The organism is Shewanella sp. LC6, assembly GCF_006385735.2.
Classification (GTDB): Bacteria; Pseudomonadota; Gammaproteobacteria; order Enterobacterales; family Shewanellaceae; genus Shewanella; species Shewanella xiamenensis.
In genome coordinates this window covers 2,896,860-2,954,530 of the sequence record NZ_CP043902.1, presented here as the reverse complement: position 1 = coordinate 2,954,530, position 57,671 = coordinate 2,896,860, and the positions used below count along the sequence as shown (strand labels likewise).

The window sequence follows — 57,671 nt, the reverse complement described above, 5'->3', positions numbered from 1 at the left end:
TGATAGGTCTCTTTGAAGTTGCTATTAACTCACCCATTATACGGCAACGGCTAGATAGACCAAGGGATTCTTTGTTAAGATTTTTTCGCTGTTGTTTAACTGAGCAATAAGCGAATTTATCCGTGTATTTATTGTGATGAGCATTGTGTTGACGGGCGCTATCGGTCAGGATGTGCGCTCTAGAGGCGTAAATCGGGTTAACCGGAATTACGCGCATCTGGAGGATTTCCAGTGGGGGAGAAAATACCTTTGTGGATTTTTAGCCGTTGTTCATTCTCGTTTATCCTTGAATTAAGCCAGCAACTGCTTTGTGGCTAAAAATCGTATCTCTCTTGGCATGAGTCGATCCCAACTCGTGTCTTGCTCAGCTAAGGCATACCTTAGCACTGAATTGAGGAGTAATTGATTTGATGAAAGCAAAAGGCATGTACTATCTTGCAGCGAGCATCACGGCCTGTGTTAGCTTAAGTGCTTGTTCTAGCGCGCCTACCGCTAATGCTACGTCTGACAATAATAGTCAAATTGCTATCGAACAGGCCCAAGCCGTGCAATTGAACGAGATTATCGCCAGCCATGCGGCCGCCTTTCCTACGTGTGTTGCAAACCTTCAGGCGCGCGCGCAACGTGAAGGTCTATCTGAAGAGACGATTAACAATACAGTGGCAAGCCTACAGTTTGTACCTAAGGTGATTGAGCTTGATCAAGCTCAGCCTGAATTTAGTCAAACCTTCACGAATTATTTCACCAAACGGGCAACGGATTGGCGAGTTAATGAAGGTCGACGTCTACTGAAAAAACACCGAGTATTGCTTGATAAACTCGCGCAGCAATACGGCGTACAGCCACAATACATTCTGTCTTTTTGGGGACTAGAGACCAACTATGGTTCTTATAAAGGCAAAATGTCCGTCTTAGATTCCCTTGCAACCTTAGCCTGTGAGCCTCGTCGAAGTGATTATTTTACGACTGAGCTGATGCAAGCGCTTAAGCTTAAAGAAAAATATGGCTTTGATAAGAGCACTATGGTGGGCTCTTGGGCAGGCGCCATGGGGCATACTCAATTTATGCCCTCGGCTTATGCTAAATATGCCATCGATGGCGATGGAGACGGTAAAGCGGATCTGTGGAATAGCACAGAGGATGCCCTCACATCAGCGGCTAACTTTCTACAACACTTAGGCTGGCAGCGTAACGAGCGTTGGGGCCGCGAAGTATTATTGCCAAACAATTTTAGCTACCAACATCTTGGGGCTAAAGAGGCGCAGCCTCTGTCACAATGGGCTGCGCAATCTGTGCGGCAAACGAATGGATTGTCTTTGCCCGCTATTGATATGAAGGCCGCGCTATATTTGCCTTCAGGTCACACTGGACCTGCGTTTTTAGGCTATGAAAACTTCAATGTGATTATGCGTTGGAATCGCTCGGAGTTTTACGCCATTACCGTGGGCCATTTGGCTGATAGAATTAATGGCGGCGAACCATTAAAAGTCGCGCCGCCCGAGCAGCCACGTTTGAGTCGTGAGCAAATCAAACAGTTACAAACCAAACTGAATGAATCCGGCTTTGATGTTGGTAAACCTGATGGTGTGTTAGGCCGCAATTCGACTGCGGGGATCCAAGCATTCCAACGCAGTAATAATATGATTGCCGATGGTTTCCCAAGTCCTGAAGTCTTTACTGCCCTAGGTATTTCACTCTGATAGACGCCTCGTTATAGGTCATCGCCCGCAGACAATGCTTGAAGCAACCACTGCGCTCCATTGGCGCAGTGGTTTTGTAGGGATAAAACAGTGGAGTGCAAAGGCCAGTTTTGTTAAGCTCGGCCGACATTTGAAATCGAAGCAAGTCAAAGGATATTCGATGAACATTAAAGACGATATGGTTGTGCAGTTTAATTACACCCTGCGCGACGAAAAAGGCGAAGTGATCGAGACGAACGAAGGTCGCGAGCCTATCGCTTATTTACACGGTCATGACAACATGATGCCTGGTGTTGAGAATGCGATTAATGGTAAAGCGGTCGGTGAAAAGTTCACAGTGACGCTGCCATGCGCTGAAACCTATGGTCAACGTATTGAAGGTGAAGCGGCGCAGCAACGTGTATCGGTAAAGCACCTGTTAGGCGCTAGCGTGTGGAAGCCAGGTATGACGGCGGTAGTTCATACTGACCACGGTCAACGCCAAGTGACAATCGTAAAAGTCGGTAAATTTATGGCGACCGTGGATGTTAACCATCCATTAGCGGGCCGTGACTTAACCTTCGATATCGAAGTGGTTGGCGCCCGTGATGCGACCGATGAAGAAATCGCCCACGGTCATGCCCACGGTGTCGGTGGTCATCACCACTAATCGGCCAGAATGTGATGTTTGATAGCGCTGCTAGCGCATTTTAAGTGCTGCGATACAATCACCTGCCGATGATAAAGCAAAGCCCAAACCTAAGTTTGGGCTTTTTTGTTGGGTTATTATTTGAATTCTGCTTTAACCTCATTTCGTGACGGTAAATTCACCTCAAACCGCTCTTTACCACGCTTACTGCGATGAATTGACTTAATTCTTAGTTTTCACACTCCAGATCAATCTTCACTTGCGGTTAATGCTCGTGTTCAATCGGGGTATCGCTAAACATCATATCTAAACTGGCTTGAGTCTGTGGATGGTAGCCGCTGCGCGCCGCAAGGTAGACGGCTTTAGCCCAGTCATAGTGCTCGCTGCTCGCCAGTTTTTGGTACAAGGGCACAATCAGCCTGCGCCTGCCGATCTCAGTTAAGTGCTGTTTTAATGCGGGTAACACGCTGTAGTATCCGTTATCGAGGGCGAGGGCATACCAAGCAAAGGCGATTTCATTATTGTGGGTGCCAGTTAAATGAAAGGCCTTATCTAACTCGGCTAATTGTTGCTCAGTGAGATTTAGTCTTGGCATTTCATTAATAAAGCGTAGCCATTGATGCACAGTCCAGCCCTGAGTGTTTAGGGCGCTGGCGGCACGCTTGCCTTCTAACCATGCTTGGCGCTGGGCATCGATATCATCGAAGGCGTGTGAGTTGGGGGGCACTAAAAAGCTAGGTAAACCTTGTCCCTCAACCCAAGTATCCACTTCGGACTCGCTGACGATATTGGGATATTTTTGCAATAACTGCTGCGTGAGGTAATTGCGGAACTGCTCCGTGGTAATGCTTTGAAACGCAAAATGATCAAAGTAACTTTTGACAAAGTTATCGAAGCGTTCACGGCCGAACTTTTGCTCAAGGAAACGCAGGAATAATTGTCCTTTGACATAGGGCACGCCGCTAAAGGCATCGTCGGGATCGCGCTCACCTAAGTCAATATGCAGTACGGTGTCGCCTGCGGGTAACTCGGCTAATTCTGCCAGCAGCTCTGAGTAACTAATGGTTTGCTCCATCAATGCACGGTCGCGGCCATAGAGATCTTCCATAATCCGGTTTTCCACATAGGTGGTAAAACCTTCGTTGAGCCAGAGATCGCGCCAGGTGGCGTTAGTGACTAAATTGCCCGACCAAGAATGGGCCAGCTCGTGGGCAATTAAACTCACTAAGCTTTTATCTCCCGCGATGACTGTGGGAGTAATAAAGGATAATCGCGGATTTTCCATCCCGCCGAAGGGGAAGCTGGGCGGGAGGATCAACAGATCGTATCGACCCCAGCGGTAATCGCCGTAACGTTTGGCGGCGATGGCGATCATCTCCGGCGTATCGGCAAATTCTTTGCTGGCCTTGGCAAGCATTTCTGGCTCAGCCCAAATGCCTGAGGTGTCGTCTAAGGCGGCAAATTGCAGGTGTCCCGCAGCAATGGCAATCAAGTAGGCAGGAATCGCCTGCGGCATAGTGAATTGGGTTTGCGTTGCAGACATACTCTCTCGGTCGGCACTCATCACGACACTAATGCCTTGCTTGGCTGTGACTGTGGCGCTGTAGGTTTGGCGCACTGCGGGCGTATCTTGCAGCGGGATCCAGCTCCTGGCATGGATGGCTTGGCTCTGGCTAAACATAAATGGCCATTGCTTACCTTGGGTTTGCTCTGGAGTCAGCCATTGAATGCCTGATGGATTCTTGGATGTATGGTAATTAACTTTGATCTTAGCGACTCGCTCTTGAGGCAGATTGATGGTGAGCGCTGCGCCTTTGACCTTATCGGTCGCACCTAAACTAAAGGGCACGGATTGCCATTGGCCGTTTGCATTTAACATGCTGACACTGTTAATCGTCAGGTCACGGGTATCTAACACCAGCATCTTGCCTGCTTTATGCCAATCTAGCTCGAGAATGGCGTTGCCCGAAAGTTGTTGCAGCTCAAAATCCACATTTAATGCGAGTTCAATGTGGCGAATACTTACTTGTTGGTAATTGGCAAAGGTCAGTTCATCGGTGGCAGTATGAAATTGGCTGGAGGCGACGCTAGCAATATTACTATTAGGTAAGCTATTGGTTGCATTGGCATATTGTACTAATGGCAGCAGTAGCAACAGGGCACTGCTAATGAGGGTACGACGGGATAAAAACATATAACCACCCAGTGTTGTGATTCTTGTATGGTGTAAAACGCGATCGCCGCGGCGACTGTATTCGTTGGGGCGTGAGTTTACTCGAACTCTGTAGGTTTGGGGCTATTTAGCTGACACTAAAATGTAATCAAACTTAATTTGGAATGAGGTTGATGTTGAGGAAAGGTTACTCTTTTACGAAAACGCACGCCAGAGTGTGCTATTTAACTCTTGCAGGGGGATGCAAAGCGACTTGGCACATAGAGGTTATCGGGTATGTAAAAGTACATCCCCAGCGATATAACTTTGTTATCATGACGCGTGTTCACAATGTCTTATAGCTACAACAGGACAACTATGGTACTGGATTTTTCGCAGGGTAAGCTGATAGCAACAGAGTTTGAAGTACAGATCAGATTAAGCGTGGCCAATGTTGTGCTTCAAGCGAGTGCCGAAGATATTAGCCTTAGGCTTGACCCTCCAATGATCATCGCCAATGGTGGCGGCGTGCGTTGGAGCATGAAATTAGATAACGCGGAACAGCTCGATGCGTTACAAGCACTCCTCGGGATTGATTATTTGTAAGCACACTTGATTATCGCCAAATGTGCTTGACGTTTAACCTTAGTTTTCAATTTGATTTAGAAAGGATTTATCAGTATGACGCTCGAACGTATTGTGATTGAACCCCAAGTTGAGGCGACCGCAGTTGTGGTCTGGCTTCATGGGTTAGGCGATTCTGGTGCTGGTTTTGCCCCCGTTGTACCTGCGCTAGGGTTGCCAGCGGATCACAGTATTCGCTTTATTTTTCCCCATGCACCTGAGCAGGCGGTCACCATCAATGGTGGTTATATTATGCGTGCTTGGTGTGACATTAAAAGTATGGACTTGCATGATAGAGCGGATATGCAGGGCGTGATGGCATCAGAATTAAGCGTTCAGGCGCTGATTGATGAGCAGATCGCCGCAGGTATTCCAAGTGAGCGCATTGTGCTGGCGGGATTTAGCCAAGGCGGGGTGATGAGTCTGTTTACCGGATTACGCTATCCTCAAAAACTTGCCGGTATTATGGCGTTATCCTGCTATTTGCCAACGGGTGATGTATTGCCAAGCCAACTAAGTGTGGCCAATGCTGACACGCCGATTTTGCAGCAGCATGGCGAGCAGGATGATGTCGTTCCGTTATCGGCCGGATTGTTGGCAAAAGAGGCGTTAATTGCCGGTGGATATCCGGTGCAATGGCAAACCTATCCGATGCCACATTCAGTTATTCCAGTGCAATTAAAAGCGATTAGTGCTTGGTTACAACAGCGTTTTGAAATGTAGTTAAATCTAAATGCTTATAAAATCATCATGCGGTAAACAATTTTTTGCCGCTTGATGTTTTTTATAAAGAACAATGCGGCTGTCTGCGAAACTTCTGTAAGCTACTTAAATTAAAGCGTTTAAATTTACAATTATATTTTTAATTGTCATTAAATTCGAAAAGTGAAAATAAGTCGATTAGCTTATTTTTTATTTGAAACAAAACTGTATTAAAACTCGCCAAAAATCCCACATTAAAGTCACGTTTATTAATAAAAATGACACAATTCATCTTTATTCTTTGATATTATGCGTGACGCGAGAGTTGATGGTACTCGCACAATCTATCTATGATAAAATAATTAAAATCAAGGGGTTGATGTAATGACAAATAAGCTTATTAAAGGATTAATTGCCACTGCCGTGCTTGCTGCGTTAGCAGGTTGTAATAGTGATGATGACAAAGTTCCAACAACTTGCGCCGAAGCGGGTGCTGCCTGTAAAACATTTACGGTATTACATACAAACGATAACCATGGCCGTTTTTGGGAAAACAAAGATGGTGAATATGGTTTAGCTGCTCAGAAAACTTTGGTTGATCAAATTCGTGCTGAAGTCAGCAAGAAAGGTGGTCAAACATTGTTGCTTTCTGGTGGTGATATTAACACTGGTGTGCCTGAATCCGATTTACAAGATGCGATTCCTGACTTTACTGGTATGAACAAAATTGGTTACGACGCAATGGCGGTCGGTAACCATGAGTTTGATAATCCATTATCCATTGTGGACATGCAACGTAGTCTTGCTGAATTCCCTATGTTAGCGGCTAACATTTATAAGACTGATGGTACTCGCTATTTCGATGCCTATAAAATATTTGATGTTAATGGTGTCAAAATAGCTGTTATCGGTCTAACCACTGAAGATACTGCTAAGATCGGTAACCCTGAATATATTAGTGAATTAGAGTTCAGAGATCCAAAGACTGAAATTGCCAAAGTCATCAAAGAAATCAAAGATGCTAAGTCGGCAGACATCATTTTTGCTGTGACGCATATGGGGCACTACGCCGATGGCCAAAATGGTAGCAATGCCCCTGGTGATGTGGCGTTAGCCCGTTCACTTAAGGAAGGCGAACTTCAAGTGGTGATTGGTGGTCATTCACAAAACCCCGTCTGTATGGAGCCAGGTAATAAGGCCTATGCAGCATTCCAACCGGGTGATGCCTGCGCGCCAGATCAACAAAATGGCACTTGGATCATGCAAGCCCACGAATGGGGTAAGTATGTCGGTCGTGCGGACTTTGAATACTTTAACGGTGAACTTCACTTAGCCAGCTATAAATTAGTGCCAGTGAACTTAGTTAAAGAAGTCACTGATGAAGCGGGTAACAAGAAAAAAGTACTCGTTGGGGAAAAGATTGAGCCTGATACAGAGTTAAAAGAGCTGCTTTCTTACTATCAAGAGAAAGGTCAAGCTAAGTTAGACGAAGTGATTGCGACTACCGATGCGCTGCTTGATGGTGAACGTGCAAACGTACGTAACAAACAAACCAACTTAGGCCGTATGTTAGCCATGGCACAAAGTGCTAAAGTGTCTGCTGATTTTGGCGTGATGAACTCTGGTGGTGTGCGCGCTTCTATTAAAGCGGGTAACATTACTTACCGTGATGTACTCACCGTTCAACCTTTCGGCAACATGGTAACCTTAAACGAAATGACTGGTGCGGCTGCTGCTGATTATTTAGGGGCTGTGGGTAGTTTACAAATTGGTTCTGGTGGTTATGCGCAAATTACTGGCGTGAAGATGACCATTGACTGCGTGGCTAAAAAAGCGACAGTTCATGAAATCAATGGTAAAGAGTTCAGCGCTACAGCAAACTACAAATTCACTGTACCTAGCTTTAACGCTACAGGTGGTGACGGTTATCCTAAACTGGCGAGCCCAATCCAGACAGGTTATGTAGACGCCGATTTACTTTATTCCTTCCTGAAAGAGAAACAATCCATTGTTGCAGCTGATTATAATCCAGTAGGTGACATTGTGTATGAAAACTCTGAAAGTGTAGAAGGTTGTAAGATTACTGCTAAGTAATCTACAGCGGTTAATAAAATGCCACTCAATTTGAGTGGCATTTTTATTTTGCTCGTTTATTTTTCCATCCGTTAGATACAGCCTAAAATCACCATAAAATAAAGCGATACATTTTGCTAACTATGTATATTAAATTGAGTAGATTGATATCTCGTAACGCTAGGTGTTCAATTGATTCTATTTGTATCAGTTTATCAATAATCACTTAAATTTGCTTAAAGACCTTTAACGCTATGTTTGGGTTGAATTTTGTACGTTTTAAACTCAAAATTTATTTGCTGTGTATGTATCAATTTGTTTTTTTGTTGTTATTTGTTGTTGTCGATATTCGTTTTGCTTAACAGTATTGATACGTCAAGGGAACTTGAAAATTAACTAAAATAACAACAAGACGGGTTTATTCATTTAAGCCTCAAGGAGAGATATATGCATCATCTAACGTTAGCAGCTAGAGCTGTGCGCGCTAGTCTAATCACTATGGGTTCTGCTAGTGTTTTATTATCTGGAATAACGATTGCGGCAGAAGAAAATACCAAAGTTGAACGTATTGAAGTCACTGGATCACGTATTAAACAGGTGGATATGGAAACCGTTTCTCCTGTCACTGTGATTAATGCAGCTGATATTGCCATGACGGGCGAAAAAACCGTTGCTGATGTTTTGAATAACTCGGCAATCAATAGTTTTGGTTCATGGCGGGGCGTTTCTGGTTATGGTTCAGGCGCAAGCTCAACAAGCAGCGTTAATCTTCGCGGGCTAGGCTCGTCTGCAACCTTGGTGTTGCTCGATGGCCGCCGTATGCCTGGTACGAGCTCAAGCTCCGGCTCTGTTGCTGACACATCCTCAATTCCAATGGCGATAGTGGAGCGTATTGAGATCCTACGTGATGGCGCCTCTGCCGTTTATGGTTCAGATGCCGTTGCGGGTGTGATCAACATTATTACCAAAAAAGAATTTGATGGTCTGCAATTAGATTACAGTACAGAGCAGCCTAGTGTCGAAGGCGGTGATGCTAACCGTTTATCCATTGCGACAGGTTATAATACGGATAAAGGCAATATTACCTTAACCTATGAATATTATGATACCAAAGCCGTCATGGATCGTGATATTTGGAATATGGACGATCCGAGTTACGCAACCTACAGTGGTTTTAGTTCTGTGCCAAATGGTAAATATGGCACAGGTAATGGCAGTTGGTATAGCAATTCAGATATTTGTGACCAAACTGAAAATACCGTCGATACAACCGATGGAAATAATAAGGGCCGCTGTTTATATGATTCAGGTAGAGTGACTAAATTATTTGGTGATCAGACCCGTAATTCCTTTTTATCCAATTTTACCTATGAAATTACCGACGGTATTCAATTTCGCGGTCGTGCATCTGCCTCGTTAGCTGAAACTGAAACGCGTTACGCAGGAACACCTGTGTCAACAAATTATCCAGTAATGAGTGCTGATAATAAATTCAATCCCGTTGGGGAAGATATGACACTTTATATGCGCTCTGCCCAAATTGGCGAGCGTGATACCTTAACTGAGACCAATAATGTCGATATTCTCGGTGGTTTTATTGGTACGCTGGATTTAGGCAATGGCATTGATTGGGAATTAAATGCACAGCATTCCCGCTCAACCACGAATTCATTTAATTACAATTTAATTAACCTCAGATCTGGTTAAGCCAGCACTAAATTAGAGCTATCTAACAGTTCAAGCTCCTGAGCTGTTAGATTTAACGATGGCTTTTCTTCTTTTAAACAATATGCAATCAATCCACCAAGTAGATTGAGCATGAACCCATGCTCGCTGCGGTGTCTTGAGTGTTCAATATAGGAAATGTTCTTCAATTGGTCATTCACTGTTTCAATGATGAATCGCTTTTTTAAGATTGCTCTATCCCATAGAGAAATAAACTTTTTCTTCATGTTCTTACGAACTGTGGTGATTAACTCAACGCCCTTTTCCAAAAGCTCACCTGTTAGGGCTTGGCTAATATAGCCTTTATCACCATAAAGCTTACCAAAAAGAGACTCAGCCATTTCACTGACAGGTTGCCTGTCATCGACATTACCTTTCGTCAGTTTTAACGCTACAATTTCACCCAAGTGATTGATAATAAGATGCAGTTTAAATCCAAACGACCAGCCCATAGTTCCCTTTCCATGTTCGGCAATGCCTTCAAAAACCTTATTTCGCTTCGCTCGAATAATATGACAGACTTCAATTTTAGTGGAGTCGACAAACTGAATTCCCGTTGGCTTTCCAAGCTTTGAAGTCAGATAGCTACACATAGGGACAACGACGCTAGGCATTAATGCAAGGAAACGAGTGTAGCTCAACAACTCTGGAAAATAGGGTTTTAGCTGGCGACAAACATAGTGCAGATAATAATTTTTGAAATCTCGGTAATGTGATTGATGGAAATGAATGATAATGGTCATCACTTCTGCGGGAGAAAGGCGACAAGGTCTATTACGCTTCATTTCACCATTATCAAGCAATAAGCGTTGCCAATGTGGGATAAATAACTGACAGAAATCATCGACATCACAGTAAGTTTCAACTAGTTTGTTCATGCTCGTTCCTTTTTCTAATCACTCTTGGTCGAATGATCGGATCAGGGAACGAGCATTTAGTTCCTTTTGGGAGCTAAATTCTTATCCGAAGCTCAGGTTAATTAATGATGAGATAGTTCAGCAAGGAATAGATTCTGAACAGTACGATATTTTTAATACCACGGGCATGAGTTATGAGCAGTGGAACCAGCAGATGACTGAGCTGTATCGTAAGGCGGCTCATACGGGCGTGTATCAAGGTAAGTTTGAAAGCACTCAAATTGATGGACTGGCTTCAACGCTGCTTGTTGATAATGGCGATGTCTCTGTTGCTATGGTCGGTGGGCTTGAATATGAAATGATTAAGTTTAAGCAAACCAGTGATCCAGAGTCTGCTTCGGGCATTATCTCAGGTGGCTCGGGTGGCGATGATGTGGATGCAACCCGTGATCGAAGTGCAGCTTATTTAGAATTCCAAGTTGGCTTACCCGCGAATGTTGAGTTATCGGCCGCCGTTCGGTACGAGCGCTATGAACAGGAAGGATCGCTCACTGGTGCCCAAGGGCAAGTAGTTAATTCATCAACCTTTGATGCCGTAGTGCCTAAATTTGGTATTAGTTGGCGCCCCGTGGATAGTTTGTTACTGCGTGCCAGTTACGGTGACTCCTTCCGAGCACCCAATATGGGTGAAATGTTCTCTTCACAATCTTTAAGTTTTGAAAAAGCCGTCGATTCGCTTTGGTGTAATGAGCCAGGTAATGTGGATGCGGTTTATTGTGCGACCAGTAATCAACACAAAACTTGGTATGGTGGTAATCCCGACCTTGAGGCTGAGGAGGGTAACTCATTGACGTTAGGTGGCGTGTGGAATGCTACTGATAATTGGAATATCGAATTATCCTACTTTTCGATTGCCTACGAGAATAAAATTGAGTCGATAAGTGTGAACGACATACTGCGTGATGAAATTAAAAATGGTTCATCACCTTATGTTCACCGTGGTTCCGATGGCAAGATTGAATATATTGAAGCGGGTGTGCGCAACTTAGCGACGGTTGAAACGTCAGGTATTGATTTTGTCACAGCTTATAACCTAGAAACGGGGATCGGTGATTTCAACTTCAGACTCGATTTAACCCATGTTTTGGATTTTAAAAAGCAAGATAATGCCGAATCAGAAATGATTGATTATGCCGGGCTTACTGATTCGCCTGATTGGCGTGGTAATTTTGCAACCAGCTGGAAATATGACGATTTTTCTGCGGCCTGGACCGTAGTGTATATTGGTCGTCAATCGGCTGATTACTACAATCAGTTAGAAGAAACCGATGTTTACGTCGATTATTCAAACTACTTTAAACACAACATCCAGTTTGCCTATAACCATGCTTACAATGGTTCAATCACGGTTGGGGTGAATAATGTGTTTGATGCCGATGCACCAAACTTTTATACCTATGCTGATTACCGTGATGTAAACGTTGGACTGTATGATGTGTTGGGCCGTACTTACTATTTGAGAATTAACCAGAAGTTTTAAGTTATCCTTCTCCCTGGATAACTCAAACCTCCGCTTGCGGAGGTTTTTTTGCTTGTGGAATATAGAGACGCTGCTTAATCCGACATTCCGCAGCTAATTTAGGAATAAACTACCTCATAGAATCTACCGAGTAATTTGAGTAGTTGTGTTTGGTGATCTTGAAGTCCAGTGATGAACCTTTGGCCGTTAATCTCTAGCGTATCTATGCCTTCGAATTGCAAGAAGACCCAACGTGCCGTCGGTCTGGAGGTCGTCTTGTTCTTTACCATACTTGGGAAGAACGCTTCGGTTTGTGCGAGTTGTTCTCTGATTTTGTGTTCTAAACTAGCGTAAACAAGCAAGCTCAACGTCATTATCATTAGCAACGCTTCAATGCGCTCAGGCTTTTTCAAGAAGATGGAAGAGGTTAAAAACTCAGGGCTTTTTAGAAAACGGAAGCCGCGCTCGACTTTTTGTTGCGATTTGTAATGTGCTAGAAGAGCCGCCATGGTGAGTGCTTCATTGTCGGTGTCATTCGTCGCGAGGATAAACATGCCTACTTTGAGCTTAGCCAGTTTTACTTTTTCTAGGTCGGTGAAGGGGGCGGCTTCGATAAAGTATTGGTATCCTGTCGGTGCTTCATCTGTCTTTGGGCGGCCCGAATGAGAGTAAGTCGGCTGTTTGATGAGAGTGCCTTGTTCAAACCCAAGTAAGTCACATTGTTTCTTGAAATCGTTAAACGCTAATTCTGCGTCAACTTCACAAGCGAATGGTTTTTTACTTAGCTTTTCCAACGCTTTGATTTCTTTTGCTATGTTTTTCTCTAAGTTCTTGAAGAAAGTGATTTCTTCCCGCTTGGTGGCCTGTTCACTGTGAACGAGCAACCAACGTTGATTGACCTTTCCGTAATCCGAGTCTATCCAACATCCTGAGTAGCCATGACCGATAGTGCTTAATTGCTCTGGCTCTAGCGCAAGTAGTGCTTGTTTTGCGAGCTTGATGGTCATGGGGACACGGGTAATGAATTTTTGATTTTGCTCATCTAGCGAGGAGATGCTTTCTTCGGTGTACAAAGCGGCATCAGCGATAAAGTAACGACTATTTTGCGCGGCTTTTAGGCAATGTATGTGTCTTTTAGTGACTTCAGCGAATGCCTTGGCATCATTGGTGTTACCACTCAGTGCTTGCATGTAAACAGGAATACCTGCTTGGTTTTCACAGATGAGTTCAAGCACGACTTGGTTAAGCTCTGGCCTATGATCCCGACTATAACCTCTTACAAGCTTAATCACGTTGGTGTTTTCATCTTGTGCATACTCACCATCAACGTGGAAGCTAGTGATATCAAGATGAACAGAATCGGTCGTCAAGCCCAGTTTATCAACAACACGCTCAGCAATAACCTGATAGAGCGCTGAGACATCGGCTTCGTATAGAGCATCTAATGTGCGGCCTAGTACATCATCAGTCAGGTGGTGTGCTTCAATGTCTTTGGCGAGTAGCTTAGATACAGGCTTGGTCTTAAAAAAGTCCGAGAACATGTGCAGTGTTCTGCTATGAAAGCCAAGTCCATTTAGGAGCATGGCCAATACCGCGTCACCATGAGAAACATTGTGGTCAGAATATTTTGGGATAACGGCATCTATCATCCGTGGCAGGCCAATTTCGTGACAAAAGGCGGCAATGAGACCAAGGTGATCTAAGCGTTTAATAACAGGATGGGTAGACATATTTTGAGACCGTCAAATAGCAGTAATAGATCAAAACTGTCGATCGCGGTCAAGATGGTGTCGTAGTTTTTATGAAAAGCTGATCGCCAGATCACACTATTTAAATTCTGGAATTAGCTGCGGAATGACGGCTTAATGACTCAGGCGCAGTTCATGACGATGCTCATGCTGGTAATGCTCAGCGCAGCAACTGCAACGTTGTTCGGTAGGATCTTGCATTAAACGTTCAGCTTCGATTTCAGTTTCGCAATCGGAACAAAGGCCATAAAGACCTAAGTCAAGTTGGCAGAATGCGGCATCGAGGCGGTTTAAACGACAAAATAGCGGGTGATCGGCAAGGTGGCTCTGTGCCAGTCGGTCGATGAGTTCCCCTAGGCTGAGGTTGGCACAATGCGTCCCAAGTATTTCAATAAACTGAGGGAGCGCGCCGATTTCCTTCCTTAGATTAGCTTCAAGCTCTGACAATTCTTGTCTGATATGGGTGGTGCTCACGTAAAATCGCCTGTTTTATCTGACTCTGGGCATTCAGTCTAATAGTTCCACTACCAACGACTATGATAAAGATCAAGTATCTGTACGATTTTTAGGGGTAACGTGGTGGTTAACATAAAAAACCACCACTTTTGTATGGGGTTACTGGCTTAGATGTTGTTGCGCTTGTTCTAGCACACGCACAATGTCTTCAGTAGTTTTATAGATCCTAAGTTCCCGAAATAGGGTATCTGCCTCGGGATATTGGCGATTGAGATAACTAAACCACTGCTTAATGCGCGCTGGATAATAATCACTCTTACGGCCACTAAGCTCCCTTTGGGTATAACTGAGCATTAATTGTAACGTGTCAGCCCAACTGTAGGGCGTTGCACCGGTTTTTATGGTGTCTGCAAGATTGGGGAGCGAGATCGCGCCGCGGCCAATCATGATACTGTCGCACCCCGTTACTTCCATACAACGTTTAGCGTCCTCACTATTCCAAATCTCACCGTTGGCAATTACTGGTATTGGCAAACGTTTGCGCACTTCAGTGATGTATTCCCAATAAGCGGGCGGTTTGTAACCATCAACCTTACTGCGGGCATGGATAGCAAGCTCTGTTGCGCCCGCTTCATAAACGGCCAGCGCATTTTCCATAAACAGGGATTTGTCTTCGTAGCCTAAACGGATCTTGGCTGTCACCGGATGCTCAGCGGGCACTGCTTGGCGCATGGCGCGCACAATATCGTGAATCGTATTAGGGTATTGCAGCAACACCGCGCCGCCATTACTGCGATTGACCATCTTGGCAGGACAGCCAAAGTTTGCATCTACGCCGTGGGAGCCAAGCTCAATTGCGCGCATGGCGTTTTCGGCCATGCAATGAGGTTCTTGGCCTAAAAGCTGTACGCGGACTGGGGTACCCGATGGCGTATAGCCACCGCTCAGTAGCTCTGGACAGAGTTTAAGAAAGACCTTTTCAGGTAATAGTTGGTCAACGACGCGCACAAATTCGGTGACAAGCAAATCGTAAGGGTTAATCGACGACAAAATATCTCGCATTAAGTCATCAACCACGCCTTCCATCGGAGCCAAAATTACCCGCACTGCTACAAACCCATATAGAGGAACAAAGGGCGTGCATTCTATCCTATTGGCTTGCTGTTACAAAGTGCGCAGAGAGGCTTGGCAACAATGACAACTATTTATGGCTATTTAATTGGCTAAATTCAGCTTCCTATCAGCATATTTTGATAATTTCTGTGATTTGGTGATATTTTTTGAAATGAAACTAAAGCGGTGCAGGTCTTTTGCAGTAAGCCAACGATAACCCTATTGTTGGTCACCATTAATCAATAAAAGGAAGCAAGAATATGAAATCAGTTAAGCAAACCGCGGTTGCAGTGGCATTAGGTACAGTGGTGGTTGGTTCAGCGTTTACTGTTAACGCGCAAACAAATTTATTTGGTTTTGAAACCATGGAATCAGGATATCAACTCGTTGGTTCTGAAGGTAAGTGTGGTGAGGGTAAATGCGGTGCAGATATGAAAAAAGCGGCTGCAGAAAAAGCTAAAGAAGGTAAATGCGGTGAAGCAAAATGTGGCGCCGATATGAAAAAAGCGGCTGCAGACAAAGCTCACGAAGGTAAGTGTGGTGAAGCAAAATGTGGCGCCGATATGAAAAAAGCAGCAGACAAAGCTCATGAAGGCAAATGTGGTGAGGGTAAATGCGGTGCTGATATGAAGAAAGCCGCTGAAAAAGTTGACGCTAAAACTGAAGCCGTAAAAAAGGAAGTCAAATAAGTTCAGTTGTACTTAGTGAGGTACTGCCCTAGCACATGGCCAGCCTATGCTGGCCTTTGTTTAGCAGCATCCAATTAAAGGGGTTAAAGCAATGCAAGATCGTGGATTAGTTGGATTAGGGTTACGGCGTGAAATGCTCAGTGAGTTTTGCCAATCGCTGCCGAGTGCTATCGATTTTTTAGAGGTTGCCCCTGAAAACTGGATGACGCTAGGTGGAAAATACGGTAAACAATTTAGACAATTAACTGAACAACATACCTTTTTTTGCCATGGTCTGTCGCTCTCAATCGGTAGCCCTGAGCCGTTGGATCTTGAGTTTGTTCGCCGTATTAAAGCTTTTATGGACTTACATCAAATTGATGTCTATTCAGAGCATTTGAGTTACTGCTCAGGAGCTGGCCATTTATACGATCTGATGCCTATTCCTTTTACCGAGGCCGCCGTTAAGCATGTCGCTCGGCGAGTTAAGCAAGTCGAAGATATTTTAGAACGACCGCTTATTTTGGAAAATGTCTCCTTTTATGCGGCGCCCAGTGCGCAGATGACTGAGCTGGCGTTTTTGACGGCAGTGCTGGAAGAAGCCGACTGCAAACTCCTGTTAGATGTGAATAATATTTATGTTAATTCGATAAATCATCAATATGATGCGGCGGCATTTTTAAAGGCGATGCCAACTGAGCGGATTGCCTACTTGCATATCGCAGGACATTTTAAAGAATCAGAAGAATTATTGATTGATACCCACGGCAGCGATATCAACGCCCCTGTATGGGCGCTCCTAGATAGTTGCTATGCCATGCATGGCGTATTACCCACCTTGCTCGAGCGTGACTTTAATCTGCCGGCAACAGCGCATTTATTGGATGAAATTAATCAAATTCATACTTACCAAGCCCAGGCCAAAAAAAATCTAGCGAAGAGGATTGCCTAATGGATTTTAAGCAAGTACAGCAATCCTTTATCGATTATATTCGTGATCCTAACAATTCCGTGCCGATCGGTGTACCTATTGAGCGGATGCAGGTTTACCGAGAGCTATTTTTTAATAATGTGATGGGTTTTGTTTCTAATGCCTTCCCCGTACTCAAAAGCTTATACACTGATGCGCAGTGGCAAACCTTAGTGCAGGCTTTTTTTAGTCGACATGATTGTAAATCACCGATTTTTATCGATATTGCTGGAGAGTTTTTACAGTTCCTGCAGTTTCAATATTCTCCAATAAACATTGATCCGCCCTTTATGCTGGAACTTGCGCACTATGAATGGCTTGAACTACGGGTGGCAACTGCGCAGCAAGATAGCCGCCAAGTCCTGATTGGTAAAGAGGGAATTACGCATCAAAATCTATGTTTAGCCGCAACGGCAACCGTGGCGCAATACCAGTACCCAGTGCAGCAAATACGGCAAGATTATCGCCCAGAAGCTCCTCTGCCGCAGCCAGTGTTTTTTTGCCTGTATCAGGATGAGGCAGGTGAGGTAGGCTTTTTGCAATTAACGCCTTTAAGCGCGCAAGTACTGGGTTATTTAACCGAAAAGGGGCAGAGCACCTTTAATGAATTGATTCAATGGTTGGTGTCGACTTATCCGCAAATGCTTACAGAGACCTTAACTCAAGGTTGTTTACAGTTACTCGAACAACTAACCGCTAAAGGTATCGTTCGCGGAACATAGAAAGATATGGTGCTTAAGTACGCAAAATAATTGCAATAACCATACAGAAAAAGGGTTTTTGTTGGTGTGGCAAACCGCTACAATGACGCCCGTTTTGTGATCTTAATCACTGTATGATTCCCGCGCACTTATCTACGCACACATTTGAGGAGCTGTAATGAGCAGTCAGCCATTTAAAGACCCATTTAACGTTATGTATTTTATTGGTTTTATTTTAGTCTTACTGTTGCCGACACTACCAGCAAGCCTGACTTGGTTAAAGCAATTAGGCTTAATTTAAGCAGGTTTTAATCTCAAATTGAGTATACTACTGGCCACTCTGAGAGTGGCTTTTGTTTTTGAGGTTCGAGGCATTTACACACTATGATTATTTACACGCTATGATATTGAAACGTGGTTTGTTTTTATTGATAGGCTGCCTTGCGCTGGGCCTTGGACTGCTAGGTATTATCGTGCCACTGTTACCGACGGTGCCGTTTATTTTACTCGCCGCTTTTTGCTTCGCCCGTTCAAGCACTCGCTTACATCAGTGGTTAATGACACATCCTTGGTTTGCCGATGCGCTCACCCAGTGGCAAGAGCACCGAGCCATGCGCCCAGGCCTTAAACGCAGGGCTATGCTACTCTCTGGCCTCAGTTTTAGTGTCAGTATTCTTGTTGTGCCAATCGTATGGGTAAAATTGTTGCTGTTAACCATGGCAATCGGGCTTCTCTGGTATCTGAAAACGATTCCTGAAATCGAATCCTAAGCACATTTGATCTAAGGCACAAATTGATAACCAATTCGTCACTTGAATACGCTGCTAGTTGCAACTCAAACCAAAGCGGCATAAGCTTTGTGCGAATTATTAAAGCTCGTCCACACTCGCTGTGGACGTTTTGTTTTTACTGCCAGCAATAAGCGTGGCGAAACGATTAAGTTAAATTAAATGGCTATGAATACAGAAACCTTATCCTTGATAAAGCAAAGCATTAAAACCATTCCTAATTATCCTAAGGAAGGGATTCTATTTCGCGATGTAACCAGTCTGCTGGAAAATGCTGCAGCCTATAAAGCGACTATTGATTTATTAGTTGAGCATTACCGCAACAAAGGCTTTACCAAGATTGTGGGTACCGAAGCCCGTGGTTTTCTGTTTGGTGCACCTTTGGCGTTGGAATTAGGTATTGGTTTTGTGCCAGTTCGTAAGCCAGGTAAACTGCCACGCGCGACGATTAGCCAAAGCTATGAGCTGGAATATGGCCACGATAGCCTTGAAATCCATACCGATGCGATTACCGCTAACGACAAAGTGCTAGTGGTTGACGACTTGCTGGCCACGGGCGGTACTATCGAAGCCACGGTAAAACTTATCCGCCAACTCGGTGGTGAAGTGCAAGATGCCGCCTTTGTGATTTCGTTACCTGATTTAGGTGGTGAGGCTCGTTTAACTGCCTTAGGTCTTGAGTTGGTTAAACTTTGTGAGTTTGAAGGCGAATAATTCTTCAGCCAAAGGCGCCTAGGGATAGTTTAATGGCATGTCGTTAATTGACATGTTATCTTGCAACTATCTCGGGGCGCGATCCCCTTTTTTGTACCAACATTCTTGTCATGCACATTGGGGAGTTCCATGTCATATCAGGTGTTAGCCAGAAAATGGCGCCCTGCCACATTCGAACAGATGGTCGGCCAAAGTCATGTGTTGCACGCATTAACCAATGCGTTAACCCAGCAACGTTTACACCATGCGTATCTTTTTACTGGCACGCGCGGAGTGGGCAAGACCAGTTTGGCGCGTCTCTTTGCCAAAGGTCTTAACTGTGAGAAGGGCGTAACGGCTTCCCCCTGTGGTGTGTGTGGCAGCTGTGTTGAAATTGCCCAAGGCCGTTTTGTTGACTTAATTGAAGTCGATGCCGCCTCGCGCACTAAAGTCGATGACACTCGTGAACTCTTAGATAATGTGCAATATCGTCCGACCCGAGGCCGTTTTAAGGTTTATCTGATCGACGAAGTACACATGCTCTCACGCAGTAGTTTTAATGCGCTGCTAAAAACCCTTGAAGAACCGCCAGAGCATGTGAAGTTTTTGCTGGCGACCACCGATCCGCAAAAGCTGCCGGTGACTGTGTTATCCCGCTGTTTGCAATTTAATTTAAAGAGTTTAACCCAGCAGGAAATTGGCACTCAGCTACAGCATATTTTAACCCAAGAGCAATTGCCCTTTGAGCACGAAGCCCTAACTCTGCTCGCCAAAGCGGCCAATGGCAGCATGCGTGATGCTTTAAGCTTGACCGATCAGGCCATCGCCTTCGGTGGCGGCACGGTAATGCTCAACCAAGTGCAATCTATGCTGGGCAGCATCGATGAGCAGCATGTGCTGGGCTTACTTAAAGCCTTAACCGATGCCAATATTGGCGTATTGATGCAAAGCTGCGCCCAGGTGCTCGCCTATGGCGCGGACGCCCAAGAAGTGCTGCGTAGTTTACTGGAATTACTGCATCAGATTACCCTGACACAATTTGCGCCAGCCGCCGCGCAGCAATCCCTTTATAGTGCTCAAATTCAGGCCTTTGCCGAGCAGTTAGCGCCTGAACAAGTGCAGCTGTATTACCAAATTTTACTGACTGGCCGTAAAGACTTACCCCATGCGCCGGATCCTAAATCGGGCCTCGAAATGGCGCTGCTGCGAGCGGTGGCATTTGTTCCCGAAAAGCCAGTAAAACGTTGGCAAGTCGAAGACACAGCTAAGGTAAGTTTGCCTTCTCAGCAGCCAATGTCTGCGACGCCCACATCAAATATGCCCGCGGTAGAACAGACGGTTAATCAGGCTGTGGCTGAAAAAAAAACTTCGCTAACTTCCGCCGTTGATTCCCTAGCTTTGCCACAAGTTGCAGCAACGTCTGCGCTTGCTACGGCTTCACTCGTCGAAGCATCGCAACAAGCTTTATCCGATGAGGATGCGGTTGATGAAGCGTTAGCACTCAATGCCGCATTGATTGCCGAGCAGCAAGTGATTTTAAGTCAAGCCCAAAGTCAGGGCTTTGGCGCAAATGTGGATGTTGTATCGAATACTGAGACAGAAGTAAGTGCTGTTTCTATGCCTGCATCAAATACTGATGCTGAACATCATCAAGCCGCGGTTGTTGATACCGCTAGTGTTAACCTTAAGCCTTACGCCAACCAGTTAACAGAACCTACAGTGGCATTATCTAATGAAAATGATGTCGAGGAAGAGACTCAAACGAGTGTTAACGAAAGTGTAGATAAGTTAACGCCTGATGCTTATTCAGCTGAGTCTTACGGGCAATACGATTATGCCGCCGCGCCGCTGGATGCTTATCAAGATGATTATGCGCAATTTATATCTGAGGAGCAGGGCGCATTCTCTGATATAGAAGATAATTCGTTTAATCGCGACAGTGCTCAGTCTATTGATCATAGTCATGTTGTGCATGAGTCCGCTGTTCATGGACATGCCGCTCAAGCGTCTGCGACACCAGCGCAAAAGTCGCAGTCTATTGCCGAAAGCTCTGCTTCAACAAGCCCTCTGGCTTCAACAACTCCTCCGGCTTCAACTACAGTATCCCTCGATGATGACGATATTTTATCGGCGGTATTAGCGGCGCGCGACTCCTTACTATCCGATCTCGATGCGCTCAGCACCAAGGATGGTGATGGAAAAAAGCTGGCAGCGGAAGTTAAGGTTAACCCCCCGAGTCAGAATGGCCATACTGCGCCAGTCTCTCACGCGCCAACACATAAAACGCCTTCAGTTGATGCATCTATTGAGCGGCAAGTTGTCAGTAACGAGTCCGATAACGACTTTGAGCTGCCCTTTGACGACGATTTCGAGGCCGAGATCCATCTTGAGTCACTATCCAATGTCACGCCGACTCCGCAGTTTGATCCAAACGATCGCCCGCCATGGGAAGAGGCACCCGTCGTTGCAACGGATGAGGCAAGCCCATTGGCTGCTAGCTCACACCTACAAAGTGGTGTGAGCGCGCCGCAAAAATCAGTTGGTGCGGCAGTATCTGGGCATGCTTCGGCTCAAACCTCGACAATCGATACCGAAGTGGAAGAGATTAAGACTGATCTGCAACGCACTGAAGCAAATACCGTGCTGCAACCGTCTCAGACACAGGAATTATCACAGACGCAGCAACGGACCCAACAGTCACCGCCAAGCGAGACGGTTTCATCGGCGTCATTCACCGCATTAGCACTGGCGCAATCGATTACCGGTCATCCGCTCGATTTGCATTGGTACAAGCTCATGGCGAGCCTCGATATTGGCGGTCGTGTGCGTCAGTTAGCGGTCAATTCGATTTGTCAGCAGCAGGCTAACCCCTTGCCATTACTGCTAAAACCCGATCAGAAACACTTGGCGGCGCAGGTGGCCATTGAGCAGCTCGAGCAAGCCTTAACCGCAGCCCTTGGGAACCCAAGGCAGGTTGAGGTGGTCATAGGAACCGATCCTACGCGGGAGACGCCCTTAGAGATGCGCAAACGTTTTCACCAAGAGTTACTGCAACAGGCGCAGCAGTCGCTAATAATGGATGACAATGTGCAATGGCTGATTAACCGCTTTGGGGCTGAGCTTGAGAAGGATAGCTTGCTCTATCCGCCTGAACTGTTAAATCAGCGCAGCGGGCTTATTCCTGCGTTACCTGAGCCCGAGTAATATTTCCTCTATGTATATGCTGCGTGGAATGGCAGAGTTTGTTAAAAACGCGCTATCAAGATCATAAGTTTAGCGATGGGATCGCGGCATTGATTGCCAATCCCATTTATTTCAGTAAGATTAGCCAGCTTAAAAGCTTGCGACTAACCCTAATAGAAGAGAAATGACTATGTTTGGAAAAGGCGGTATGGGCAATCTGATGAAACAAGCCCAGATGATGCAAGAAAAAATGGCAAAAATGCAGGAAGAAATTGCCCGCATGGAAATGGTCGGTGAGTCAGGTGCAGGTCTGGTTAAAGTGACCATGACAGGCGCACACACAGTGCGTAAAGTCGAAATCGACCCAAGCTTGATGGAAGACGACAAAGAAATGTTGGAAGATTTGATCGCGGCAGCCTGTAACGATGCAGCACGTCGCATCGAAGAGAATCAAAAAGCTAAAATGGCCGAAGTGACTGGCGGTATGCAATTACCACCAGGCATGAAAATGCCATTTTAATTGAGATAGACAATGAAATTTAGTCCACTGCTAGACGAGTTAATTCAGTCCCTACGTTGTTTACCAGGGGTTGGGCCTAAATCGGCGCAACGTATGGCGTTTCAATTACTTGAGCGAGACAGGAAAGCTGGGCTTAAATTAGCCTCTGCCCTGTCGAGTGCCATGAGTGATATCGGTCATTGTCAGTCTTGCCGAACCTACACTGAAGAAACGTTATGTCCGATTTGTGCTAGCCATAAGCGCGGCTCGTCTTCGACAATTTGTGTGGTCGAAACGCCAGCCGATGTGTTAGCCATTGAAGCAGGTGGACATTTTACGGGTCGCTACTTTGTATTGCTGGGCCATTTATCCCCCCTCGATGGCGTGGGGCCTGAAGAGTTAGGCTTGGCGCTATTAGAGCGTCACTTAGCCTCTGGCGATGTTGCTGAGCTGATTTTAGCGACCAATCCAACGGTTGAAGGTGAGGCCACAGCCCACTTTATCGCCGATATGGCAAGGCGCCACAAGGTGCTGATCAGCCGCATCGCCCACGGTGTGCCCGTGGGTGGTGAGCTGGAATATGTCGACAGCACCACCTTAGCGCTGTCCTTCAATGGGCGTATCCCGCTGTAGCCTGTGATGGCCTAAAGAATAAACCCGCTGGCCCTGTGCTCGCGGGTTTTTATTTTATAGCTGTATTTGTTTAGCGAACACGCCCTAGCGTGTCTAGGTCTAACATTCCTTTCTTAATTCTGACATAGGGATAGCGTAATTTCGGTTTGATACTGCCTTATTTTTCGCCATTTGATCTGTGATTTTATCTCCCCCCTTGAAAAGTGGATTTGCAGCCCCATTTTATAAAGCACTGAGCGTTTGCTTTAACCAAATTGCGTAACAAATAAGGAAAATTTCATGTCACAACAAGAAACTCATGGTTTTCAAACTGAAGTCAAACAGCTGTTGCATTTGATGATCCATTCTTTGTATTCCAACAAAGAAATTTTCTTGCGTGAACTGGTCTCTAACGCTGCGGATGCGGCCGATAAGCTGCGTTACCTTGCGTTAACCAACGACGCGTTATACGAAGGTGACGGTGAGCTACGTGTGCGTATCAGCGCAGACAAAGAAAAAGGCACTGTGACCATCGAAGACAACGGCGTGGGTATGACCCGCGATGGCGTGATTGAGCATTTAGGCACGATCGCCAAATCGGGCACCGCTGAATTCTTTAAAAACCTCTCTGGCGAAGCCTCAAAGGATTCGCAGCTAATCGGTCAATTCGGTGTGGGCTTCTATTCCGCCTTTATCGTAGCGAAAAAAGTCACCGTTCGTACCCGCGCGGCAGGTCATAAGGCCGATGAAGCCGTATTGTGGGAATCCGAAGGTGAGGGTAGCTTCACCGTTGAAACTATCACCAAGGCGAGCCGTGGTACTGAGATCACCCTGCACCTGCGTGATGAAGAGAAAGAGTTTGCCGATGAGTGGCGCCTACGTTCCATCATCACTAAATACTCAGACCATATTTCAATCCCAGTAGAAATGTGGCAGGAAGGCACCCCTGAGCGCGATGGCCCAGACGGTGAAAAAATTCCTGCAACCGAAGGCTATTGGAAGGTCATGAACAAGGCGACTGCGCTGTGGATGCGTAATAAGTCTGAGGTCACTGACGAAGAATACCAAGAATTTTATAAGCATATTTCCCACGACTACACAGACGCTCTGCTGTGGAGTCATAACCGCGTTGAAGGTAAACAGGAATACACTAACCTGTTGTATATCCCTTCAAAAGCGCCGTGGGATCTGTGGAACCGCGACCGTAAGCATGGCCTGAAACTCTTTGTTCAGCGCGTGTTTATTATGGATGACGCTGAGCAGTTTATGCCATCTTACCTGCGCTTTGTGCAGGGTTTGATTGACTCAAACGATCTGCCGCTAAACGTGTCTCGCGAGATTTTGCAGGACAACCACATCACCAAAGCGATGCGCGCCGGTATCACTAAGCGTGTGCTGGGTATGTTGGAAAAACTGGCAAAAGACGATGCGGAAAAATACCAAAAATTCTGGGCCGAATTTGGTCAAGTGTTGAAAGAAGGTCCAGCGGAAGACTTTGCAAACCGTGAGCGTATTGCAGGCTTACTGCGTTTTGCGTCGACCCATACGGGTAGCGCGGCACCGACTGTGTCACTCGATGACTACATTAGCCGCATGAAGGAAGGCCAAACCAAGATTTATTACATCGTTGCCGATAGCCACGAAGCCGCTGCCAACAGCCCACACTTAGAACTGCTGCGTAAGAAAGGCATCGAAGTGTTGCTGATGTCAGAACGTATCGACGAGTGGTTAATCAACCACTTAACTGAGTACAAAGAAAAACAATTGCACTCAGTCACCCGTGGCGAGCTGGAATTAGGTGAGCTGGAAGATGCGGCCGAGAAGGAAGCGCAGGAGAAACTCGCTGAAGAGTCTGCACCACTGATTGAACGCATTAAAGCGGCATTAGGCGCTAGCGTGGCCGATGTGAAAGTCACTTCACGCTTAACCGATACCCCAGCCTGTGTGGTCACGGGTGAAGGTGAAATGTCGACGCAAATGATCAAACTGATGCAGGCTGCCGGCCAGCCAGTGCCAGAGGTCAAGCCGACGTTTGAGATCAACCCTGCGCACCCATTAGTGTCGCGCCTTAATGATCTTCAAGATGAAGCCGCCTTCGCCGATTGGTCGAATCTGTTATTGCAACAGGCGCAATTGTCGGAGAAGGGCAGCCTAGCAGACCCATCGGCCTTTATTAAGCTGATGAACCAAATGTTATTGGCAAGTCTGAAGTAACACATTCGGGGCACTTGGGTCGAGACACAAGTGCCCCGATTCACTTTTAGGCACCAAGAGTCGCATTACCCTAGGGCATTTCCCCGTAGAGGTGCCAGTTTGGGAGTAAGGAAAACCATGGACAATATCCTCGATCTAACGAAAGACAATATTCAGCAAGTGGTTGATGCTTCGATGCAGCAACTGGTGGTGATGGTGTTTTGGGCCCAGCCACAGCCGCAGAGTGTTGCCATGGTGCAAACACTCGAGCAACTTGCCACCCAGCATGCTGGCCGTTTTGTGCTGGCGAAAGTGAACTGTGAAACTGAGCTGGAAATCGCGAACTATTTCCGCATTCAAGCACTGCCGACCACCTTAGTGCTCGATAAGGGCCAACCAATCGATGGCTTTGCGGGCATGCAGGAGGCGGCGCAGGTGAGCGCTATGCTGGAGAAACACTTGCCTCCGTTATGGCAATTGCAGCTTGAGCAAGCCAAAGCCTTGTTAGCCTTGAGCCAAGTATCGGCGGAGGATTTAACCACTGCGGCCGTGTTGCTGAAAGACGCCTATAGCGCCTCAAATCATGCTGCTGAGGTGAGTTTGGTGCTCGCCGATGTGTATTTGATACAGGGTGAACTGGCTCAAGCGCAGACTTTACTCGAACAGATTGGCCTTGCCGATCAAGACAGTTATTACCAGAGCTTAAAGGCGAAATTAACCCTTGCCTTGGATGCGGCAGACACACCTGAAATTCGTGATTTACAGCAGAAGTTCGAGCATAATCCGCAAGATTTAGTGTTATTACTCGAACTTTGTAAAGCCTTGCATTCGGCTCACCGCGATGAAGAAGCACTTGCGCATTTATACGGTGTGTTATCTAAAGACTTGAATGCTGAAAATGGCAAAGTAAAACAAGTCTTTATGGAGATTTTAACCGCCCTTGGTCAAGGTAATAGTCTTGCTAACCAGTACCGTCGCAAGCTGTATACCTTGCTCTACTAAGGATAAAATTTGCCACAAAACTGCGATTTATTTGCGGTTTCTGAGGCTAAAGTCGAAGCTAAAAGCCTTCTCAATGGCGGTCAGATGTGCGAAGATCGCCGCCCTAAGAAGAATATCAATGCGAAAAAGAGGACTCTTGAGATGCGCATTATCCTATTGGGCGCCCCAGGTGCCGGTAAAGGTACCCAGGCCCAGTTCATTATGGAACAGTATGGTATCCCACAAATTTCTACTGGCGATATGTTACGTGCTGCTGTTAAAGCCGGTACTCCGCTGGGTTTAGAAGCGAAGAAAGTGATGGATGCAGGCCAACTGGTTTCTGATGATCTGATCATTGGACTGGTTAAAGAGCGCATCGCACAGGACGACTGTGCTAAAGGTTTCCTGTTAGACGGTTTTCCACGCACTATCCCGCAAGCGGATGCGATGGCGGCAAACGGTATCAGCATTGATCACGTGATTGAAATCGATGTGCCAGACGAAGAAATCGTTAAGCGTATGAGCGGCCGTCGCGTTCACCCAGGTTCTGGCCGTGTTTACCACGTGGTATTCAATCCACCTAAAGTGGAAGGCAAAGACGATGTGACTGGCGAAGACTTAGCGATTCGTCCAGATGACGAAGAAGCCACAGTGCGTAAGCGTTTAGGCATTTACCACGAACAAACTAAGCCATTGGTTGAATACTATGGCAAAGTGGCTGCGGCGGGTCACACTCAATACCATAAATTTGATGGTACTCAGTCGGTTGCGGCTGTGAGTGAACAGTTAGCCAGCGTGCTGAAATAAGCATCATTCACTAAATTCGAGAACAAGTTCTCATATTAAGAAAAAGCCTGCGATTGCAGGCTTTTTTTATTGGCAACTGAATGTTAGCCTGCCGAGGTATTAGGCTGATAAAAGGTAACACATTGACTTCTCCCTCTCCTGCGTTTGGCGTGTTATTGGTCAATCTCGGCACGCCCGATGAACCCACTCCCAAAGCGGTTAAGCGATTCCTCAAACAGTTTTTAAGTGATCCTCGGGTCGTCGATTTGTCCCCTTGGCTGTGGCAGCCGATTTTGCAGGGGATAATCCTTAATACCCGACCCGCCAAGGTGGCCAAACTATATCAGAGTGTGTGGACAGAGCAGGGCTCGCCGCTGATGGTGATAAGCGAGCAGCAGGCACAAAAATTAGCCACGGATCTGAGCGCGACCTTTAATCAAACCATTCCCGTTGAACTCGGCATGAGCTATGGTAATCCTTCGATTGATAGCGGCTTTGCCAAACTCAAAGCCCAAGGCGCCGAGCGTATCGTCGTACTGCCGCTGTATCCGCAATATTCCTGCTCAACTGTCGCTAGTGTGTTCGATGCGGTGGCGCAGTATTTTGCTAAAGTGCGCGATATTCCTGAGCTGCGCTTTAGCAAACAGTATTATGATCATAAAGCCTATATCGCGGCGCTGGCACATTCAGTGAAACGCCATTGGAAAACCCATGGCCAGGCCGACAAGTTGATTTTATCCTTCCACGGTATTCCGCTGCGGTATGCCACTGAAGGCGACCCATATCCTGAGCAGTGCCGCACTACGGCCAAGTTACTGGCACAGGCTCTGGGATTAACCGATGGACAATGGCAGGTGTGTTTCCAATCCCGCTTCGGCAAAGAAGAGTGGTTAACCCCTTATGCCGATGAACTGCTGGCCGATTTACCCCGCCAAGGCGTGAAAAGCGTTGATATAATTTGCCCAGCCTTTGCCACTGATTGCCTCGAAACCTTAGAGGAAATTTCTATTGGTGGTAAAGAGACTTTCCTGCATGCGGGTGGTGAGGCCTATCACTTTATTCCCTGTTTAAATGATGATGAGCTCCATATCGAGCTGCTCAGGCAATTGGTGCAAGAACAAGCTCAACCTTGGATACGCGCAGAATGACGGTAAATTTCTCCCGTTGAAACCTAAACACGGCCTAGTTTCATGCTGATTTTATGGTAGAATCTGCGCCCTTTGTGGCTCGGGAGTGGATTTTTTATCTCTCTAGCCTAGACTCATTATTTTTAGGACACAATGAGCCAACGCTCGTTGTAATGCCCATTAGCATGGATGCCAGGAAAAGAGAGCCACTATGAAGTTTCCCGGTCAGCGCAAATCGAAACATTATTTTCCGGTCAAAACCCGTGACCCATTGCTTGAGCAATTAACGCAGCAACCTCAACCTTTTGCGACTTATATCAGCGGTATCGATCAAACCTTAGTGGATATTGAAGCCAAGGTAGAGGATGAGTTGCTCGGCCGTTATGGTTTACCCAAGGGTAATTCGACGCTTATCAATGATGAGCAAGCGCACGCCCTGTATACCGAGCTGAAACAAAACGGTTTGATCAGCGATGAGTTTGCGGGCGGCACTATTGGTAACACAGTGCACAATTATTCTATTTTGGCCGATGACCGCTCTGTGTTGTTTGGGGTGATGAGTCAAAATATCGAAGTCGGCAGTTACGCCTACCGTTATCTTTGCAACACCTCCTCTAAAGTAGACCTTAACTTCCTGCAACCCGTCGATGGCCCCATAGGTCGTTGTTTTACGCTGATTTCTGATTGCGGTGAGCGTACCTTCGCAATCAGTAAAGGGGCGATGGATAAGTTAACCCCAGAATACATTGATAAAGACGTAGTACAGGGCAGCTCTGCCTTAGTATTAACCGCCTATTTAATGCGTGCCAGCGGCGGCGACAGGATCACCGATGCGGCCATGTGTGCGATTGAATATGCCAAAGCAGCCGAAGTCCCTGTGGTATTGACCTTAGGCACACGCTTTTTGATTGAAGAAGATCCGGTTTGGTGGCAAAACTTTATCCAAGAGCATGTGACCATTTTGGCGATGAACGAAGATGAAGGCGAGGCGTTAACAGGGTTTCGCGATCCGCTGCTTGCCAGCGAAAGAGCCCTCGAGTGGTGCGATATGGTGTTAACCACTGCTGGCCCAATCGGGCTTTATACCGCAGGTTATACCGATGATGCCGAAAAGCGCGAGACCACTCATACGCTGCTGCCAGGTGCTATCCCTGAATTTAACCGTTATGAGTTCTCACGTCCTAAGCTCAAGAGTGACTGTGAAAATCCGATTAAAGTCTATGCCCATATTTCCCCTTACATGGGTGGACCGGAGAAAATAGGCAATACCAATGGTGCGGGTGATGGCGCGTTGTCGGCGTTATTGCACGACTTGGCGGCCAATACCTTCCATAAGACCAACGTGCCAGGCTCAAGTAAGCATAAGCGTGATGGCTTATGTTATTCATCCTTCTCACAAATTTGTAAGTACGCTAACCGCGTGGCCTATGAGGTATTAGCGCAGCACAGTCCGCGTTTGTCCCGTGGGTTACCCGAGCGTGAAGACAGCTTAGAAGAATCTTACTGGGAAAGATAAACCAGCATAGGTTTCAGTTAATAAGGGCAATAGCGGCAAACCGTTATTGCCCTTGTTGTTTTTAGGCGCAAATAAATGATAACGTTAGGCGGTTTACCGCTCCCAATAACAGCGAATATTTAAGGTGGAATTTTCGGTGAAAGCGCAGATCTTAAGAGAAATGAAGGTACTCAAGGCGATTGAGCCTGAGTTTGAAGTGCAGCGCCGCGTGGCGTTTATTAAAACCAAGCTCAAAGAGGCCAGCAGTAAGGCGTTGGTATTAGGGATCAGCGGAGGTGTGGATTCATCGACGGCGGGGCGTTTATGCCAGTTGGCCGTTGATAGCCTCAATAGTGAACATCCCGAGGGCGGTTATCAGTTTATTGCAGTGCGTTTACCCTATCAAATTCAAAAAGATGAGCATGAAGCTCAGCAAGCGTGCCAATTTATTCAGCCATCAAAATTAGTTACAGTAAATGTGCATCAAGGTGTTGATGGCGTGCATCAAGCCACCTTAAGTGCGTTTGTTGAGGCGGGACTGAGTATGCCGGATGAGGCGAAAGTGGATTTTGTTAAGGGCAATGTTAAAGCGCGGATGCGCATGATTGCCCAGTATGAGTTAGCGGGATTAGTTGGCGGGTTAGTGGTGGGTACCGATCATAGCGCCGAAAACATTACCGGTTTTTATACCAAATGGGGCGATGGTGCCTGCGATCTCGCGCCTTTATTTGGCCTCAATAAACGCCAAGTGCGCCAATTAGCGGCCTATCTCGGTGCTCCTGAGTCATTAGTTTACAAAGCGCCAACGGCGGATTTAGAGGACAACAAACCGCTACTCGAAGATGAAGTCGCGCTCGGGCTGACCTATGAGCAAATTGATGATTTCCTCGAAGGGAAAGTCGTTGATAAGGCTGTCGAAGAGAAGCTTATCAATATCTATAAGGCCACCCAACATAAGCGCCAGCCCATTCCAACCATCTACGACTGATTTTTACCACTAACCTTGGCATAGGCAATGCTGTCTAGGTTTTCTTTTAAAGCACTCGGCCTATCCGGGTGCTTTTTTATGAAATTTTATCAAGCAGATACGTTTTGTATATGCGAGCGCGTAAGCGCAATCAGGGCATTAGAGTATTGGCGGTAATCTAAGTAGGGCGTGAGTAGCACTTGTTTCTTCTGTATTGAGGAAGTTTGCATTATTTCAGTGACATCTTGCAGCTTACCCTGTGACGCATGCATCAGCGGTTGATAGGCAGTTTGCCGGTTTGATAGTGGTTTATTGAACTGCTCAGCACTCAATCCCAAAGGCTTCGCGGCAGCTTGCCCACACACAATATGAATATTGGCATGGGGCGATAGGGCACTAGCACCTATCAAGAGCATTTGGTGTTTTTTGAGTAATAAGTTGTCGCGATAATTGCGCCAATCTTCACTGGGGGTGCAAATTTTGGCCATAATGGTGAAGATCTTACGCCAGTGGTTACCGTTTAAGGCGATGAGTTCTGCTATCGCGTTATCCTGCTCCCAATGCCAATATGCAGGTATAAGTGGGGGATTGGGGAGATAAAACGCATAGGACGCTGTGGCTGGACCAATATGCATAATAAGTAAAATTTGCGAATATCGAATAAAAGTAGAGCGGATATTAACCTAAATAGAGTAAACCGCCGAAACTAAAATGCCATCAAAACAAATCTTAAATATGAATATTGAGGTTTATTTTTATCTAACCGTATAATCTGCATGCGTATTTTATCGGAATCATGGGGCAGCAATGAAAGCCATTATCATAGGCTCAACTAAACATTTATTTTTCGCTGCCTTTTATGGCTGTTTAGGGATTGCTGTTGCCTTATTAGTGACTGGAATCTATTTTCTCAATGCAAAACCCGATCTGTCCCTCTGGCACACGACTGAGTTAAAACACGAATTCCACTACAACACTAAACTTGATAACTTTCGTGATTACATTGCCTTAGAAGATAAGCTCTTTGCCGAGGTTGATAACAAAGTACTCAAAAAAGTGTCGGCGGCAGATGCATCGCCCGTCAATCGTTATGTTAAAAACAGCCTTGCCGATCCCGCGAGATGGCCACAAAACTGGAATCGCAGTTTTGAATGGCCTAAAACCAATGCGCCTTTTGGCGTATTGTTGCTCCATGGTATGTCAGATTCACCCTATGCCATGTCTAATGTGGCAGCACATTTTAAAGGCAAAGCCCATGTACTTGGATTAAGACTCCCAGGCCATGGCACCATTCCTAGTGGTTTGACGAGCCTGTACTGGCAAGACTTAGCCGCCGCAGTTAATTTGGCAACGGCGCACATGAAACAAGAGCTTAAAGGTAAGCCGTTATTCGTTATTGGCTTTTCAACGGGCGCCGCAGTGGCACTTAACCATGAACTTGAACTGATTAATCAAGATAAAGCGCCCGATTATGCAGGGATGATTTTTATGTCGCCAGCTATTGGGCTTGCTCCAATTGCGGCCGCGGCTCGCTGGCAAAGTTGGATAGGTCGCCTGCTCGACTTAGATAAGTTGCAATGGAATAGTATTCAGATGGAATACGATCCCTTCAAGTACATGTCTTTTGCCGTCAATGCCGGGGATGTCGTCTACCAATTGGCGTTACGTAACCAGAGTTTGTTAAGCGGATTAACGCCTTTGCAGCGTGAACAAATCCCATCGATTTTAAGCTTTCAATCTGTTGCCGATGCAACGGTATCTAGCGCAGCTGTTGTGAGTTTGTTGTATCAAACGCTACCGCAAAAGGGCCATGAATTAGTGCTATTTGATATGAATCGTACCGTTATCAACAGTAAGTTAATGACTAATGATCCACTACCCGCCTTGTTACCAACAGCTTCTGACAACATTCATTACCGTGGCACGCTGATTGAAAATATCAATAGCGAAACGACTCAGGTTCAAGCTCGGGAATTTGGATTTAGGCCACAGGATGAGTCGTTATCTCAGATTAAACACCTCCCGCTTTATTGGCCTGCGGGCGTGTATTCACTCTCCCATGTTGCGTTACCTTTTGCTGAAAATGATGGCCTATATGGCATGTCAAGCAATGAGAAGCTAACCCGCATACAAATAGGCGCAGCCGCTTCCCGTGGTGAGCGAGGCGTTTATAGTGTGCCTGCTTCAGAAATGTTACGTCAAAAATGGAACCCCTTTTTCCCTTATATGATGGACCGAATTGAACAATATCGAAGTGCACATATGCCGAATGAGGCACACTGAAAGGTATAATAGTTTGAAAATGTAGTCATTCAGGCCAGAAACTAAGCAGTTGATCAAACAGACTTCACTAAGCACTTGCGTTGATTGAATCCAATTGCTAAAGTCTGCGTCACTTAAGGTGAACCCCACTCGATAGCATCTTAAGTAATAAGTACTTAAGCTGATGTCGTACAGTTCTATTAAGTACAATATTTCGGTATGTAGCGCAGCCCGGTAGCGCACTGTCATGGGGTGTCAGGGGTCGGAGGTTCGAATCCTCTCATACCGACCAAATTCATAAACAATAAAGCCTGCAATCTTAATCAGTTGCGGGCTTTTTTGTGTCTGCTTGTTTATGCAAGGGTGGACTAACGGGGGACTAACGGAATTCAAAAATTCTTTTTCCAATTAGTGCTTTGCCTTAGTTTTATTAATGGCTGAATTTAATCTCAGCGTGTGGAACTTCGGTCCATTGCAGGTGATCCCGCACATAGATTTTGGTGGACTTGGCATCGGTGTGAGCCATCCGACCTTGAGGGTCAACACCCATATCCGAAAACAATCTGGCAGATAGCGCACGTATCTCGTGGAAGGTTGGGCGCTGGCTCATTTCTAAATGGTCGCACAGACCTAACTCATCCCTTAATGCCGAAAAGGCTCTGCTAAGGTAATTAGGATCAAGCTGATAGCGGTGGTCTGTGGCCACACTTTGTTTATTCTGTTTGTCTGGTCGGCGATGAACCACATAAGGGCAAAGGAACCCATCGCGACTCTTATCGATAATGCGGGATTACCATTAGCGAGACGGCCGCCCCATGGCCGCTCTTTGGCATCCATGCCATCGCGGCATTCGTGAATCCATTCACATCAGACGGGCGAGCATCCACGGATGGACTTGAACAACATCCGTGTTTAACGGCCAGTTCGCCATCTGATAGGCAGGACGCCTGAATGTCGTACAATGCAGGGACGCATGAGAACGACCATGGCTCTCGTTCATAAGCTTAGAAACCCTAGGTTTCTATTCACCGTGTCGATGATCAAATACCATGGCTCATCATAAGCCAATACCAGCAAAACAGTTCTAATTCCTAACACGTAATCTCCCACTCAGCTTTATTTTAATCCTGTCAGTTATTCAACGCATTTCTAGCTTTGAATATTTCTACTACTTAAAAATCATATTCTTACAAAATAGGGGAGTGCGATAAGGGCGATGCCGATGGCGATAAGTAGTGCGAGATTGGTGACAAAATAAGGGTAAATCATCAGGGTGAGGCCGACGGCCAGAGGGATGGGGGCGGCTTGGCGCTTGCCGTAGGTGAAAAAGCCAAGACCAAAGAGGCCAAAGACTAAACTCCATAACAATAATGTTGGGTTATCAAACACCTTGAGCTCCTCTGTGATTAGCCTTGGTAAGCTCCAGCCTTTTACTCTGCCATATTGGTCAAACGATGAGCTAGTGCTGCGCCGCTGAATTGAGTCTACTGCTAAAACTCCTTTGGCGTAATTAAGCTTTATTCATCTTATTCGTTGCGTGAATACGCTATGTTAGTGCGCTGTTTTATTTACATTTTTAATACATTGAGGATTCAGGTTATAGCTCATATAACTCTAAGGGTAAGCCGTCGGGGTCGCTAAAGAAGCTGAACTTTTTACCAGTGTATTCGTCAATGCGGACAGGTTCGACGGCGATATCATGGGCCGTAAGATGCTCGATCGCCGTTTCAATCGATTCGACGCGAAAGGCAAGGTGCCTAAGACCGCAGGCCTCGGGATAGCTAGGGCGCTTGGGAGGATTGTCGAAGGAAAACAACTCGATTTGACTCTTATCCGGTAGTTGTAAATCGAGTTTGTAGGACTGGCGTGCCTCACGATAATGCTCTGCCAGCACGCTAAGGCCAAGAATCGTCACATAAAAGTGTTTGGACTTTTGATAGTCACTGCAAATAATCGCTGCATGGTGAATGCCGAGTAACATGGCTTGCCTCTGTACTGTTTAACTGATGTTTAGGCTAGTGTGTTTTAAAAAAGCCAGAGTCACAACGGTGTGTGACTCTGGCGCTAACCTAAGATTTTTATCTTACTTCGCTAGCTGGCTAATGGGCGAGTTCAAATATCGCGGAGGACAGAGGTGCTAGCTGCAACTGAACTTGACCTTCACCTTGTTCGACAACCAACTGCGCCGTATAGTCTTCCAGTAAATCCTTAAGCGGATAGGTTGCATCGGTTAACTGCCATTGCGCAATCAGAGATTGGGGCAGTTTAAGTGAAAATAACTTGGCTTGGGTTTGACTAAAGTTACTGACAATAATCAGCTTTTGGCCTTTGTTAGCGGTGGTATTGGCCTCAAAGCGGACAAAAGCGAAGGTTGCGTCATCATAACCCGTTGCGCTGCCATTGATTGTCTTATTGTTGGCCTTATTGCTAGCCTTTGCAGCCGCTACCTCGCTGCGGTTAGTTTCATCTAGCGAGTCATATTGCCCCAAGAGCGCGGGCGCATTTTTCCCCGTGCTGAGGTTCAATAGTTTTTGATAGTAGGTGCGCAGCGCGGCTTCTGTTGTTGTCGATTGGCCGCCATCAAATTTACCTTGATTCATCCAGCGCTGATGGGCAGGAACGCCCGCATAATCAAAAATACTGGTGCGCGAAGCATGGCCAAAGCCTAGGTTTTGCGTCGCCGCTTCACCTACTTCTTGACCAAAATAAATCAAGGTGGGTGAGGTACTTAAGGTTGCTGATACCACCATCGCGGGCAGGGCGTAGCGGGGATCGACCGCATCCGTTGACGCATTACCACTTAAACGACCTAAAAAGGCGGCATTGGCGATGCGCTGCTCGTCGTGGTTTTCTAAAAAATGCAGCATATGCGGGGCGATATCTTGCACTTTGGCCTGATCTGCGGCGATCTGCGCGGTACTTTTTTGCCCTGCCATAATGGCTTTGAGGGTGTCGTAAAGATCCACTTTGTCGTAGAGGTAATCCATTTTGCCGAGCTGAATATAGTCGCGATACAACGCGGGGTTATAGACCTCAGCTAAGATAAAAGCTTCGGGATGACTATGTTTTATATGACTATTTAAATAGCTCCAAAACTCGACAGGCACCATTTCGGCCATATCGTAACGAAATCCATCGACTCCCATCGCTAACCAATACTGGGCAATTTGATTGAACTTGATCCAAGAGTTAGGTAATTCACGGGTTCGTTGCTGCCAAAAAGCATAGTGCTGCTCGGTGCCGAGTGTGGCATAGCGTGGCGGTAGTGCGGGGAAATCATGGCTGCCATCGGGTCGGACACCGTAATTGATTTTGACGGTTTCATACCAGTCGTTCATATCTGGCTTGGCAAGGCGTGAGCCATTGCCCGTCCATTTGGCGGGGATTTCCTTAAATTGACCATCACTTAGGGGATGCGATTCACCGCCTAACGGTTTGAGGCTCTCTGGTAAATCGGGCACTTGAAAGCCAGAGGATTGCTTGTTATCAATCACATAGTAAAAGTTATTATGCTTTGCATATTCAAGGGTTTGATTATCGTCTTCACCAAAATCGCGCACGTCATCTGGCTTAGTGATGGAATGATAATTACGCGCCACATGGTTAGGCACTATATCGATAATTACCTTTAAGCCTTGCCTGTGGGTGCGCTCGATAAGTGCCTGAAATTCCTGTAAACGCTTGGTGGGATCAACCGCTAAATCGGGGTTTACGTTGTAATAATCTTTAACCGCATAGGGCGAACCGGCGCGGCCCTTAACCACATCGGGATCATCGTGACTAACACCAATCGCACTGTAATCGCCAATTAAGGCGTGGTGGGGCACTCCCGTATACCACACATGGGTAACGCCTAAGTCTTTGATACTTTTGAGCGCTGTGTCATCAATATCATTAAATTTACCCACACCGTTTTCGCTAATCGTGCCCCAAGGTTTATTGGTGGTGTTTTTATTGCCATAGAGTCGGGTAAAAATTTGATAAACAACAGGTTTGTACTTGTTTGCTTGCTCAGCATTGTGATGGGCTGGCAGGATTTCGCCTTCGGCCACATTTGGATTGGCAAGCAGGGTTTTAGCCGCCACTGAATCCAACGCGGTTGCTTGAGTGCTGATTACTGATGCTGCCATAGCGCAAAAGGTGCTAATGCTGCTGAGGGCCAGTAGGGTTAATCCCTGATGCCAGCGATAAGCGCGACGTTTACTGCTGTTAGATAATAGAAAATTCAACCTAGGTTCCTTTACTGACCTGGTGGCCAAACTGTAGGTTGGCCGCGCTGTTAGCTAAGCATGCTTAGCTGCTTGATTGAGTATGGGTTATTGATGATTGAGTTCAAGCAGCATAACGCCAGCATGGGGCAGAACAAGTGATTGATTCAGCTCGAACTTGTCCTCCGAAAAGATAGAAATAGCAGAGCTATTGCCTGCCAATACCTTGCTAAAGCGGCTTAAATCCAGCGTTTGTGCTTGGTCATTCTTGTTGTAAATCACCATCACTTTATCCGCATCGGCTTGGTAGCAAGCATTTTCCGTTGTGGCATGTTTTGCTGCACATCGAAATTGCACATAAATGCCGTTTTGCGGCACAAAGTGCAGTAAATCTCCCGTTTGCAGCGCGGCTGAATGCTTACGGTAATTAAGCAGGGTGCGAATAAATGCTTGGGCCTGTTGCTGTTTAGCGTTTAGTCCTTTACCGCTAAAACCGTTGACTTTGCTATTAGCGAATCCACCCGGAAAATCGCTACGCACTACACCGTCGTGGCGATCTTTGGTCGGGCTGGTCATCAACACTTCGGTACCGTAAAACAGCTGTGGGATGCGTTTGGCTGTCATTACATAGGTGAGGGCCATTTGATACAACGGCAGGTTTTCTTTTAGCAGACTATAAATCCGATTGGTATCGTGGTTACCTTCAAAGAGGACTAACTGGCTTGGGTTCGCATATACCACATCGTTAGCTAACATCTCGTAAAGCTTGATAAAACCAGTATCCCAGCCTTCTGGCTCGTTCAGGCTTTCAAGTAGCTTTTCATAGAGCGGAAAATCCATCAGGCTCGGTAAATCTGAGGTATAGCCATCGGCATTGATTTTGCCTTTTTGCCAATAGGAGACGGTAATGGGATTGGCGGTCCACTCTTCACCGACAATATTAAAATGCGGGTATTCGGCCATTAATGCCTTAGTCCATTGGGTTAAAAAGGCTTTATCGGCATAGGAGTAGGTGTCTTCACGAATTCCCGAAAGCCCCGCGTATTCCACCCACCAAATGCTGTTTTGAATAAGATAAGTGGCAAGCTTCGGGTTGCGCTGATTGAGATCGGGCATCGAATCGACAAACCAACCGTCGACAAAATCCTGTTTATCCTGCGTGTCGGCGTAGGGATCTTGCACTGTAGTGCGTCTATGACTGGTAAAACTCGGACTGGTAAAGCTCGGGCTGGTAGAACTGGCCGCAGGAGCCGTTTGGGTGTCAGTGACATTGGGCTTTAGTGGGTAATTGAGCCAGTCACTGCTCGGTAAATCCTTTAGCCACCAATGATTTGAGCCAATATGGTTAAGCACTACGTCTTTAATTACGCCTAGGCCAAGTTGTTTGGCCTCAGTGACTAACCTTTGGTAATCCTGATTGCTGCCAAAACGCGGGTCGACCCGATAAAGATTAGTAATGGCGTAGCCATGATAGGAGTATTGGGCTTGGTTATTTTCAAGCAGTGGGTTGATCCACAGCTGAGTGACGCCCAGTTTGGCTAAGTAATCTAAGTGCCGGCGAATACCTTCGATATCGCCGCCATGGCGACCATCGGAATTTTCTGGCGCCGCATGCTCGAGCATATCGGCTTGATTATCATTGCTTGGGTTGCCATTGGCGAATCGGTCTGGGGTGATAAGGTAAATCACGTCCTTATTACTAAAACCTTGGCGCTCACGGCTGCCTTCTGCCCGTTCCGCTAAAGTGTAAGGCAGTTGGAAGAGCTGCTTGTCGCCAGCGAGAATGCGGATGTCAAAGGTCTGCGGTTTGGCTTGGCGCAAATCTAAATTGATAAACAAATAATGGGGATTATCCGTCTGTTCAATCCCTTTAAACACCACATCTTTGCCAGCAATCTCAACCTTAAGCTGTGTTGCATCCGCAGGCAGGGCACTGCTGTGCAGCATTAATTGCAGCTTTGGATTATGCATGCCCGCCCACCAAGAGAGCGGTTCGATAGTTAAAGGGGCTGTTGAATTGACTTCACTAGCACTAAGATTGGCTGATAATAACGCTGTAGAATCGATTGTCCCTGCTTGAGTATTCCAACTGATTAAAAAGCTAATACTGAGTAGTAGATGTCGTCGTGTGAAGATCATAATTGTTCCTTATTCAGTGCCAAGTAAGTCAAGTATTTACACTTTTAGGCTTCTTTACTTGATGAGGCTTAAACTAGTTGTGCGAGATACTTTTCATGGGTTGGCATATTACTCACGGTGTTTTTGATTATCACTTTGATATTGCTTAAAAATTCAGTTAAAGCCTCAGGGGCTACTGTGTTTGCGAGTGGATTATAATCTGTAGGGATGATTCCCTGTCCTAACATCACTTGAACCCAAGCGGCTTCCGTAAAGAGTTCATCCTTGTGCCTAAAAATAGCGCCCGTTTCGCTAAAAAGGCTGATCTTCTGTTGCAAGCTTTCAGGTATCTGCATTTGCTGACAGGCGCTCCATAGCGTGTCGGTATCAGAGTCTGAACGTTGGTTGAGACAATAATGCAAGATAATAAAATCGCGGATTTGTTCGAATTCTAGCTGGGATTGCCGGTTAAACTCATCCACAGTTGCTTGGACTACACCTTGGTGGGGAAACAGTTTAGTTAAGCGAATGATGGCCGATTGCACTAAATGAATGCTTGTAGATTCAAGAGGTTCTAAAAAACCACTTGAGAGACCTATAGCAACACAATTATGTTGCCACTGTTTAAGCCTACGGCCAGGGATAAAGGATATTTTTTTCGGTTCAGCGAGAGGTTTACCTTCAAGTGTCGATAGTAGTTTTGCTTTCGCCTCTTCGTCTTTCATATAGCGGCTACTGTAAACAATGCCATTTCCTGTTCTATGTTGCAGCGGGATCCGCCATTGCCAACCCGCCTCATGGGCGATAGCACGAGTATAAGGTTTTATTTCGCAGGCCTTTTCGCTTGGGACAGCGTATGCACTGTCGCACAGTAACCAATCTTGGTAACTCTCATAGCCGACATTAAGTGTTTTTCCAATCAATAGGGCAGCAAAGCCTGAACAATCAATAAAAAAATCACCGTGAACAGATTTACCAGACACCAGTGTCAGATTGGCAATATGGCCATTATCTAGGCAATTTACCGCTTCAATTTTACCCTCAATGCGTTTTACTCCTGACTTTTCACTGTATTGTCGTAAAAGCAAAGCGTAGCGTGCGGCATCAAAATGGTAAGCGTGGGTGAGACAAGAGAGAGGCGAATGGGGAATTTGTTCAAGAGATTGAAATTTATTGTTTAAGGCGGCTTGGTAATTAAGTGAATAATCCCAAAATGATGCCATCATCTCGGGTTGAGTACTGAGCCAGTACTGGTGAAACTGTGTATACCCAATATCTTTTCCTATATTACCAAAAGCGTGCATATAGCTATCCCCCTGTTTGCCCCAGTGTTCAAATTGAATACCGAGCTTAAAAGTGGCGTGGGTCGCTTTGATAAATTCGTTTTCGGGGATCCCTAGAACACTGTTGAATAATTGCAGTGGTGGAATAGTGGCCTCACCTACACCAATGGTGCCAATATCTTCTGACTCTACGAGAGTAATGCTAAGGGTATGTTTAAATAATTTTGCTAATAATGCGGCCGTCATCCAACCCGAAGTGCCGCCACCTACAATGACAATATCTTTGATTTGACTCATGATCTAAGCCCTTTAGTTGATGTTTAAGGCTGATGACTCAATGGGAAATTACTGATAATTGAACAATAAAGAGAAAAGCCTCTGCAGTAGATTGCAGAGGCTTGGTACGTAAACGATTAGAACTTGTAGTTAGCGCCTAACATAAAGTTACGACCATAGTTTTGATAATCACGCACTAAACGTTGATCAGAACCGAAGTAAGACGTAAAGGGTTCATTGGTTAAGTTGTTGACTTGGAATAGCACTGATAGACCATACAATGATTCAATTCCGCTTTCGCTAAAGTCATAACTCACTTGGGCATCGACCACTGTTTCCGCTTTAATGTTCACATTTTCACGTTGCAGACTGATCTTAGTTACTTCACCGAGGAAGTCACTGCGGTAACGTGAGCTGATACGCGCTTCAAAGCCTGAGTTTTCATAATAAACGGTTGCGTTTAAGGTTTTTTCAGACAAGCCTGGTAACGTTGTTGGTTCGCTTGTTGGTGTTTCTTTTACTTCACTGTCAGTGTATGAACCACTTAGCACTGTACCAAAGCCACTGAGTACATCGGCAAACATACCAAAGTCTAAGGAGACGGCGGCCTCAACCCCTTGAACGTAACCACCTTCACCATTTTGAGGTTGTGTGATTACGCCGATTGGATTACCTGGTACACCTGGGAATAGGGTGCTGAAGTCGAAATCGACTTTTTGATCGTAAACATAGTTCTCTAGGTCTTTATAAAACACTGCAACAGAGAAATAGCCTTGATCACTAAAGTAACCTCAGATCTGGTTAAGCCAGCACTAAATTAGAGCTATCTAACAGTTCAAGCTCCTGAGCTGTTAGATTTAACGATGGCTTTTCTTCTTTTAAACAATATGCAATCAATCCACCAAGTAGATTGAGCATGAACCCATGCTCGCTGCGGTGTCTTGAGTGTTCAATATAGGAAATGTTCTTCAATTGGTCATTCACTGTTTCAATGATGAATCGCTTTTTTAAGATTGCTCTATCCCATAGAGAAATAAACTTTTTCTTCATGTTCTTACGAACTGTGGTGATTAACTCAACGCCCTTTTCCAAAAGCTCACCTGTTAGGGCTTGGCTAATATAGCCTTTATCACCATAAAGCTTACCAAAAAGAGACTCAGCCATTTCACTGACAGGTTGCCTGTCATCGACATTACCTTTCGTCAGTTTTAACGCTACAATTTCACCCAAGTGATTGATAATAAGATGCAGTTTAAATCCAAACGACCAGCCCATAGTTCCCTTTCCATGTTCGGCAATGCCTTCAAAAACCTTATTTCGCTTCGCTCGAATAATATGACAGACTTCAATTTTAGTGGAGTCGACAAACTGAATTCCCGTTGGCTTTCCAAGCTTTGAAGTCAGATAGCTACACATAGGGACAACGACGCTAGGCATTAATGCAAGGAAACGAGTGTAGCTCAACAACTCTGGAAAATAGGGTTTTAGCTGGCGACAAACATAGTGCAGATAATAATTTTTGAAATCTCGGTAATGTGATTGATGGAAATGAATGATAATGGTCATCACTTCTGCGGGAGAAAGGCGACAAGGTCTATTACGCTTCATTTCACCATTATCAAGCAATAAGCGTTGCCAATGTGGGATAAATAACTGACAGAAATCATCGACATCACAGTAAGTTTCAACTAGTTTGTTCATGCTCGTTCCTTTTTCTAATCACTCTTGGTCGAATGATCGGATCAGGGAACGAGCATTTAGTTCCTTTTGGGAGCTAAATTCTTATCCGAAGCTCAGGTTAAAGTAGTTCTCGTAACTTAAATCATACTGACGTGCTAACCAAGGACGAAGTTCTGGATTACCTGCGTTTCCTGTCCAGTTTACGCCATCATTTGGATTTTGGTTATAGCTGTAGTTCAGGTTGGCATTCATCTTGTCCATGCGTGAACGGGTTAATGTTCGCGCAGCTGCAAAACGCACCACTTGGCTATCTGCTACTTCAAAGCTTAAGTTTAAGCTTGGCAGCCATTCTACGTAGGAGTCTCCAGCGGTACGCGGAGTTAAAATCACTTTGCCAGCTTCTACTGTGGCAACAGTACCATCTGATGATTGATCGGTATAAACCGCCTGTAAGCCAGCATTACCCGTGAATGGAATACCGAATACTTCAGACTCTAAATTTGCTAGCACATAGCCTGTTGTGACTTCTTCCTGTACTGCCCAAGAGTTGGTCGCGCGGCTTAAATCTACATCGGCGACGTCGGTTTCTATATAGTTGCCGTCGTTATAGAAAGCTAAAGAGTCATAGCTGAGTACATCGCCCATGCCAAAGAAGGCGAGGGAAGTAGGATCAAGTAAGTACTGATCCGGTACTGTCATAGTGTAATCGGCAGAACCATCATAGCCTTTAAGGGTTAAATAGTAGCCCTTGTCAACTTTGGTTTTGTCACGATCAGTCCGGTTAACACCAAATTCAACACTACGAATTGCGCCACCGTCGAGCACATATTCGGCACTGAGACGGAAAGATTTTAGTTCATCTTCAATTTCAGGTTTATTAATAAAACCGTCCTGAGTGTTGGCGCCAAGTGGACTACCCCAACCGAGAGGATCACCGAGTTTTATTACATTTTTATCTGCATAATCAAGATTATGATCAAAAACATATCCGCCTTTACCATTGTAGGCAAAGCTTAAGTCATCAACAGCGCCAACACCTGTACCGCGACCAGTGCCTGAGTAGCTCTCCATACCGATGTCGGTACGATTTGCCTTAGAGAGTGACACGTCAGCTTCAAGGTTCCAACTATCATTGACGCTGAATTTGTTGTTCCAACCGAGGGATAAAGAGTCCGCGTCACGTTTGTTGACATCGTTACGTACAACCACTTCAGCGCCTTTGATTACACCTTCAGTCACCAGACCATCGACAGTCGTAGTGGCAACAACGCCGCCATTGGTGCCCCAAGCAGCAGGGATTTCAATACCACGCAAACGTTGGTCATCTACAAATTTTGAGTAATAGACATCCAATGTAGAATGGAATCGGTCGTTTGGTGCATACTCAACCACAGCCAGTAGGCCATCACGCTCTAATTCACTCGAGCGAACAAAGGGTTTTGCACCACCTAATACACTGTCACCATTAGCATTATCTGGATAACCCCAGGCTTGCCAACGTTCTTCTTGGTTGGGAGACATCATGCGGGCATAACCAATGGCGACACCTAAGGTATCATCGGCAAATTGGTCAATATAAGAAATACTTCCGCGGTAACCTTTGTCGTCGGAGCCACTGTTGAGTGCGCCCAGGTCGTTCATTTCACCGCGCACTGCTACCGCAATCGTTTGTTCACCATGTGAAAGAGGGCTAATGGTTTGCATATCAACGGTACCGCCAATAGCTTGTGCCATTACCGATGCATCTGGTGTTTTGTACACGACGACACGGTTAAGTAATTCGGATGGATATTGGTCAAACTCAACACTGCGGTTATCGTTAACTGAGGCTTGTTCACGACCATTGAGTGTTGCTGTGGTAAAATCGGGTCCCATTCCGCGAATCGAAATCACGTTTGCACGACCATCTAAACGTTGTGCAGATACACCAGGAAGACGGGCAAGCGATTCGGCAATACTCACATCAGGTAACTTACCAATATCTTCAGCAGAAATCGCTTCAACGATAGAAGAAGAAGACATTTTTAACGATTGGGATTCTTGCAAGCTACGGCGAATACCAGTCACCTGAATGACTTCTATATTTTCGTCTTTGGTTGCTGTCGATTGTGCAGTAGTATCATCTGCTGCGTAGGAGTGCATACTGGCGCCTGCAGCAACAAGTGCTAAGGTCAGCAAGCTGGGTTTAAATCGCATCATTTCTATCTTCCCCTTGAAGTCGCTTTTAACCGCTTATGTAGAGCGTTTTATCGTTATTACCGCATTGTTTTTGCGGCCTTTTTTGGTATTCGGCGCTTAATTGACTGCATAAGTGCTGCGTTTATGACCAAATTGTTATGCAACGGTGAAGATACTACTCCCGCTAATCTTGGGGTCACAATATAGTGCATACGTATTCAATAGCTCATGCACCCGCTAAAACTGGGGTTATGGGGAAAAAAAGTCCAATTTTATCTCCAGCAAATTTAGTATAACACAATGTTAATAAAGGGTTATTTTGTTATTGGTTAGACAGGTCTGATGATAGTGCGCTTTGCATACGTATGCAGGTGTATTGAACCTTATTTCCTTCTTCACGTATGCTCGCTGTCACAAATACAAGCCGTAGCGCCTTTACTCCGCAGTAACATTGCTGTAACTGCCTGTTAGTGAGTTTTTGGGTTAGCTCGCTGAAGAATAAGGATAAAGGGGCATTATGAGTGAGTTAACCTGGTGGCGTGGCGCCGTAATTTATCAAGTCTATCCACGCAGCCTTTTAGATACCAATGGTGATGGCGTAGGCGATCTTCGCGGGATCATCACTAAGTTAGATTATATTGCCAGCCTGAATGTGGATGCCATTTGGATTTCACCCTTCTTTAAATCCCCTATGGCCGACTTTGGTTACGATATTAGTGATTATCGCGAGGTCGATCCTTTATTCGGTTCGATGCAGGATTTCGATGAGCTGATTGAAAAAGCCCATCAATGCGGTATTAAAGTCATTATCGACCAAGTGTTAAGCCATACCTCGGATCAACATGCGTGGTTTATCGAGAGTCGTGAGAACCGTACCAATCCTAAGGCCGATTGGTATGTGTGGGCGGATCCGAAGGAAGATGGTACCGCACCCAATAATTGGCTAGCGATCTTTGGTGGTTGCGCTTGGGAGTGGGAACCGCGCAGGCAACAATATTATCTGCACAACTTTTTGCGCAGCCAACCCGACATAAACTTCCACAATCCTGAAGTACGTCAAGCCGTGTTAGATAATGTGGAGTTTTGGCTGAAGAAGGGCGTCGATGGTTTCCGCTTAGATGCCATTACCTTCTGTTATCACGATGAGCAGCTTCGTGATAATCCGGCAAAACCCAAGGATAAACGCCAAGGGCGGGGATTTAGTGAAGATAATCCCTATGCCTATCAGTACCATTATTACAATAACGATCGCCCACAAACGATTCAGTTTATTGAAGAATTACGCCAACTTATCAATCGTTATCCAGGCGCTGTGACCTTAGGTGAAGTTTCTGCTGAAGACTCACTCGCTGTAATGGCTGCCTATACCAAGGGCGAAGATCGCTTACACATGGCTTACAGTTTTGAGTTGCTGACCGATGACTACAGTGCCACTTATATTCGCCAAACGGTAGAAGCGCTGGAAGGCAGTATTGGCGATGGCTGGCCCTGCTGGGCAATCGGTAACCATGATGTGCAGCGGGTAGCGAGCCGTTGGGGGCGCGGTAAGCAAATACCCGATATGGTGAAAATGCTTAATGCGATGCTTTGTTCGCTGCGTGGCAGTGTCTGTAGTTATCAAGGGGAAGAGCTTGGCTTAACCGAAGCACCAATTGAATTCCACGAGTTACAAGACCCTTTCGGCAAAACCTTCTGGCCGATGTTTAAGGGGCGAGATGGTTGCCGTACTCCCATGCCATGGGAGCAACATGCAGATTTTGCAGGCTTTAGTCAAGTAACCCCTTGGTTACCAGTGACAAGCGAGCATCGAGCTCTGGCTGTTGATGTACAAGAAGCTGACCCCGCATCTATGTTACATAGCTATCGTCAGTTCCTTGCATGGCGCAAAGGTTATCCTATTTTGATTGAAGGGGAGATTGAGTTTCTCGATGCGCCAGAGCCGTTATTGGTGTTTGTGCGTAAACTTGGGGAACAGAAGCTATTGGTTTGCTTCAACCTATTAGACTCTGAGACTCAGTTGTCGCTAGCAGGGCTTAAGTTACAGCAAGAATTAACCGGACATGGTTTAAAAACCGCACACTTGCAGGGTGATAACTTGATATTTTCAGCCTATGCCAGCTTCTATGCACTATTGGTCTAGTTGGTTGTATAAGTTAGCGGTCTTCCTGCTATGGCCTCAAACAAGCAGTGACAACTCGATTGTTACTGCTTGTTGTTTTACGCAAACGCCTAAGGGACATACCCTTTAGATAATAAAAACATGATTAGAGAGCACAACTATGGCGTCATCTATTAACACCAGCAGCCACACGACCAGCGTCAGCGGATCGGATAATGGCAACTACCGTTTTGCGCTAGTATCACTGACTTCACTGTTTTTTATGTGGGGATTTATCACTTGTTTAAACGATATTCTGATCCCCCACCTAAAAGCTGTTTTTTCACTCAATTACACCCAAGCGATGTTGATCCAGTTTTGTTTCTTTGGGGCTTATTTCTTGGTGTCTATTCCAGCTGGCCAACTTGTTAAACGACTTGGCTACCAAAAAGGGATTGTCACAGGCTTAGTGATTGCCAGTATCGGCTGTGGCTTGTTTTATCCTGCCGCATCCCTTGCAACCTACGGTTTATTTCTCGGCGCACTTTTTGTGCTTGCCTCAGGCATCACCATTTTACAGGTGGCAGCCAACCCCTATGTCAACGCCCTTGGTAGCGCAGAAACTGCATCGAGCCGTTTAAACCTGACACAAGCTTTTAACTCACTTGGCACCACAGTTGCGCCGTTTTTTGGGTCTATTTTGATTTTATCGGTGGCGGCAACGGCGTCTTCTGAATTAGCGCAAGCCAATGCCGAGGCGGAAGTCGTTAAACTGCCTTACTTGTTGCTCGCCGCAGCTCTTGCCGTACTTGCCATCATTTTTGCTAAGTTAGATTTGCCAGTGATCCGTGAACATACTGAAACAACTGGTGGGGTTCAAACCCATTTAGGTAAAACCAGCGCACTACAAAGCACGCATTTAGTGCTGGGCGCAGTGGGGATTTTTGTCTATGTGGGCGCTGAGGTTTCTATCGGTAGCTTCTTAGTCAACTTCCTTGGTGAATCACACATAGTCGGTATGCCAGAAGAACAAGCGGCCCATTACATCGCCTATTACTGGGGCGGCGCGATGGTCGGACGTTTTATTGGCTCGGCTGTGATGCAAAAAATCCCCGCAGGCACAGTGCTTGCATTCAATGCCTTTATGGCGGCATTGTTAGTGTTGGTGGCCATGACAACCAGTGGCAGCATTGCCATGTGGGCGATTTTGGGCGTGGGATTATTTAACTCAATCATGTTTCCGACCATTTTCAGCTTAGCACTGCGAGATTTAGGTCCCCATACTTCTCAGGGCAGCGGTATCCTCTGTTTGGCCATTGTGGGCGGTGCGATTGTGCCATTATTGCAGGGCGTGTTAGCCGATAACTTAGGCATCCAACTGGCATTTATTCTGCCTGTGGTGTGCTATGGTTTTATTCTATTCTATGGTGCTCGGGGCTCCAAAATGTAAGAGCATTTGAGTGTTTTATGAAAGCGATCCCTGTGATCGCTTTTTTATTGGGCTTTTGCGGTGCTTAATAGCAACTGAGCATCTGTTTACTTGCGTATTCGTGCCTGACCTCCTATGATCCCTCGGTTTTATTACTCACGGTGACCTGTAAATGTTGAATTCTCCGCTTTCTGCCAGCTCGAATGAATTAGTGATCAATATCTTAGCTATGGTGCTAAGCGAAGGAAAACCCTTAGACCGGGCTTATTCTCAGCATTTTTCAGGATTAAAGTTAGTACCCGCCGAGCAGGCGCGGATCGCGACTGTAACGGGCGATATTCTACGCCGCTTAAATCTTTACTGTTTCTTAGCCGACATCAAGCCGGAAGAAATGGCGCGTTTAGGCTCAAAGCTACTTAATGTGTGGCACTTATTTCACGCGCTGGAACTGCCTAAAATGCAGTACTCACTGCCAGTGGATACTGATGATTTAGCCGCGCGTATTGAACAGGCTAAAACTAACCCCGTACTTTGGGACGGTTGCCCGGAATGGTTAGATACCATGGGACATGAGCAGTTGGGGGCTTCGTGGGAAAAAGAGCGCGCGGCCTTAAGCACGCCACCTAAACGTTTCCTGCGGGTTAATGGTTTAAAAGTCACCCGTGATGAATTAACGCAAAAATTAGCGGCCGAATTTGTCTCAACTCAAGCGGTCGAAAGCGTTGATTCTGCCCTTGAAGTGACATCGGATTCGGCACTGTTTCGTACTAATAGCTTTAAAGATGGCTTATTTGAGCAGCAAGATGCGGGCTCACAACGGGTAGCCGCTGCGCTCGATGCCAAACCGGGTATGCGAGTGATTGATGCCTGCGCTGGTGCTGGCGGAAAAACCTTGCATATTGCTGCACAAATGCAAGGTAAAGGGCGTTTGTTAGCGATGGATGTGGAGCAATGGAAACTCGACAATCTGAAAGAGCGCGCCCGTCGTAATGGTGCCCACAATATTGAAACACGGTTAATTGTCGGTTCTAAAACCATTAAACGCTTAAAACTTAGCGCCGATCGCGTCCTGCTCGATGTGCCCTGTTCTGGCCTTGGGGTATTAAAGCGTAATCCCGACGCCAAATGGCGTGATACCGCTGAACGTTTACCTGTGTTGATGGAACTGCAAAAGCATATTCTCAGCAGTTACAGTCGCATGGTGAAGGTCGGTGGCATTGTGGTGTACGCGACTTGCTCGATTTTCCCCTGCGAAAACCGCGGTCAAGTGGATGCCTTTTTAGCTGAAAATCCCAATTTCCGTTTACTCGAGGATGAAACGATCAGTCCAGCCGATACTGGTTTTGATGGTTTTTATCTCGCAAAGCTTGAACGCATTCAAGAATAAACCGCAGTATATTCGCCTAATTTCCTAGAGGGTTGACGCTTCGAGATTACATGAAGTGTGCCCTTGCTAGAGCATGCTCGCGAAATGCGCTGTGATGTATGGTTGTTCTTATGGGAGGTCGAGTGGTTTTAAAAGACTTTTAGTGTAGGGACTTGCAACCCAATTGCGGCAAAAATAACCCTTTAACGTCAATATTCCTTAGACTAAAGCAACCTTTGGTTACACATCGAAAGGTTGCTTTAGCTTGTTTATACTCCTAAAATTCACTTCTAATTTACAAAGGTTAATCGACCTTAGTAATGTCGTTAACTTACACGCTAACTGACAAGGGTACTATGGACGAAGGAATGCAGGTTGTAGGTGCGGTTGGTAAGTTAAGTGTCCCGTTTAATCAAAACGTTAGCCTCGAGTGTTACAACGGTATTCTTTCAATGCTGCTCAATGGTGCGCCATTGGCAGAAATTCTCCATGCCTTAGTGTTAAAAATTGAAGATCAACGCCTTGGCACCCACGCCTCGGTCTTATTGCTCAGTGAGGACGGTAAAAGAGTGCTCATGGGGGCCGCGCCCCATTTACCTGATAGTTATAATCAAGCTATCCATGGCGTCGAAATTGGCCCTGAGGCCGGTTCCTGTGGTACCGCGGCCTATACGGGGGAAAGGGTGATTGTTGAGGATATCGAACATCATCCTTATTGGGCCTTGTATAAATCCTATGCGCTTGTGCACGGGCTAAGGGCATGTTGGTCTGAACCCATCAAAGATTCTCAAGGCAAGGTGCTTGGCACCTTTGCAATGTATTACAAAGCGATTAAAGCCCCAACGGCTGCGGATTTGACCTTAATTGCTGAAGCGGCAAGGTTAGCGAGTCTAGCAATAGAGCGGAGTCGTTCATTGGAATTCCAGCGGCTTGCAGTGAAAATATTTGATCGCTTACCACTTGCGCTGGTGATCACTAACGCAAAGCATTCCGTTCTTTATGCCAACGATGCGTTTAAACAAATGGTTTGGCCACAAATTGATAATATTCAAGATTTTAATCCTGAGCAAATTTTTTCCCCCTCCGAACCTCACGAAATCGCTTCACTGTTTAAGCATCTTGCTGAGGGGAAAATGTGGCAGGGAGAACTGATTGGGCAACGTAATAATGGCGAGACTTTTTATCTCGATTTAACCGTCACGGTTTTTCGTGAATCCCATAGTAGCGAAAACGGCTTTGCTTGGCTTTTTTCCGATGTCAGCGAACGTAAAAAGGCCGCTCAACTTATTAAATATCAAGCCAATAATGATTCATTAACTGGGCTTGCAAATCGCAATGCTTTATTTAGACAAATCCAAGAGCTTATTTGTGCCGATAGCCTAACGCCTGGCTTTAGCTTTATGTTGATGGATTTGGATAACTTTAAACAAGTAAACGATACCTACGGTCACGACAAAGGCGATGTCCTCTTAGTGCAGATGGTGGAACAGGTTAAAACTTGTTTGAACGAGCAGGCGGTGTTTGCACGCTTAGGTGGTGATGAGTTCGCCATCCTACTGCCAGGGGTTGTGACTCAAAGAGAACTGTCGCAACTCGCTGATAAGATCAATAAGCAAGTTTATCGACGTTATGAATTATCCCTCGATAAAGGCGTTTATAGCTCTGTGAGTATTGGTATTGCGCGATTCCCTGAAGATGCCCTCGATTTAGAGCAACTGTTAAACTGCGCTGACCAAGCGATGTATATCTCTAAGGCGAATGGCCGTAATAGATATCATTTTTTTACCGAACAAATGCAACAAAATGCAGAGCGTATTGCTAATTTACACACGCTACTTAAGCAAGCATTAGAGCAAAAAGCTTTCGAGTTGTACTTTCAACCGATAGTCGATGCGACAACGGGGCTCATTGTGCGTGCTGAGGTGCTACTGCGCTGGCAGCATGAAGGACAGTTTATTTCCCCCGATGAGTTTATCCCCATTGCTGAAAACAGTGGTTTAATTGTCAATATTGGCCGTTGTGTACGCCAAGCGGTGATGCAAACCATTATTGAAATGCAAGCGCTCGGTTGGCCGATGAGTTTAGCGATTAACGTGTCGACCTTTGAATTTTGGTCTCATGAGTTGCAGGATGAGTTTTGTGATTCGTTCGCCGATATTATTGAAGGTTTAGGGGTAGAGGATTTTCCCTATGAGTTGATCACCTTGGAGATCACCGAATCCCTGTTAATGAAAAAACATACTCATTTAATTCAAGTGCTTAATGAGTTACGTGGTCGAGGTATTAACATTTCCCTCGATGATTTTGGCACGGGTTATTCTTCGTTGTCTTATTTAGCGAATTTCCCTATTGATCAAATTAAGATCGACAAGAGCTTTATTGATAGGCTCTCGGAAGGTGAGCGACATCTTGCCTTGATTGAAGCGATAGTACGCTTAAGTCATGCACTTAATCTGCGAGTCACCGCGGAAGGGGTTGAAACTCAAGAACAGCTTAAGGTAATGATGGATAACCATATTCAAGAAATTCAGGGTTATCTATTTTATAAACCCATGCCCAAGGCAGCATTTTTTGAATTACTGGCGAAACAAGCGGCCATGTCGCCGCGTTGATCATCATCACTATGTATCATCTCAAACAATAAGAGCGCCATTGGCGCTCTTATTGTGACTAAACCTTTCTCTGATTAAGGTGGTTACTTTGCCGCTAACTGGCTGTTAATCACTAAACTTAAGTATTGGGTGAAATCATGCCCATGATTTTGCAGCATCTTAGGGAACATCGAAATGGGCGTCGAACCTGGGAAGGTATTGATTTCGTTCAGCAGGATTTCATTGTCCGCGGTTAAGAAAAAGTCGATACGGGACAGGTGACGTAACTTCATGCCTTTAAAGGCTTTAATCGCATAGGCTCGGATCTGATCGCTGATTTCAGTCGGTACATTTTGCGCGACGACATCGGTTCGGGCCTTACTGTTTTTCGCGTACTTTTCATCGAAGGTGTAGAAGGTATTGCTATCGCAGATGATTTCGCCGGGTAGGGTGGCGATCACTTCACCTTGATATTCGTAAACTGCGACTTCAAGTTCACGGGCTTTAATGGTTTTTTCAACAATCACGTAGGGCGCATAACCAAAGGCATCTTTGAGTACTTCGCTCACTTTGCTAGCCTCATCCACCTTATAGCAACCGACCGATGAGCCCTGAGACGCAGCCTTTACGAAAATTGACCCCCAATTTTCAAGTGCCGCTTGAGTTTGAGCAATAGCTTCATCATCGTATTGATTTAAAAAGATATAAGGCGTGTTGGGAATGCCTAAGGCGCTGAACCACATTTTGGCGGTGATCTTGTTAAAGCAGTTACTGCTCGCTTCGGATTCGCAGCCAAAGTAGGGCAGTTGAATAAGATTAAAGTAAGATTGAATATCACCCGTCTCACCTGGGTAACCGTGAATACAAGGGATCACATAATCCACGGGCCAAGGGGCTTTGCTCTCGTCACGAAAGCGGATCTCACGGTTATTGGTCAGCTCGCAGTTATCGCCTACGGCGGTTTGGTATTGGCCAAATTTATCCAGTACCACACGTAGTACATTGAACTGTTCTGATTTTGCTAACGAGGTTTCAAAATAATTAGCCGACAGTAGGGAAATATCGTGTTCCGCACTTCCACCGCCGCACAGCAAAAGTAAATTGATCTTTGACATTATGATTCCTCGATTGAGCAAAATGCTGTTGAGTTGCTTCGTGCAACTACGCCACTAACATGCAACTGGACTATTCAGAAAATAACGACACTGTATTAGCCGCTGCCATCTTAGATTTCTTCGCCCCTAAAGCGCAAGGACTCTGGCTAAGCTGTTTGATTGAGTGATGAATTTTAGCGCAGTTTGACAGCAATAAAAAACGCGCTGTTAGCGCGTTTTAAGGACAACTTTCTAAGAAACGATATTAGAAGTTCGCGGTACGTGGTGCACGTGGGAATGGGATCACGTCACGGATGTTCGATACGCCAGTGACGTAAGACACTAAACGCTCAAAGCCTAGACCAAAACCTGCGTGTGGCACTGTGCCATAACGACGAAGATCGCGGTACCACCAGTAATCCTCTTTGTTCAGATCCATTTCCTCTAAACGCATATCCAGCACGTCTAAACGCTCTTCACGTTGCGAACCTCCGATGATTTCACCGATGCCAGGGGCTAACACGTCCATCGCAGCAACGGTTTTACCGTCTTCGTTAAGGCGCATGTAGAAGGCTTTGATATCTTTTGGATAGTTCTTCACAACCACTGGGGCTTTAAAGTGCTCTTCGGCCAGATAACGCTCGTGCTCAGAGGATAAGTCGATACCCCAAGACACTGGGAATTCGAACTCACGGCCACATTTTTGCAGAATATCTACTGCATCGGTGTAATCCACTTGGGCGAAATCGCTCGAGACGAAGGATTGCAGACGCTCAATTACGGTTTTATCCACGTGTTGGGCGAAGAATTGCAAATCGTCCATACGCTCAGCTAATACCGCGTTGAAGGCGTATTTCAGCATGCCTTCAGCGAGACTGGCGATATCGCTTAAGGTGGCGAAAGCCACTTCGGGCTCAACCATCCAGAATTCCGCTAAGTGACGGCTAGTGTTTGAGTTTTCAGCACGGAAAGTCGGGCCAAAGGTATAGATTTTTGACAGGGCGCAGGCGTAGGTTTCGCCGTTTAATTGGCCCGATACGGTTAAGAAAGCCTCTTTACCGAAGAAATCTTTGTCGTAGTCTACTTTGCCATCACTGGTGCGTGGCAGGTTTTCCATATCCAGTGTGGATACACGGAACATTTCACCCGCGCCTTCACAGTCAGATGCGGTGATCAGCGGTGTAGATACCCACACGAAGCCATTTTCGTGGTAGAAACGGTGAATGGCTTGAGATAAACAGTTACGTACGCGAGCAACGGCACCAATGATGTTGGTACGTGGGCGTAAGTGCGCCAATTCGCGTAAATGCTCAATAGAATGACGTTTAGCCGCCATTGGATAAGTGTCTGGATCTTCAACCCAGCCAGTCACTTCAACTTGAGTCACTTGCAGCTCATAGGCTTGGCCCGCGCCTGGAGATTCAACAATCTCACCGGTTACGATCACCGAGCAGCCAGCGGTTAGCTTTAACACTTCGTTGTCGTAATTTTCTAAGCTATTTGGCACGACACCTTGAATAGGATTGAAGCAGGAGCCGTCATAGACTGCCAAAAAAGAGATGCCAGCTTTAGAGTCACGACGAGTTCTTACCCATCCACGTACGGTGACTGTAGAACCGACTGCGTGCTCACCTTTAAATACAGAAGCGACTGATGCAATACTCATTGTTGCTTAGTTCTCCAACGAAACGTTTTATATGAAAATTTTGGAGGTTTATATTACCTTGCTGGTGGCTTTTCTCAAGCTGAAAAAGGTATCCTGAGGTGAATATTACCGCTATTAAGCAATATATACCCAATCAACCACAATCCGACATCTTTAGGTTGTTTGGTTATCGTGCGTTAAACGTTTGGAGGCGATATGAGAAAAGTTAAAATATTCCAGCTCATCCTCGCGACATTATCTATTTTGGGTTGGACATTGGCAGTGTACGCGCTGATGGTGTTTGGCGAGGCTCGCCCCGAACGAGAGGTCGGGTCCTACTTGAGTCGCGGTGAAACCTTCAGGCACTATTGGGACCCAAGTGAAACCGAATTACTGCAATATATCATCTGGGGCTGTGGTGCGATAAGTCTGATAAGTCTGGCGTTTAACTACTATGTTGCCCACCACAGTAAACTGGGTTATTGGTTTAATATTCCCTTGCTGCTGTTAACGTCGTTAGTGGCGGGCTTATATGTACATTTTGTGATTTAAATTATCCAAAAGAGCAATCCGGCTTTACAGCATCTCCTCGGGCAGACTCACATGCCGACAGAGGTGATCGATGATCGCTGCTGTCGCTCCCCAGATAAAACGCTGTTGATACGGGATAAAGTGTACGCTGTAATAACGGCCTTTGCGTAAGAATGCGTTACGATGCCGATGGCTTGGTTCGATAAAAAAACTTAAAGGCACGGTAAAACAATCGGCAACCTCGCCTGGATCGAGTCTTAAGGTAAAATCTTGCTTGATGATCCCGACCACTGGGGTAATTTCAAACCCAGTAAAGGTATTGTGGGCAGGGAAAGTACCTATCACATCCACATTTTCTCGGCAAAGACCAATTTCCTCTTCGGCTTCTCGTAATGCCGCCATAATCGCACTTGGATCACTGGGTTCAATCTTTCCTCCCGGAAAACTGATTTGCCCTGGGTGCGCCCGAAGATGCATGGGTCTTTGGGTTAAAATCAGATTGAGCTCGCCTTGGATTTCCTGCAAGGGAATTAACACCGCCGCTTTTCGCAGTCCTTGGTGAGGGAGCGCCGCCGGATCTTGCTTAGCTAATGGGTGTAGATTGAATCTGAGTCTAAATTCCGTTTGATCCATAGGTTTCCCACTCATTCCTGTCGATTATTGAGGGCTATCTAACAAGGGTAAGATTCGACTGACTTTATCGAAGCTTTCTTGATATTCGGCATCGACATTGGAGTCGGCGACGATCCCTCCGCCAGCCCAACAATAGAGCTTGCCGCGCTCGGCAACAATAGTGCGGATGGTAATGCTCGTATCCATTTGCCCATCTTGGCTGATATAGCCTATTGAACCACAATACAGACTGCGGCGTGAGGGTTCCAGTTCTTCAATAATTTCCATGGCGCGAATTTTGGGGGCGCCGGTAATTGAACCGCCGGGAAAGGCTGCCCGCAGTAAGTCACTGGCGTGGTATTGTGGATCGAGTTTAGCGGTGACGGTACTCACTAAATGGTGCACAGCCGGAAAACTTTCTATGGCAAATAAGTGTGGTACTTGCACTGACCCGGGCGCCGCTACTTTGCCGATATCATTACGTAGCAAATCCACAATCATCACGTTTTCGGCGCGATCTTTAGGGGAGTTGGCGAGTGTTTGTGCCACCTGTTTATCCCGCTCTGGATCGGTATGACGCGGCAAGGTGCCTTTAATCGGTTTGGTTTGAATATCATCCCCGCGCAGCTGAATAAAACGCTCAGGCGAAATCGATAAAATCGCGTTGGCCTCAAGCCGCATAAAGGCAGAGAAGGGCGCCTGATTGGCACTGCGCAGTTTGCAGTAGGCGAGCCATTCATCGCCTTGATACTCAGCTTCAAATCGCTGAGTTAAATTAATTTGATAGCAATCACCGCTTTGTAGATATGCCTGTACTTGATTAAATTTTGAGGTGTACTGGGCTTTGGTGAGTTGCGCCGACCAAGGGCTTGTGAGACTAAACTCAGTCTGTTTTGTGGTGTTGGCTATTTTTGCTTCAATTATGTTCAATTGAGTATCGAGGGCGGCATCGCCTAAATAGTGCACCATAAACCAGCTTTGCTGCTGATAATCAAAAATCAGTGCCCAGTCGTAAAAGCCAATATTCATCTCGCCGAGGTGAATATCCTTAGCCGCTGTGCTGGGGAGCTGCTCAATTCGGCGGCCTAAATCATAACTAAAACTGCCCATAGCGCCACCACTGAAGGGCAAATCGCAGGCAAAGGATTGTGGATACCAATAGCGCAGCAGCTGTTTGATCAGCGAAAAAGGGTCATCCTGCGGGCTGAGGTGAGTCGGTTTGGTTAATTCAGGCTGATGAACTTGAATGTCAGTCTGCTCGCCTTGGGTGATCAGGGTGGCGATGGGGCCTGCGCAAATCATATCGAATTTAGCGTCCTGATGGGCCGCATTGGCCGAGT

45 protein-coding genes, 1 tRNA gene and 3 pseudogenes (2 of these 49 cut by a window edge) are annotated in these 57,671 nt (G+C 46.0%); 29 read left to right on the top strand and 20 right to left on the bottom strand.

What is annotated here, in order from left to right:
- Position 1, bottom strand: partial view of a DUF2750 domain-containing protein gene (locus FJD32_RS13315; protein ID WP_037425300.1) — a 1-nt sliver only. 359 nt of this gene lie to the left of the window's left edge; a 1-nt sliver of its 360-nt coding sequence is all that appears in the window; its start codon straddles the left edge of the window (only 1 of its three bases is visible, at position 1); its stop codon lies off the left edge, out of view.
- Between the two features lie 406 nt (positions 2-407).
- Between FJD32_RS13315 and FJD32_RS13310 the strand changes: the two genes are divergently transcribed.
- Together FJD32_RS13310 and FJD32_RS13305 are read left to right on the top strand one after the other, a co-directional pair.
- On the top strand, positions 408-1,700 hold the full coding sequence (locus FJD32_RS13310) for a lytic murein transglycosylase (protein WP_037425298.1): 1,293 nt from the start codon (positions 408-410) through the stop codon (positions 1,698-1,700).
- 160 nt (positions 1,701-1,860) lie between these two features.
- Positions 1,861-2,349 carry a peptidylprolyl isomerase gene (locus tag FJD32_RS13305; RefSeq protein ID WP_037417724.1) on the top strand — a complete coding sequence of 163 codons (489 nt, stop codon included), beginning with the start codon at positions 1,861-1,863 and terminating at the stop codon, positions 2,347-2,349.
- Between the two features lie 244 nt (positions 2,350-2,593).
- Here the strand turns inward: FJD32_RS13305 and FJD32_RS13300 are convergent, their stop codons facing one another.
- The gene (locus tag FJD32_RS13300) at positions 2,594-4,522 is read right to left on the bottom strand and encodes a M1 family metallopeptidase (protein ID WP_088585718.1); all 1,929 of its coding nucleotides are present in this window, start codon (positions 4,520-4,522) and stop codon (positions 2,594-2,596) included.
- Between the two features lie 336 nt (positions 4,523-4,858).
- Between FJD32_RS13300 and FJD32_RS13295 the strand changes: the two genes are divergently transcribed.
- From FJD32_RS13295 to FJD32_RS13280, 4 genes and pseudogenes are all read left to right on the top strand, one after another.
- Positions 4,859-5,086, top strand: coding sequence for a DUF3389 domain-containing protein (locus FJD32_RS13295; protein ID WP_037425292.1), 228 nt, complete (start codon positions 4,859-4,861; stop codon positions 5,084-5,086).
- A gap of 75 nt (positions 5,087-5,161) precedes the next feature.
- Positions 5,162-5,827 (top strand): alpha/beta hydrolase-fold protein, encoded by a 666-nt coding sequence (locus FJD32_RS13290; RefSeq protein ID WP_088585717.1) that lies wholly within the window; start codon positions 5,162-5,164, stop codon positions 5,825-5,827.
- A gap of 363 nt (positions 5,828-6,190) precedes the next feature.
- Positions 6,191-7,900, top strand: coding sequence for a bifunctional UDP-sugar hydrolase/5'-nucleotidase UshA (gene ushA / locus FJD32_RS13285; protein ID WP_088585716.1), 1,710 nt, complete (start codon positions 6,191-6,193; stop codon positions 7,898-7,900).
- Positions 7,901-8,326: 426 nt separating this feature from the next.
- Positions 8,327-9,571 (top strand): annotated as a pseudogene (locus tag FJD32_RS13280) (TonB-dependent receptor plug domain-containing protein); the annotation flags it as partial.
- 11 nt (positions 9,572-9,582) lie between these two features.
- Here the strand turns inward: FJD32_RS13280 and FJD32_RS13275 are convergent.
- Positions 9,583-10,482, bottom strand: coding sequence for an IS982 family transposase (locus tag FJD32_RS13275; RefSeq protein ID WP_088585327.1), 900 nt, complete (start codon positions 10,480-10,482; stop codon positions 9,583-9,585).
- A gap of 97 nt (positions 10,483-10,579) precedes the next feature.
- Here FJD32_RS13275 and FJD32_RS13270 point away from each other — a divergent pair.
- A pseudogene (locus tag FJD32_RS13270) lies at positions 10,580-12,001 on the top strand (TonB-dependent receptor); the annotation flags it as partial.
- A gap of 98 nt (positions 12,002-12,099) precedes the next feature.
- On the opposite strand, the gene FJD32_RS13265 reads toward FJD32_RS13270, so the two are convergent.
- The 3 genes from FJD32_RS13265 to FJD32_RS13255 form a co-directional block, all read right to left on the bottom strand.
- Positions 12,100-13,710, bottom strand: coding sequence for an IS1634-like element ISSpu7 family transposase (locus FJD32_RS13265; protein WP_011787758.1), 1,611 nt, complete (start codon positions 13,708-13,710; stop codon positions 12,100-12,102).
- A gap of 132 nt (positions 13,711-13,842) precedes the next feature.
- Complete coding sequence (locus tag FJD32_RS13260) at positions 13,843-14,202, bottom strand: TraR/DksA C4-type zinc finger protein (protein WP_037417804.1); 360 nt, start codon at positions 14,200-14,202, stop codon at positions 13,843-13,845.
- A gap of 141 nt (positions 14,203-14,343) precedes the next feature.
- On the bottom strand, positions 14,344-15,291 hold the full coding sequence (locus tag FJD32_RS13255) for a tRNA-dihydrouridine synthase (protein WP_088585714.1): 948 nt from the start codon (positions 15,289-15,291) through the stop codon (positions 14,344-14,346).
- A 266-nt stretch (positions 15,292-15,557) separates the two neighbouring features.
- Here FJD32_RS13255 and FJD32_RS13250 point away from each other — a divergent pair, with 266 nt between their 5' ends.
- From FJD32_RS13250 to nadE, 15 genes are all read left to right on the top strand, one after another.
- A complete protein-coding gene (locus tag FJD32_RS13250; protein WP_037417772.1) occupies positions 15,558-15,986 on the top strand; it encodes a hypothetical protein in 429 nt (142 codons plus the stop codon).
- 91 nt (positions 15,987-16,077) lie between these two features.
- On the top strand, positions 16,078-16,917 hold the full coding sequence (locus FJD32_RS13245) for a DUF692 domain-containing protein (RefSeq protein WP_047540409.1): 840 nt from the start codon (positions 16,078-16,080) through the stop codon (positions 16,915-16,917).
- The gene (locus tag FJD32_RS13240) at positions 16,917-17,657 is read left to right on the top strand and encodes a putative DNA-binding domain-containing protein (protein ID WP_037417766.1); all 741 of its coding nucleotides are present in this window, start codon (positions 16,917-16,919) and stop codon (positions 17,655-17,657) included. Before FJD32_RS13245 ends, FJD32_RS13240 begins: the two co-directional genes overlap by 1 nt.
- Before the next feature lie 157 nt (positions 17,658-17,814).
- On the top strand, positions 17,815-17,937 hold the full coding sequence (locus FJD32_RS25255) for a hypothetical protein (RefSeq protein ID WP_011072094.1): 123 nt from the start codon (positions 17,815-17,817) through the stop codon (positions 17,935-17,937).
- Positions 17,938-18,037: 100 nt separating this feature from the next.
- Positions 18,038-18,406, top strand: a complete 369-nt coding sequence (locus FJD32_RS13235; protein WP_037417764.1) for a YbaN family protein — start codon at positions 18,038-18,040, stop codon at positions 18,404-18,406.
- Positions 18,407-18,586: 180 nt separating this feature from the next.
- Positions 18,587-19,138, top strand: a complete 552-nt coding sequence (gene apt / locus FJD32_RS13230) for an adenine phosphoribosyltransferase (protein ID WP_023265726.1) — start codon at positions 18,587-18,589, stop codon at positions 19,136-19,138.
- Between the two features lie 129 nt (positions 19,139-19,267).
- Positions 19,268-22,321, top strand: coding sequence for a DNA polymerase III subunit gamma/tau (dnaX, locus tag FJD32_RS13225; protein WP_088585713.1), 3,054 nt, complete (start codon positions 19,268-19,270; stop codon positions 22,319-22,321).
- Between the two features lie 169 nt (positions 22,322-22,490).
- Positions 22,491-22,820, top strand: coding sequence for a YbaB/EbfC family nucleoid-associated protein (locus FJD32_RS13220; RefSeq protein WP_007648738.1), 330 nt, complete (start codon positions 22,491-22,493; stop codon positions 22,818-22,820).
- Between the two features lie 12 nt (positions 22,821-22,832).
- Positions 22,833-23,432, top strand: a complete 600-nt coding sequence (recR, locus tag FJD32_RS13215) for a recombination mediator RecR (protein WP_055647120.1) — start codon at positions 22,833-22,835, stop codon at positions 23,430-23,432.
- A 279-nt stretch (positions 23,433-23,711) separates the two neighbouring features.
- Entirely contained in the window at positions 23,712-25,625 is a 1,914-nt protein-coding gene (htpG, locus tag FJD32_RS13210; RefSeq protein WP_088585712.1) for a molecular chaperone HtpG, read from the top strand.
- A gap of 117 nt (positions 25,626-25,742) precedes the next feature.
- Entirely contained in the window at positions 25,743-26,606 is an 864-nt protein-coding gene (locus FJD32_RS13205; RefSeq protein ID WP_088585711.1) for a tetratricopeptide repeat protein, read from the top strand.
- Positions 26,607-26,747: 141 nt separating this feature from the next.
- Complete coding sequence (gene adk / locus FJD32_RS13200) at positions 26,748-27,392, top strand: adenylate kinase (protein WP_037417813.1); 645 nt, start codon at positions 26,748-26,750, stop codon at positions 27,390-27,392.
- 80 nt (positions 27,393-27,472) lie between these two features.
- Positions 27,473-28,519, top strand: a complete 1,047-nt coding sequence (hemH, locus tag FJD32_RS13195) for a ferrochelatase (protein ID WP_181159813.1) — start codon at positions 27,473-27,475, stop codon at positions 28,517-28,519.
- A 190-nt stretch (positions 28,520-28,709) separates the two neighbouring features.
- Positions 28,710-30,014 (top strand): inosine/guanosine kinase, encoded by a 1,305-nt coding sequence (locus FJD32_RS13190; RefSeq protein WP_088585710.1) that lies wholly within the window; start codon positions 28,710-28,712, stop codon positions 30,012-30,014.
- Between the two features lie 136 nt (positions 30,015-30,150).
- Positions 30,151-30,981, top strand: coding sequence for an ammonia-dependent NAD(+) synthetase (gene nadE, locus FJD32_RS13185; RefSeq protein WP_088586953.1), 831 nt, complete (start codon positions 30,151-30,153; stop codon positions 30,979-30,981).
- Positions 30,982-31,070: 89 nt separating this feature from the next.
- Here the strand turns inward: nadE and FJD32_RS13180 are convergent, their stop codons facing one another.
- A complete protein-coding gene (locus FJD32_RS13180; protein WP_140906929.1) occupies positions 31,071-31,595 on the bottom strand; it encodes a hypothetical protein in 525 nt (174 codons plus the stop codon).
- A 172-nt stretch (positions 31,596-31,767) separates the two neighbouring features.
- Here FJD32_RS13180 and FJD32_RS13175 point away from each other — a divergent pair, with 172 nt between their 5' ends.
- Positions 31,768-33,243 (top strand): alpha/beta fold hydrolase, encoded by a 1,476-nt coding sequence (locus tag FJD32_RS13175; RefSeq protein ID WP_088585708.1) that lies wholly within the window; start codon positions 31,768-31,770, stop codon positions 33,241-33,243.
- 194 nt (positions 33,244-33,437) lie between these two features.
- Positions 33,438-33,514, top strand: a tRNA-Pro gene (locus FJD32_RS13170).
- 138 nt (positions 33,515-33,652) lie between these two features.
- Here FJD32_RS13170 and FJD32_RS13165 read toward each other — a convergent pair.
- The 9 genes and pseudogenes from FJD32_RS13165 to FJD32_RS13125 form a co-directional block, all read right to left on the bottom strand.
- A complete protein-coding gene (locus FJD32_RS13165; RefSeq protein ID WP_082458947.1) occupies positions 33,653-33,928 on the bottom strand; it encodes an integrase in 276 nt (91 codons plus the stop codon).
- Between the two features lie 473 nt (positions 33,929-34,401).
- A complete protein-coding gene (locus FJD32_RS13160; RefSeq protein WP_023267962.1) occupies positions 34,402-34,611 on the bottom strand; it encodes a hypothetical protein in 210 nt (69 codons plus the stop codon).
- Positions 34,612-34,819: 208 nt separating this feature from the next.
- A complete protein-coding gene (locus tag FJD32_RS13155) occupies positions 34,820-35,203 on the bottom strand; it encodes a VOC family protein (RefSeq protein ID WP_037425249.1) in 384 nt (127 codons plus the stop codon).
- A gap of 118 nt (positions 35,204-35,321) precedes the next feature.
- Positions 35,322-37,451: an alpha-amylase family protein gene (locus FJD32_RS13150; RefSeq protein WP_037425246.1), complete on the bottom strand. Its 2,130-nt coding sequence runs from the start codon at positions 37,449-37,451 to the stop codon at positions 35,322-35,324.
- 87 nt (positions 37,452-37,538) lie between these two features.
- Positions 37,539-39,569 (bottom strand): glycoside hydrolase family 13 protein, encoded by a 2,031-nt coding sequence (locus FJD32_RS13145; protein ID WP_240199958.1) that lies wholly within the window; start codon positions 39,567-39,569, stop codon positions 37,539-37,541.
- Positions 39,570-39,637: 68 nt separating this feature from the next.
- A complete protein-coding gene (locus FJD32_RS13140; protein WP_140906928.1) occupies positions 39,638-41,128 on the bottom strand; it encodes a tryptophan halogenase family protein in 1,491 nt (496 codons plus the stop codon).
- A 116-nt stretch (positions 41,129-41,244) separates the two neighbouring features.
- A pseudogene (locus tag FJD32_RS13135) lies at positions 41,245-41,895 on the bottom strand (TonB-dependent receptor); the annotation flags it as partial.
- A 13-nt stretch (positions 41,896-41,908) separates the two neighbouring features.
- Positions 41,909-42,808, bottom strand: a complete 900-nt coding sequence (locus FJD32_RS13130; RefSeq protein WP_088585327.1) for an IS982 family transposase — start codon at positions 42,806-42,808, stop codon at positions 41,909-41,911.
- Positions 42,809-42,889: 81 nt separating this feature from the next.
- The gene (locus FJD32_RS13125) at positions 42,890-44,986 is read right to left on the bottom strand and encodes a TonB-dependent receptor (RefSeq protein WP_240199956.1); all 2,097 of its coding nucleotides are present in this window, start codon (positions 44,984-44,986) and stop codon (positions 42,890-42,892) included.
- A gap of 496 nt (positions 44,987-45,482) precedes the next feature.
- Between FJD32_RS13125 and FJD32_RS13120 the strand changes: the two genes are divergently transcribed.
- The 4 genes from FJD32_RS13120 (at position 45,483) to FJD32_RS13105 (ending at position 52,470) form a co-directional block, all read left to right on the top strand.
- Positions 45,483-47,105: an alpha-glucosidase gene (locus FJD32_RS13120; RefSeq protein ID WP_037425237.1), complete on the top strand. Its 1,623-nt coding sequence runs from the start codon at positions 45,483-45,485 to the stop codon at positions 47,103-47,105.
- 139 nt (positions 47,106-47,244) lie between these two features.
- On the top strand, positions 47,245-48,513 hold the full coding sequence (locus tag FJD32_RS13115) for a sugar MFS transporter (RefSeq protein ID WP_037418202.1): 1,269 nt from the start codon (positions 47,245-47,247) through the stop codon (positions 48,511-48,513).
- Between the two features lie 151 nt (positions 48,514-48,664).
- Entirely contained in the window at positions 48,665-49,879 is a 1,215-nt protein-coding gene (locus FJD32_RS13110) for an RsmB/NOP family class I SAM-dependent RNA methyltransferase (protein WP_037418205.1), read from the top strand.
- A gap of 335 nt (positions 49,880-50,214) precedes the next feature.
- Entirely contained in the window at positions 50,215-52,470 is a 2,256-nt protein-coding gene (locus FJD32_RS13105) for an EAL domain-containing protein (RefSeq protein WP_140907088.1), read from the top strand.
- Positions 52,471-52,553: 83 nt separating this feature from the next.
- Here FJD32_RS13105 and FJD32_RS13100 read toward each other — a convergent pair whose 3' ends face one another.
- Complete coding sequence (locus tag FJD32_RS13100) at positions 52,554-53,564, bottom strand: D-alanine--D-alanine ligase (RefSeq protein WP_088585701.1); 1,011 nt, start codon at positions 53,562-53,564, stop codon at positions 52,554-52,556.
- 244 nt (positions 53,565-53,808) lie between these two features.
- The gene (gene asnS / locus FJD32_RS13095; protein ID WP_037418214.1) at positions 53,809-55,209 is read right to left on the bottom strand and encodes an asparagine--tRNA ligase; all 1,401 of its coding nucleotides are present in this window, start codon (positions 55,207-55,209) and stop codon (positions 53,809-53,811) included.
- A gap of 195 nt (positions 55,210-55,404) precedes the next feature.
- Here asnS and FJD32_RS13090 point away from each other — a divergent pair, with 195 nt between their 5' ends.
- On the top strand, positions 55,405-55,740 hold the full coding sequence (locus FJD32_RS13090; protein ID WP_037418216.1) for a hypothetical protein: 336 nt from the start codon (positions 55,405-55,407) through the stop codon (positions 55,738-55,740).
- A 24-nt stretch (positions 55,741-55,764) separates the two neighbouring features.
- Here FJD32_RS13090 and FJD32_RS13085 read toward each other — a convergent pair whose 3' ends face one another.
- Entirely contained in the window at positions 55,765-56,352 is a 588-nt protein-coding gene (locus FJD32_RS13085; protein WP_088585700.1) for a CoA pyrophosphatase, read from the bottom strand.
- A gap of 24 nt (positions 56,353-56,376) precedes the next feature.
- Positions 56,377-57,671 carry the 3' portion of an aminodeoxychorismate synthase component I gene (gene pabB, locus FJD32_RS13080; RefSeq protein WP_088585699.1) on the bottom strand. Its footprint extends 109 nt past the window's final position, so the window shows 1,295 of its 1,404 coding nt (coding positions 110-1,404); its start codon lies beyond the right edge, outside the window; its stop codon occupies positions 56,377-56,379.

Excerpts from the sequence above, each read along its gene's own strand:
- FJD32_RS13205 (WP_088585711.1), top strand. The coding sequence starts at position 25,743 with ATGGACAATATCCTCGATCTAACGAAAGACAATATTCAGCAAGTGGTT.
- FJD32_RS13300 (WP_088585718.1), bottom strand. The coding sequence starts at position 4,522 with ATGTTTTTATCCCGTCGTACCCTCATTAGCAGTGCCCTGTTGCTACTG.
- FJD32_RS13180 (WP_140906929.1), bottom strand. The coding sequence starts at position 31,595 with ATGCATATTGGTCCAGCCACAGCGTCCTATGCGTTTTATCTCCCCAAT.
- FJD32_RS13090 (WP_037418216.1), top strand. The coding sequence starts at position 55,405 with ATGAGAAAAGTTAAAATATTCCAGCTCATCCTCGCGACATTATCTATT.
- FJD32_RS13240 (WP_037417766.1), top strand. The coding sequence starts at position 16,917 with ATGGATTTTAAGCAAGTACAGCAATCCTTTATCGATTATATTCGTGAT.
- FJD32_RS13295 (WP_037425292.1), top strand. The coding sequence starts at position 4,859 with ATGGTACTGGATTTTTCGCAGGGTAAGCTGATAGCAACAGAGTTTGAA.
- FJD32_RS13085 (WP_088585700.1), bottom strand. The coding sequence starts at position 56,352 with ATGGATCAAACGGAATTTAGACTCAGATTCAATCTACACCCATTAGCT.
- FJD32_RS13125 (WP_240199956.1), bottom strand. The coding sequence starts at position 44,986 with ATGATGCGATTTAAACCCAGCTTGCTGACCTTAGCACTTGTTGCTGCA.
- FJD32_RS13275 (WP_088585327.1), bottom strand. The coding sequence starts at position 10,482 with ATGAACAAACTAGTTGAAACTTACTGTGATGTCGATGATTTCTGTCAG.
- FJD32_RS13120 (WP_037425237.1), top strand. The coding sequence starts at position 45,483 with ATGAGTGAGTTAACCTGGTGGCGTGGCGCCGTAATTTATCAAGTCTAT.
- FJD32_RS13130 (WP_088585327.1), bottom strand. The coding sequence starts at position 42,808 with ATGAACAAACTAGTTGAAACTTACTGTGATGTCGATGATTTCTGTCAG.
- ushA (WP_088585716.1), top strand. The coding sequence starts at position 6,191 with ATGACAAATAAGCTTATTAAAGGATTAATTGCCACTGCCGTGCTTGCT.
- FJD32_RS13100 (WP_088585701.1), bottom strand. The coding sequence starts at position 53,564 with ATGTCAAAGATCAATTTACTTTTGCTGTGCGGCGGTGGAAGTGCGGAA.
- FJD32_RS13115 (WP_037418202.1), top strand. The coding sequence starts at position 47,245 with ATGGCGTCATCTATTAACACCAGCAGCCACACGACCAGCGTCAGCGGA.
- FJD32_RS13140 (WP_140906928.1), bottom strand. The coding sequence starts at position 41,128 with ATGAGTCAAATCAAAGATATTGTCATTGTAGGTGGCGGCACTTCGGGT.
- FJD32_RS13290 (WP_088585717.1), top strand. The coding sequence starts at position 5,162 with ATGACGCTCGAACGTATTGTGATTGAACCCCAAGTTGAGGCGACCGCA.
- FJD32_RS13235 (WP_037417764.1), top strand. The coding sequence starts at position 18,038 with ATGATATTGAAACGTGGTTTGTTTTTATTGATAGGCTGCCTTGCGCTG.
- dnaX (WP_088585713.1), top strand. The coding sequence starts at position 19,268 with ATGTCATATCAGGTGTTAGCCAGAAAATGGCGCCCTGCCACATTCGAA.
- FJD32_RS13145 (WP_240199958.1), bottom strand. The coding sequence starts at position 39,569 with ATGATCTTCACACGACGACATCTACTACTCAGTATTAGCTTTTTAATC.
- FJD32_RS13245 (WP_047540409.1), top strand. The coding sequence starts at position 16,078 with ATGCAAGATCGTGGATTAGTTGGATTAGGGTTACGGCGTGAAATGCTC.
- htpG (WP_088585712.1), top strand. The coding sequence starts at position 23,712 with ATGTCACAACAAGAAACTCATGGTTTTCAAACTGAAGTCAAACAGCTG.
- FJD32_RS13190 (WP_088585710.1), top strand. The coding sequence starts at position 28,710 with ATGAAGTTTCCCGGTCAGCGCAAATCGAAACATTATTTTCCGGTCAAA.
- recR (WP_055647120.1), top strand. The coding sequence starts at position 22,833 with ATGAAATTTAGTCCACTGCTAGACGAGTTAATTCAGTCCCTACGTTGT.
- apt (WP_023265726.1), top strand. The coding sequence starts at position 18,587 with ATGGCTATGAATACAGAAACCTTATCCTTGATAAAGCAAAGCATTAAA.
- FJD32_RS25255 (WP_011072094.1), top strand. The coding sequence starts at position 17,815 with ATGAGCAGTCAGCCATTTAAAGACCCATTTAACGTTATGTATTTTATT.
- FJD32_RS13175 (WP_088585708.1), top strand. The coding sequence starts at position 31,768 with ATGAAAGCCATTATCATAGGCTCAACTAAACATTTATTTTTCGCTGCC.
- FJD32_RS13155 (WP_037425249.1), bottom strand. The coding sequence starts at position 35,203 with ATGTTACTCGGCATTCACCATGCAGCGATTATTTGCAGTGACTATCAA.
- asnS (WP_037418214.1), bottom strand. The coding sequence starts at position 55,209 with ATGAGTATTGCATCAGTCGCTTCTGTATTTAAAGGTGAGCACGCAGTC.
- FJD32_RS13105 (WP_140907088.1), top strand. The coding sequence starts at position 50,215 with ATGGACGAAGGAATGCAGGTTGTAGGTGCGGTTGGTAAGTTAAGTGTC.
- adk (WP_037417813.1), top strand. The coding sequence starts at position 26,748 with ATGCGCATTATCCTATTGGGCGCCCCAGGTGCCGGTAAAGGTACCCAG.
- FJD32_RS13110 (WP_037418205.1), top strand. The coding sequence starts at position 48,665 with ATGTTGAATTCTCCGCTTTCTGCCAGCTCGAATGAATTAGTGATCAAT.
- hemH (WP_181159813.1), top strand. The coding sequence starts at position 27,473 with ATGTTAGCCTGCCGAGGTATTAGGCTGATAAAAGGTAACACATTGACT.
- FJD32_RS13265 (WP_011787758.1), bottom strand. The coding sequence starts at position 13,710 with ATGTCTACCCATCCTGTTATTAAACGCTTAGATCACCTTGGTCTCATT.
- FJD32_RS13305 (WP_037417724.1), top strand. The coding sequence starts at position 1,861 with ATGAACATTAAAGACGATATGGTTGTGCAGTTTAATTACACCCTGCGC.
- FJD32_RS13250 (WP_037417772.1), top strand. The coding sequence starts at position 15,558 with ATGAAATCAGTTAAGCAAACCGCGGTTGCAGTGGCATTAGGTACAGTG.
- FJD32_RS13220 (WP_007648738.1), top strand. The coding sequence starts at position 22,491 with ATGTTTGGAAAAGGCGGTATGGGCAATCTGATGAAACAAGCCCAGATG.